The organism is Acinetobacter sp. CIP 53.82, from assembly GCF_000369465.1.
Taxonomy (GTDB): domain Bacteria; phylum Pseudomonadota; class Gammaproteobacteria; order Pseudomonadales; family Moraxellaceae; genus Acinetobacter; species Acinetobacter indicus.
In genome coordinates this window covers 651,788-709,458 of record NZ_KB850046.1, presented here as the reverse complement: position 1 = coordinate 709,458, position 57,671 = coordinate 651,788, and the positions used below count along the sequence as shown (strand labels likewise).

The following is a 57,671-nucleotide window of genomic DNA, read 5'->3' as shown; positions in this document are numbered from 1 at the left end:
TCCAGCAGGACGCGACCAAAGTAAACGGGTAATCGCTTCAAAACTGGGCAAAGATTTGTTATATAGTTAAAAAAGAGCATTGATAATTATGACATCAGGCATAAACTAAGTCTGCACAAAGCGAGCCACTGCTAACGACAATCTTATGATCGACTTTAAACCCTCCATCAATTTTTGGCATGATTTTAAAAGCAACCAAACAGCGGGGATGTGGTTATTTTTTGGTTCGCGCCGATCTTTACAGATTGTCCGTCCTTCCATTCTGCAACTGATTTTCTGGGGCATTTTAGGCGGTCTGGCCAACACTTTATTTAGCTGGCTCAGCGCCGGTGAAACCGGTGATTTTAACCCGCAAGGTCTGGTCAGTTATGCCTTGTGGCCGTTTATTGCCTTAATTGTCGGGATTTTCCTGTCCCAGCGCGTCAATAATCCACGCCTCATGCTGGTGCCGGCTTTACTGTGGCTGGTGTTAGATACTCACATCGCCTTATTGCAAAGCCTGATTCAATATCTGGGCATGATTGATGTGCTGCCCTATGTGTTCTATGACTATCTGCCGCTGATTTTCATGGTGCTGTTTGTCTGGCAGAGTCTGGCCGTGGTCTGGGTATTTTCCCGTGAACTGAAATGGCCGTGGTGGGAACGTGCGCTGATTGTTCTGGCCACGCTGTTTACCCTGGTGGTGTGGCAGATGTCGGTCAAGAGCCAGCCAATCTGGAAGGTGGAAGAGGTCCCGCCGACGTTTAGCGAAGAAGCCTTTTATGCACAAAGCAAGATACTGAATCAGGCGCTGGAGAAGATTCAGTATGGTGAATTTGCACAATCACACTGGTATTTTCTGGGCGTGGCCGGGGCCAGTTATCAGGATGTGTTTATGTCCGAAGTCGAGCGGATTCGGGAACAGTTCGATACCCGCTTTGGCACTTTTGGCCGCTCGATGATTCTGGTCAATAACCCGATGACACGCAATGTCACCCCGATTGCCTCACGCACCAGTATGGAACTGGCACTGCGCCGTATAGGCCAGCAGATGAATCCGGAAAGCGATGTGCTGTTTTTATACATGACTTCACATGGCTTGCCGAACCAGTTTGAAATGGAAAATGCGCCGCTGGAACTGCAACAGGTTGATCCAAAATGGCTGCGCGATGCGCTGGATAAATCCGGTATTCGCTGGCGCGTAATTGTGATCTCGGCCTGTTATTCGGGCAGTTTTGTTTCGGCCCTGCAAAATGACAATACTTTGGTAATTACCGCATCGGCCGCAGACCGCGCTTCATTCGGCTGTTCCAACGAAGCCGATTATACCTATTTTGGCCGAGCCTTCTTTGATCAGGCCATGCGTGAAAATAACAGCTTTGCCGAGGCTTTTGCACAGGCCAAGCTGACCGTGGCAAAATGGGAGCAGGCACAAGGTTTTGAACCGTCTGAACCGCAATGGTCGATGGGTAAGAATATGCAGCTGATGTTGCCGCAACTGGAGCAGCGTTTATTCCCACAAGCCGTGGTCGCGCAGCCAAATGAAATGCCTTTAACTTTAGACAGCCCTTAAAACAGGATAAGACGATGGAATTAATACAGAACAATCGATGCTTTGATGGCGAACAGCGAATTTACCGTTTTAATTCCAGCAGCTTAAACGGGGAAAGCCGTTTTGGTATTTTTCTGCCGGCACAAGCCTTGGCGGGTCAGGACTGTCCGGCGCTTTTTTACCTGGCGGGTTTAACCTGTACCGAAGAAACTTTTGCAATTAAAGCGCATGCCCAGCGTCTGGCGGCACAGTTGGGCTTTATTCTGATTAGCCCGGACACTTCACCTCGCGGTGAGCAGGTGGCGCAGGGCGATCACTGGGATATCGGGCAGGGGGCAGGTTTTTATATTAATGCAACCCAGGCACCCTGGGCAGCGCATTACCAGATGGAACAGTTTGTTGCAGAAGAGCTGTATAAGCTGGTGTGTGAACAGTTTGCGGTGCAAACCGACAGTATTGGTATTTTCGGCCACAGTATGGGCGGCCATGGTGCGTTAACGCTAGCTTTTAAATATCCGGAAAAATTTAAATCAGTTTCTGCCTTTGCGCCGATTTGTGCGCCAAGCCAATGCCCGTGGGGAGAGAAAGCTTTTAGTGCCTATTTAGGTGAGGATCGTCAAGGCTGGCAAGCACATGATGCCACCGCACTGGTCCAGCAAAAAGGCAAGCAATTTGCCGATATTTTAATTGATCAGGGCTTGCAGGATCAGTTCTATAGCCAGTTGAATCCGGCGCTGTTCCAGGCCGCTTGTGCGCAGGCCGGACAGCCGCTGAGCTTACGTGAACATGCTGGCTATGATCATGGTTATTACTTTATTCAAAGTTTTATTGATGACCATCTGCAATTTCATGCAGTCCAATTACAATCCTAATATAATCCATCACGCAGAACACCGCTTTTGACCTGTTGCAGGGTGAAGGCGGTCTGTGATTTTTTGTTTTTTAATTTTTAACCGTGTCTTTATTTTAAAAAATAATTATAAGGCCTGATATGCAAAACCAAGATATACATCCGACTTTTACCGCAGAGGAACAAACCCAGCTGCCGCCAGCGCTTGTCGTTGATTCACCTGAACCGCAGCTGCTTGGACAGCGCCACCCTTTTCATTTTTATGGCACTGCCATGGAATATTTCGGCATCTGGATTGTCAATATTCTGTTGATTATTGTCACGCTGGGACTGTATGCGCCGTGGGCCAAAGTACGCCGCTTGCGCTATTTTTATGGCAATACCGAATTTATCCAGCGCCGTTTTGACTTTACCGGTGTGCCGAGCAAGATCTTAATTGGCCGGCTGATTGCAATTGGCCTGTATCTGGCCATTTCGCTGTTATCCAACTACTCGGTGCGTGCTACCCTGATTGGGGTGCTGATTCTGTATCTGGCCGTGCCCTGGCTGATTCGGGCCACCATCCGCTTTAATGCACGTAACAGTAAATTTGGTAACAGCCGCTTTTTCTTTTCCGGCACTAGCAAGAAAGCCTATATCGAATTTTTAAAAGGGATTCTGGTGTATATCTTGACCCTGGGTATATTTTTCCCGGTGCTGATCTGGCTGTATAAGCGTTATTGCCTCGATCATCTTTATGCGGGGCAATTGCAGTTTAAATTACAGGCCGACTGGCCGGCCTATATGCGCGCCATGTATGTGCCGCTGTTTCTGTTTATCGGCTTGCTGGGGGCGGCAGCGCTGGTACTGGCCTTGCTGGCCGATTTTTCCAGTCTGAGTGCGGTGCAGTATGTCTGGATTTTTATGGGCATCTATCTGCTGGCGGCTTTATTCATCTGGCCGTTAATGCTGGCGCGGATTTTTATGACCAGCTGGAACAATACCACCCTCAGTCGTAGCCAGTTTCAGACCAGTTGCAACCAGTGGCGCTATGCCTGGATTGTGCTCAGCAACTGGATTGTGAAAATTTTAACCCTCGGCCTTATGACACCGTGGGCGGCAATCCGTTTATATCGCTATCAGGTGGAGTCTTTAAGCCTGCATTTAAACAATGATCCGGACCTGCTGATGAACCAGTTACAGGGTGATCCAAGCGCGATTGCGGAAGAAATTAGCGATATCTTTGATATTGATGTGTCTTTATAAGGAAAGCACTGATGCAACAGATGACGGTTGAAGCCGTGTTTTATGATGGTCAGAGTGCCAAGCCTTATACTGCTCAGGTGTTGGCAGCCGATGCGGACAGTATCTGGGTTCAGTATGGTGAAAACTTTGCCTTGCAGCGCCGTTATCGTTATCAGGACATGCTGCTGATAGGCGCATTGGGCCGTATCCAGCCGGTAATTGAACTCCAGGATGATGCACGTCTGGAGTTTCAGCAGCCTTTACCGGAGTGGTTTCAGCTGCAGCAAAAGAATATCTATCAGTCAATCTGGAAGCTGGAGCGTACCCCCAGCCTGATTCTGTTTAGCACCATTTTTATTGTGGCGCTGGCCTTTGCTACAGTGAAGTGGGGCATTCCGTGGGCAGCAAATGTGGTGGCCAATCAGTTACCGGAAACTACCCTGAACAGTGTTGGCAATGAAGCAGAACACTATGTGCTGGAGATGACGGATCCAAGTCGTTTAAGTGCGGCGCGCCAGCAGGCGATTTTACAGCAGTATCAGGCTCTGGTGGCAGAAGACCGGCCGGCGAAACTGCTGTTTCGAGAAGGGAATCGGTTGGGTGCCAATGCGGTGGCGATTCCCAACAATACTATTATTCTGACCGATGAACTGGTTGAACTGGCACAGGATGACCGGGAAATTCTGGGGGTGCTGGCACATGAACAGGGCCATCTGGTCGAGCGGCATAGTCTGCAACAGGCGCTGGCCAGTTTAGGCTTTGGGGTCATCCTGATTGCGATTACCGGTGATGGCTCCGATTTAATGACCAGTCTACCTCTGGCTTTGGTGGGTGCCAGTTATTCGCGTAATTTTGAAGCCGAGGCCGATCATTATGCCTTAACCACCATGCAGCACAAGCAGGTGCCAACCATCCATTATGCCAACCTGTTACAACGGCTGGCAGATGAAAGCGGCGAAAGCGAGCAGGGCACATCAGTCTGGGATTTCCTGCAAAGCCATCCGGCCACACAGGAACGTATTGAGGCGGTGAAGGCCTTTGAAGCCAAGCAATCTGCCGAAGTAAAATGAGCAGATCTAAGCAGGTTTAATCGACCTGCTGCCAGTCAGCACTTAACTGTTCCTGTCCCATGCGTTGCAGATGATCCAGCACCACCTGTTCCAGCCGGTTCAGGTCGGTGTGTTCATCTAAAGCAATAATTTCGGTATAGAGCGCATCAGGCTGAGGCTGTAACACAATGGTCGCGCTCGGCATCAAAATACGCAGTTCCTGTGCTGTTTCCTGTACTTCAAATTTGTGTTTCCAGTGGTTACCCAGGCGTTTGGCCAGACGGGCCGATTGTGTGGTGGCAATATGACTATAACGTTTCATGAAAAATCCTGTTCAGTAAGCCTTAAGTCTAAGAGAAAAGAGCGCCCAGACAAAGCCGCGTGTTACAACACAGCGTTGTAGATTTGCAATCTTGCCGCAGGTGGCCATCTGCCGCCCCAGAGCGGGAGACAATTTGTTATAATGGCGCAGTCACTCAAATACTTAGCCAGGGTCTCCCATGTCCAAGCCATATTTAATTGCGCCTTCTATTCTTTCTGCAGACTTTGCCCGTTTAGGCGAAGAAGTAGAAAAAGTGCTTAAAGCCGGTGCTGATGTTGTCCACTTTGATGTTATGGACAATCACTATGTACCCAACCTCACCTTTGGTGCAGGCGTATGTAAGGCCCTGAAAAACTATGGAATTCAAGCGCCAATTGATGTGCATTTAATGGTCTCTCCGGTGGACCGCATGATTGGCGACTTCTTGGAAGCCGGTGCCGATATTATTACCTTCCATCCGGAAGCTTCAGATCATATTGATCGTTCGCTGCAACTGATCAAGTCGGGCGGTGCTAAAGCGGGTTTGGTTTTTAACCCGGCAACGCCGCTGCATTATCTGGATTATGTGCTGGATAAAGTCGACCAGATTTTATTGATGAGTGTGAACCCGGGCTTTGGTGGCCAGAAATTTATTCCCATGACCCTGGAAAAATTACGTCAGGCGCGTCAGATCATTGATGCTTCAGGCCGTGATATTCGCCTTGAGGTTGATGGTGGTGTTGGCCCGGCCAATATCCGTGAAATTGCCGAAGCCGGTGCCGATATGTTTGTGGCCGGTTCAGCAATTTTTGGCAAACCGGATTATAAAGCTGTGATTGATGAGATGCGTGCCGAGCTGGCCAAAGTCGGTGCCGTGAACACCTAATAAAACTGGATAAGTTATCTGCATCCTGTGGATAACTTTGTGATTAACTCTATGGATATCTATGTTGATAACAGTATGGATAACCGGATTAATTTATAAACAGTTGTACATCAATCGTTTATCAATTAGACATAAAATGTATAAAAAGGACTCAAATGAGTCCTTTTTATTTGAGCAAAAGCCCTAAAATTCCTGCTTTTTTATTCAGCTCTGCTTAAGAGTTATACTGCACAATAAATAACTTTATTATTTTATTGATATGCAAAACAATCTTCCCCACAGCAGCAATTTAAAATTTAAAGTATTGTGTATAACTGTGAATTTCTCTATGCTGGTTTGCACAGGCGTTCAGCTGTTTTAAGCAGCTTCAACGCTGGGGTTTGGTCTTATGGGGTGAGGAAATCCTGTTGCATACACAGCGCAGACAACCGGTGTGGTTCAGCTATCTGATGGCATTTGTCATGGGATGGAGCAGTCTTGTGCTGGCTGTTGTACAACCAGCACATGCGGCCATGCAACTGTCCAACTCTGCCATGATCACCAGTGTGAAATCATCCCTTTCATCACCTGCTCCTTGTCATGCTGAAAAGGCAGATTCTCCTGTAGAACAACATCACCCAAGCCATCATAGCACCAGTCCATCTGCACAGTTACCCGACTGCGAGCAGGTACATCATCCAGAGCAGCATTTAAACTGTCAGGATTGTCCACCCCTACATTGCCAGCCGGGTCTGAGCTATCTCAAGATTGCGCTCCCTGTGCTGGAACAGGCAAGCCCGACCTTTGAGTCTGAGCCGCACTTTCATCTCTATCATGCCCAGCATTTACCCGGTTACTGGCAGGAAATCCTGCGTCCACCGAAAACCTTATCCTGACTTTAAAAACTTTTCTTTTTTTATTGTTTTAAGGATAAATCATGTCAATTCAATTGCGTCAGGCCATCGTGCTTGGCTTATGTCTGTGCGCATCGTCCTGGGCGATGGCCGCAGTCCGGGAATATCATCTGTATATTGATGAGCAGCCGGTCAAGCTGACCGGAAAAACTGTCAAAAAAATAAGTGTGAATGGCCAATTCACAGCCCCCTTGCTTGAATTTGAGGAAGGTGATGAAGCGGTGATTCATGTGCATAACCAGCTTCAAAATCGCGATTCTTCCATTCACTGGCATGGTCTGTTATTGCCGGGTGTAATGGATGGCGTGCCGGGCTTTAACGGCTTTCAGGGCATTGCGCCGAAGGGACATTTTACTTATCGCTTTCAGCTACGGCAGCAGGGCACCTACTGGTATCACGCCCATTCCAAAGGTCAGGAGCAGGATGGGCTATATGGCCCGCTAGTCATTTATCCCAAAGGCAAACAGCCTGTGGCTGCGCATGAGCAGGCCGAGCGGGATTATGTGGTGATGCTGTCCGATTTTCACGCATCTTCCAGCGACACGATTTTAAATAATCTGAAAAAGTCGGCCGAGTATTATCAGAACCAGCGTGAAACCCTGGCCGATGTGTTGCAGCAGGTGAAACAGCAGGGCCTGAAACAGACCTGGCAGCAACGTTCCATGTGGAACCAGATGCGTATGCTTAGAACCGATTTGTCGGATGTCACCGGTTATCAGTTTTTAATCAATGGCAAAACACCGGAACAGGCCTGGACCGGGCTGTTCCGACCGAATGAAAAAGTGCGTTTACGTTTTATTAATGCCTCGGCCATGTCGTTTTTTGATGTACGCATTCCGCAGCTCAAAATGACCGTCATCAGCGCTGATGGCCAGCCGGTCCAGCCGGTGCCTGTAGATGAGTTCCGAATCGGGACGGCTGAAACCTATGATGTACTGGTGGAACCAAAAGCCGGCCATTACCAGATTGAAGCAGAATCAATTGACCGTTCAGGCTTTGCCATTGGTAGTTTATTGCAACAGGGCATGCAACCACCGCCACTGCACATGCCAACCGCACGACCACGTGCGGTATTGACCATGGAAGATATGGGACATGCTGCTCATGGTGCAGAAAGTACTGCGCCACATGCGGTACATAGTGCGTCATCCACATCTTCGACCCTGCAGCATCCATCGATGACGCATGCTGCCATTAAAGAGACTGAATCTTTAACGGTAGCCGAAGATCATCCTGCAGTGCATTCATTGCATGCAACGCAGGCGCAGTCAAAATCTTCGGCCAGTTCGGTCCCTCAAGGTTGGGCCAATGCCTCAACACCCGCCGGACATAAAGCACTTCGCTATGCGGACTTAAAAGCCTTAAAGCCGCAGCCGGATACGCGCGCGCCGGTGCAAGAGCTGGTGATTCGTTTGGGCGGCACGATGGAACGTTATATCTGGACCATCAATGGCAAGAAATTTAGCGAGGCTGAACCGTTGCAGGTGGCCTATGGCGAACGGATTCGGCTGAAATTTATCAATGACAGCATGATGGCGCATCCGATGCATTTGCATGGCATGTTTATGCAGCTGGAAAATGGCCAGGCCGCTGCCGACCTGCCAAATAAACATACCCTGATTGTACCGCCTGGAAAAACCGTGAGCGCGTTATTGACCGCCGATGAGCTGGGGGAATGGGCAATCCATTGTCATCTGCTGTATCACATGAGTTCGGGCATGATGAATAAGTTAGTGGTGGCACAGGTGATGCCAGAGCAGACGGCTTCATTACCCGCAGCTCCATCTGCGCTGCCAGCTGCTGTTCAGTCTTCGGGAGATGCACATGCACATCACTAATTTTGCCCGTTTCAATTTGTTGGGAGCCATGCTGTTTGCGACACCGATGTTATCGGCGCAGACACAGCACCCATCTTCCCATGTTACAGAACATGAAGTTGTACCGCAGACGTCAGTAAAATCTGTCGATAAACATGCACAACACAAGCAGATGATGCAGGCTGAACATCAGCAACATCAGCAACATCAGCAACATCAGCAACATCAGCAACATCAGCAACATCAGCAACATCAGCCCATGAACATGCTTCATCCGGTGGAGAAGGCTGCAACGGCAACAACGCATGATCACCGGCAGGAGCATGGCGGGCAGTGGTATCAGTCCAGTATGCTGGAATCGAAATGGATGCAGCATGCGGGTGGACGCGGAGTATGGCAGTCCGAGCTGGAAAGCCGGATCGGAACTGATGAGAACAAGCTGTTTTTCAAACTGCATACCGAGCAGGCCGAGTCGCAACAAGCTGAATATGAGGCACAGGTTTTATATAGCCGGATGATTTCTGATTTTTGGGATATCCAGGCTGGTGTAGCCTACCAGCAGGAGGATCAGACTTCGGCACAGCAATGGCGTGGTGTGGTTGGCCTGCATGGGCTGGCGCCGTATTTCTTTGAAACCGAGGCCTATCTGTCCCTTGCCGAAGATCAGCAGGTGCAGCTGAGTCTGGATACTGAGCGGGATTTTTTGCTGACCCAGAAACTGATTCTGGCGCCTTATTTGCAGGCCAAGCTGGTACTTTCAGATGAATCGGAACAGGCGCAGAAAACTGGTTTAAACCAGCTGCAGACCGGACTACAGATGCGTTATGAAATCAGCAAAAAAGTCATGCCGTTTGTAGATGTGGCCTATGGCTATCACAAAGGGCTGGCCCAGACAGCTCAGCAGGATGCGACGGAGTCGGAACAGGGCTGGCAATATGGTGCCGGATTACGGTTGAAGTTTTAAAGCATTTATCCATACACTGGATGGGCTTTGGTTCATCCTTTTGCTTGCTGGAGAAACGACCTATGCTCCAGTAAGCAATTTATTCACTCAAGTGAAAAAGTTTGAATCGCCTTATCTGGGTTGTGATTTTCAGTCCCTCTTGAGCTGAAGCTTATTCCCCTTCAACGGCGTTCTACTGGCAGGCGGTGGATTTTTGCTATACTGATACCGTAATTTTGGAGGAACGACCTCCCTTAAAGACGTTGTCTTTAAGAAAAATCGTCAGGACGGCCTGACTCTATCTGAATAATGGAGGAGGGCGTGATGGCCTGGATCGTATTAATTTTTGCCGGTATTTTTGAAATTGTCTGGGCTTATTTTATGAAGCTTTCAGACGGTTTTACCAAGCTTACCCCAAGCATTCTGACCATTTTCTTTATGGTGCTCAGTTTTGGCCTGCTGGCCTATGCCATGCGTAGTTTGCCGCTGGGCACGGCCTATACCATCTGGACCGGAATTGGTGCGGTCGGTTCTTTTCTGGTGGGTATTTTTGTACTGGGCGAGCCGGCATCGGCCATGCGTATGCTGGCGGCAGTGTTAATTATTTCCGGTCTTGTGCTGATGAAACTTTCATCGGCATAATCAAGCTAGACTAAAACTGAACAGGAGAAGGAGATGAAACTTGCATTTATGTATATGCCTTCTCCGGTCGGGCGTTTAAAACTAGTGGCCACAGACAGCGCGCTGGTCGCCGTGATCTGGGACAATGAAAATCCCAAACGGGTCCGGCAGGCCGAGCTGGTAGAGCAGCTGGATCATCCGATTTTGCTCGATGCGCAACAACAGCTGAATGAATATTTTCAGGGCCAGCGTCAGACTTTTGAACTGCCTTTAGATTTTGAAGGCACAGAATTTCAGAAAAAAGTTTGGCAGGCACTGCTGAATATTCCTTTTGGCGAAACCCGCAGTTATCGGCAAATTGCCGAGCAGGTCGGCAGTCCGAAAGCGGTACGGGCTGTCGGCGCGGCCAATGGCCAAAATCCAATTTCAATTATTGCACCCTGTCATCGGGTGATTGGCAGCGGCGGTAAACTGGTTGGCTTTGCCGGCGGATTAGACAATAAAGAGATTCTGTTAAAACTGGAACAACAACAAAAATAAATATAGATATTTTATGGTGTTGCATCGCTTAGTGCAGGCCAATAAACAGCTTAAATCAGTAAGCATCCGTTGATTAAAAAAATAGATCACTATCCAGATTGAACATCTTCAGGTAGATGGGATCTTTCTGTATCCACCTGATAATGAAGATTAAACCAGCATTATCATTCCTGAATGGAACGCCGTTTTATGTTAGATTTGGGCCAAGATCATCACTATTAAAATAAAACCGAAATGCATGATGTAAATATTTTGAGTATGTTGATTTCACAGCTGTGGTGGCTGTTGCTGATTCTGCTGGGCTTGAGCCTGCTGCGGGTGTTTCTGCCGGATTTAAAAGGCAAAATTGGGGAGTGGGCTGTTCTGCGACAGGCCAAGCAACATCTGGATGAGCGTTATATTTTACTTAATGATTTGACCTTGCCCGATCAGGATGGTGGCACCACACAAATTGATCATGTGCTCTTAAGTCCTTTTGGCGTCTTTGTGATAGAAAGCAAAAACTATAAGGGCTGGATTTTTGGCAGTGCGCGGCAAAAAATGTGGACCCAGAAAATTTATAAAAAGAGTTATAAATTCCAGAATCCCTTGCATCAGAATTACAAACATACTCAGGTGTTGAGTCATTTGCTGGCTGATCTGCTGGAGCCGGAACATTTACATTCAATAGTGGTATTTATGCCGGGCTGCGAATTTAAAACAGAGATGCCAAAGCAGGTATTTCAAGGGACAGGCTGGGTAAATTACGTACAGGAGTTCCAGACCGAAGTCATCTCCGCCATGCGCTTAAAACGTTTGCAATTACGACTGGAAAAAGAAGTACTGGACCCGTCCTGGCAAACCCGGCGCGCGCATGTGGCGCAGCTTAAATCCAGACATCATCAAGACTGAACCCAAGTATCGTGTTGAGCTGAGTCGTCTACGCTTACCAAACTCTCCTGAACTGTTGAATAAGCACTATATTTTTCTGGCTCTCAGCTTGCTAGATTGGTGGATATTAGCCAATTTTTGCCAGATGTTCAGGCCGGAACAGGAGCGTTCACGATGTCAGAGCCGTATCTACTGTATACCCCGCAGGTTGAACAGGAACAGCCGAATGAAAGCCGCTTGATTGAAGATATTATCGAGCATATGGCCCAAGCCCGACAACAGGTGTTTGACAAGCATCGCCATGCAGTCCGCGATGCGCATGCCAAATCACATGCATTTCTGAAAGGTATTTTGACCGTGCCGGTGTTGCCGCCGCATTTGGCGCAGGGAATTTTTGCCGAGCCAGGACATTATGATGTGATGGTGCGTTTATCGGCTGCGCCGGGAGATTTACGCAGTGACCAGGTGCCAGTACCGCATGGCTTTGCCTTAAAAATCCTGAATGTGCCGGGCGCACGCTTACTGGCCGATGATCCGAGTGATGGTAAAAACCAGGATATTCTGATGGTGAATATTCCGGTGCTGGCCTTTGGCACGCTGCGTAAATACCAGCAGATGCTGCCCCTGGTGACACGCGCGGAACAGGCGCCCGATCCGATGTTAAAAGGCATGCGCAGTATGGCGCGCAGTTTAAATGCACTGGTAGATAAAGCCGGTTTAGAAGTGCCGGTGACTTTAAAAGGCTGGGCGCGCAGTCAGAACCATATTCTGGGCGAGACCTATCACACCATGGCCGCGCTGCGTTATGGCGACTATATGGCAAAACTCAGTGTGGCGCCGGAATCGACTTCGGTACGCCAGCTGACCAATATCCCGATGCAGATTAGTCATGACTCCAGCATCCGGGATCTGGTCCGCGATTTCTTTAAGCACCATAGCGCCGATTATGTATTGCGTGCGCAATTATGTACCAGCCTGGAGCGTATGCCCATTGAAGATGCTTCGGTATTATGGCCGGAAGAAGAATCTGCCCATCAGACCATTGGCACCTTACATTTTCCTAAACAGGACAGCTATAGTCCGGAGCGGCGAGTCTATGCCGATGATGTGCTATCGTTTAACCCGTGGCATGGTGTGCAGGCGCATCAACCTTTGGGTTCGATTATGCGGGTACGTAAACAGGCTTATGAACGTTCCGCTTCGTTCCGGCACCGGATGAACACCCAGCCGCGGGCCGAGCCACAGCAGCTGGATGATATGCCGGATTAAAGGGCTTCAGATTCAGGTTGAAAAAATACCTGCCATGGGGCAGGTATTATTTATAGCAGGTATTTTTATATTAAGGATTAAAAGCGTTTTGGAATCTTCTGACCATTCCGTACCGGACTTTCAGCCTGTTTTAGTACCCCAAACAGCCAGGTTTCAGCATGATTCACGGCGGCTTGCAGTTCATCACCTAATGCCAGACGCCCGGCAATAAAGCTGGCCAGTGAGCAGCCCGAACCGTGATATTCACCTTCTAAACGCGGGCAACAGGTTTCAGAAATCAGTTCACCATCTATATATAAAGCATTGCGGATGTGATCCGGGGTATCTTCATGGCCGCCTTTAACCAAAACTGCCTTGGCGCCCATCGTAAACAGTTTCTGGGTGGCCAGTTCTAGATCATCTTCACCGGTCAGGGCACGCAGTTCTACCGTATTCGGGGTCAGCAAGGTTGCCAGTGGAATCAGCTCGACAAAGGCCTTGACCAAAGTCGCCTGATCACCCAGAGAGCCACCACTGTTGGCGACCAGAACCGGGTCCAGCACATAGTAATAGTCCGGATGTTCTCTCAAGAAATCTGCCAGCGCTGCAATATTGTCGGTGGTACCGAGCATCCCCGATTTAACACAGCGAATTGGCAGATCGTTCACCACGGCATTGGCCTGCGCCAGCAGCAATGCTTTGGAGGTGGCTTCAAAGCCAAACACCTGCTGCGAGTTTTGCACCGTGAGGGCGGTACAGGCAATGGCCGCATGTGCGCCACTTTGGCCAATCGCTTCAATATCAGCCTGTAAGCCCGCGCCCCCAGAGGGATCTAAACCAGAAAAGCAAAGTACCGTTGGACGCACATCCATATCCTTCAATCATGAATTTACGTTAGTATAGGCAACTTTGAATCAAGTCTCGAGTGTATTTCACGGTCGAAGGGGGAGAAAAATTCATGATTAAACATCTGCTGATTGATTTGGATGGCACCCTGACCGATCCAAAAGTGGGTATTACCACCTCGGCGCGTTATGGACTGGCAAAAATTGGTCATCCACTACCAGAATCTGAAAATATTGACTGGATTATTGGTCCGCCACTGAAAGCTTCACTGGCAAAAATTTTACAGGTTGAACCGAATGATGTGCTGGCGGAACAGGCACTGATGGGTTATCGCGAGCGTTTTGCCGTGACCGGTTTATATGAAAATAAGGTTTATCCGACTGTGGCGGAAACCTTGCAAACCTTGAAACTCCAGGGCTATCAGCTGTTTTTAGCCACGGCCAAGCCGACCATTTATGCACGGCAGATTCTGGAGCATTTTGAGCTGGAACAGTATTTTACCGGCATTTATGGCAGCGAGCTGAATGGTGACCGGACCCATAAAGATGAATTAATTGCCTATATTCTGGAGCAGGAACAGCTGCAGGCCAGCCAATGTCTTATGGTCGGCGACCGGGAATATGATGTGCTGGGGGCGCGACATAACGGCATCGAAGCGGTCGCGGTCGAATATGGTTATGGCACGCTGCAAGAGCTGGATCATGCTGCACCGAAAGCCCGTATTCAGCAGTTTTCCCAGTTGCCGAATGTGGTGGCTGACTTAAATAGTGCATTGGCATTCTGTCAGGCTTAACATAAAAAATCCATTCGGCTGATGCTGTATTCATCAGCCGGTGGCCGGATTTTCCATGCGCCTAATCACATCGACGGATCTATCGACTCTCTGAAACATCAGCCTTCAATATTTAAATACAGACTTTCTTTAACTTCTTCCATTACCACATAACTGTGTGAAGAGGCTGAGGCCGGCAATTTTTTCAGTAAATCGCCAAGTAAACGCCGGTAGGCGCTCATTTCTTTGAGCCGTGCTTTAACCAGATAATCAAACTCGCCGGAAATCAGATGACACTCGAGCACTTCCGGAATATCCACCAGATCTCGCGCCACCTGATCAAACACATCGCCCGATTTGGCCGACAGTTTAATCTCCAGAAATACCAGCAGTTTCTTGTCCACCAGTTCAGGATTCAGGCGGGCATAATAGCCCATAATAATGCCATCGCGTTCCAGCCGTTTAACCCGTTCCGAGCAGGGCGTGGTGGATAAATTGACCTTGGCCGCCAGCTCACTAATCGCAATCCGGCCATTGTTTTGCAGGATGTCCAAAATCATGCGATCAATCCGGTCTAATTTACGCATCTAAAAATTCCTTTATTCCAAAAAATATCCTGAAAAAATGGGCGGATTATCTGAAAATACCCACTAAAAATAGCAAAATTCACTATTGATCCGAAAATATACTAGTTAAATAAACTGGAATGTATTTGAGGTCAAGTCTATGCGTGTAATTGTGTTGGGAAGCGGTGTCATTGGGGTGACCAGCGCATATTATCTGGCGCAGCAGGGTGCAAGTGTGACGGTGCTGGATCGTCAAACCGGGCCGGCGGAAGAAACCAGCTTCGGGAATGCCGGACAGGTTTCACCGGGCTATTCAACGCCGTGGGCAGCGCCGGGGATTCCATTTAAAGCCGTGAAGTGGATGTTCCAGCATCATGCACCTTTGGCCGTGAATTTGGATGGCAGTATGTGGCAGTTACAGTGGATGGCGCAAATGCTGAAAAACTGTAATGCGCAGCACTATGCTATTAATAAAGAGCGGATGGTGCGGGTAGCCGAATATAGCCGCGATTGCCTGAGACAGTTACGCCAAGACACCGGAATCAGCTATGAAAACCGCTCTAAAGGCACGCTGCAGCTGTTCCGTAAAGATGCCCAGCTCGATGCCGTACAGCGTGACATTGAAGTATTAAAAGAAAGCGGTGTGGAATATGAGCTGTTAGACCGTGATGGTCTGGCCCGGGTTGAACCGGCTTTGGCTGCGGCCAAAGATAAACTGGTTGGTGGCTTGCACTTGCCTAATGATGAAACCGGTGATTGCTATCTGTTTACCAATGCGCTGGCCAAACTGGCACAGGAGATGGGTGTCGATTTCCAGTTTAACCAGAATGTAGAAAAACTGCTGGTTGAAGGCGATGAGATTAAAGGCGTGCTGGTCAATGGCAAAGTGCTGACCGCAGACCGTTATGTGCTGGCCTTTGGCAGTTATTCACGTGAATTCCTGAAACCGCTGCATCTGGACCTGCCGGTCTATCCGGTGAAAGGTTATTCGCTGACTGTGCCAATTGTCGATCCGGCCATGGCGCCACAATCAACAGTTCTGGATGAAACTTACAAGATTGCCATTACCCGTTTTGACCAGCGGATTCGTGTCGGTGGTATGGCTGAATTAAGCGGCTTTAACCTCGGTCTGAATCAGGATCGTCGTGCCACTTTAGAAATGGTCACCAAAGATTTATTCCCGGGTGGTGATTTACCGCAGGCCAGCTTCTGGACCGGTTTACGTCCAATGACGCCAGACAGCACCCCAATTATTGGCGGCACCCGCTATAAAAATCTGTTCCTGAATACTGGTCATGGGACTTTAGGCTGGACCATGGCCTGTGGCTCGGGCAAGTTAATCAGTGATCTGGTGATGCGGCAGCAACCGGAAATTAGTACTGAAGGCTTGTCGTTACAGCGTTACGCCGCTTAAGGTATTGATTCAAGGAAGAACGATGTCTAGACCAATTCAGGCAGTGGTGCATCTCGATGCACTGCGCCATAACCTGCAGATTGCTCGGCAGTATGCCGGGGATAGCCAAGTTTATGCCGTGGTCAAGGCCAATGCCTATGGTCATGGCATCGAGCGGGTCTATCCGGCTTTTCAGTCCGCCGATGGTTTTGCTTTGCTAGATCTGGCCGAGGCATTGAGATTACGCCAGCTGGGCTGGCAGGGTGATATTCTGTTGCTGGAAGGCATTTTCTGTCTGGAAGATTTATCAGTCTGTCAGCAACATCACTTAAGTTTTAGCATTCACAGTGCCCATCAAATTGACTGGTTACAGCAGTTCCAGCGCCAGCATCCGGAAGCACGTTTTCATGTCTATCTGAAAATGAACAGTGGCATGAACCGTCTGGGTTTTGCACCCGCCGCTTACCGGGGCGCCTTTGCCCAGTTACAGGCACTGGAAATTGTAAGCTCTATTACCCACATGATGCATTTCTCCGATGCCGATGGCGAACGTTTTGGTGCGCCGGGCATCGACTATCAGCAGCAGTGTTTTGAACTGACCATTGCCGGCCTGCCTGGCCAGCGTTCACTCTGTAATAGCGCGGCATTGCTGCGTCATGCGCCGGCCCTGCATAGTGATGTGATGCGTAGCGGCATCATGTTGTATGGCAGTTCGCCCGATTTTCCACACCATACGATTCAGGACTGGAATCTGAAACCGAGCATGAGCCTGCGCAGTGAAATTATTGCTGTCCAGCAGCTGAAGGCTGGAGAAAGTATTGGCTATGGCTCCAGCTTTGTTGCTGAACAAGCCATGCGGATTGGCGTAGTGGCCTGTGGCTATGCCGATGGCTATCAGCGAATTTCTCCAAGCGGTACACCGGTACTGGTCAATTCGCAGCGCAGCCAGACGCTGGGTCGGGTCAGTATGGATATGCTGGCGGTCGATCTCAGCCATCTTCCTGACGCCGATATTGGCGCTGAAGTGGTGCTGTGGGGCTATTCCAGCAGTGGTGCCATCTTGCCGGTCGATGAGGTCAGTCAGGCAGCCGGTACCGTTGGCTATGAGCTGATGTGCGCCATCACCGCCCGGGTGCCGTTTGTGGTGCAGGCATAAAATTTTATTCAACAGGATCACAACATGAGTTCTCAAGATATTCAACGTATTCACAGCACTGAAGTGATGAGTGCGGCAACGGTATTTAATCAGGTGGTCTATCTGTCGGGTCAGATTCCGAAAACCACTGCCGGGCAGGACATCACTGCGCAAACGCAAGAAGTGCTGCAGACCATTGATACGCTGCTGGCCGAAACCAATAGCGATAAAAGCCGGATTTTATCTGCGCAACTCTTTTTAAAGAATCTGTCCGATTTCCAGACCGTGAATGCGCTCTGGATTGAATGGTTGCAGGGCCATGCCACACCGGCACGCGCCACCATTCAGGCGGAACTGGTCAACCCGGACTGGCTGATTGAAATTGCAGTGACCGCTGCACAGAAATAAGCCGTCTGGTTTGGTTTTCTCTCCCAGCCACTGACGCTGCGTACAGCCCAAGATAGGATTTGTTGGGATGTACAGGACCATCATTGCAGGATGACGTATGCACAGCCTGCGCTGATGGCAGGGTCAGGGCACAATAAGGATATTGAACATGACTTCCTCTCGTCACGATGACGTTCATTCGTCGCCACATGAATTACAACGCAAACTCTCCAACCGGCATCTGCAGTTAATTGCCATTGGCGGCGCTATTGGCACCGGACTGTTTATGGGCTCCGGCAAAACCATTGCCTTGGCTGGCCCGTCCATCCTGTTTATTTATATGATTATTGGCCTGATGTTTTTCTTCCTGATGCGCGCATTGGGTGAAATCCTGCTGTCCAATCTGCACTATAAATCCTTTATTGATATGGCGTATGAGCTGATCGGGCCGGGTGCGGGCTACTATATTGGCTGGTCCTACTGGCTGGGCTGGATTCTGGTCGGAATTGCCGATCTGGCAGCCATCATCAATTATCTCGGTTTCTGGCTGCCACCAGATACCACGTTTACTCCCATGGGGCAGGCGCTGATCAGTGTTGGTTGTGTGCTGTTTGTACTAGGACTGAATTTACTGACGGTCAAGCTGTTTGGTGAAATCGAGTTCTGGTTTGCCCTGATCAAGATTCTGGCCATCTTAGGCCTGATTGGTATTGGTGGCTATATGGTCTTTAACCAGTTTGCCGCGCCAGATGGCACCACTGCCAGTTTTCAGCATGTCTGGTCACATGGTGGTATGTTTCCACAAGGCGGTAACGGTTTTCTGGCCGGTTTCCAGATTGCGCTGTTTGCCTTTGTCGGGGTGGAGCTGCTGGGCACCATGGCGGCTGAAACCAAAGATCCGGAAAAGAATTTACCCAAAGCAGTCAATGCAATTCCGACCCGGATTATCCTGTTTTATGTGCTGTCTTTATTTGTGGTGATGTCGGTGACGCCGTGGAACCAGATTCCGGCAGACCGTAGTCCGTTTGTGTCGTTGTTTTTACATGTCGGTATTCCCACCTCTGCGATTATTATGAATCTGGTGGTGTTATCTTCGGTGATGTCTTCCATGAACAGCGGTGTGTTTTCGACCAGCCGCATGCTGTTTGGCCTGGCGCGTGGCCGGCAGGCGCCACAGGCGTTGGCGACCTTGTCAAAACGGGCAGTACCGGCCAAAGGTCTGCTGTTCTCCTGTCTGTTTATTATGGCCGGTGCAGCCTTGCAGTATTTTGTGCCGAATACCGTTGAAGCCTTTACCTTGGCCAGCTCGCTGTGCGTGATTCTGTTTATTAGCATCTGGGGCATTATTATGGTGTGTTACCTGCGCTATCGTAAACTGCAGCCGCAGTTACACGCTGCTTCACGCTTTAAAATGCCGGGCGGGGTGCTGATGAGCTATGTGGTGTTGGCCTTCCTGCTGTTTGCACTGGTGATTCTCAGTCTGGAGCCGGATACGCTGAAAGCACTGCTGGTCAGTCCGTTGTGGCTGGTGATTTTAACCGTGACTTACTATGGTCTATATAAACCGCGGCTGCGTAAATACCAGCAATATGCCCAGACCGAGCAATATGCCAAGTCAGAAACCCTTCGCTAGCCCACAAAAAAGCCTCGTATCAAACGAGGCTTTTTTTATCTGTTCTTCGATGGAGCTAGAACACAGGTTTCACCACCACCAGAATCACAATTGCAAATAACAGCACTGTCGGCATTTCATTGAAAAAGCGCCAGAACTTGTGTGACTTGTAATGGGCATTGCCAATCAGTTTCAGACGGTAATAACCGCAAACCAGATGGTAAATCACCAATAATCCGACCAGTGCCACTTTCAGGTAAAACCACAAGGCATCGTGGTAGTTCCGGGTGGCATCACCCCAATCTACCAGAAAGTGGGCGGTAATTAGGGTGGCAATCATGGAAGGCCACATAATTCCGCGGTACAACTTGCGTTCCATGACTTCAAAACGCTGATGACTGACCGCATCTTCACTCATGGCATGGTAAACATATAACCGTGGCAGATAGAACAGTGCAGCGAACCAGCACACCACGGCAATAATATGTAATGCTTTTACCCATAAAAAAGCATCAGAAGGTGCATCCATCGAAAATCCTATTTAGGGATTATGCATCCCATTTCTTGAAAATCAGACAAGCGTTTACGCCGCCAAAACCAAAACTGTTACTCATCACAGTATTCAATTTTGCGTCACGTTTTTCAAGTACGATATCAAAGCCTTTCGCGCCTTCATCCAGCTCGGTCACGTTGATGTTTGGCGCAATAAAGTCGTTTTGCATCATCAGGACAGAGTAGATCGCTTCCTGTACACCGGCAGCACCCAGGCTGTGACCGGTCATAGATTTGGTCGAGCTCAGGGCTGGTACCTGGCCTTCACCAAAGGCACGTTCCATGGCTTTCAGTTCAGTCACGTCACCTGCAGGGGTAGATGTACCGTGTGTGTTCACATAGTCAATCGATTCAACACCATGCTGTTTGGCTTCATCCAGCGCCATCAGGATACAGCGTGTTGCACCTTCACCGCTTGGCGCAACCATGTCAGCACCATCCGAGTTGGCTGCATACGCGACCACTTCTGCCAGAATGTTGGCACCACGTGCTTGTGCATGTTCCAGCGATTCCAGTACCAGGAAGCCACCGCCGCCGGCAATCACGAAACCATCACGGTCTGCTGAATATGGACGAGAAGCAGTTTCTGGAGTGTCATTGTATTTGGCACACAGCGCACCCATCGCATCAAACAGCAGGCTTTGTGACCAGTGATCTTCTTCACCACCGCCAGCCAGCATAAGATCCTGTTTACCCAGTTGAATCAGGTTGTAGGCATAACCAATCGCATCGGCAGAAGTTGCACACGCGCTGGTAATCGAGTGCGCAACGCCTTGCAGTTTAAAGGCAACGCCCAGGTTGGCCGTAATGGTGTTTGACATGTTACGTGGTACAAAGAATGGGCCAATTTTACGCGCGCCTTTTTCTTCCAGTAATTCCACCATTTCAACCACAGATGCAGTCGAGTTGCCGCCTGAACCACCGGCAATACCGTAACGCGGGTTACCAGCTAAATCTTCAACTTTCAGGCCGGCATGTTCAATGGCTGCTGCCGCTGCGTTATAGGCATACATTGCACACACGCCCATGAAGCGTTTTAAACGACGGTCGATATTGTCAAAATTCTGTTCTGCAGCTGCACTGACATGGCTCTTAAAATTCAGTTCAGCATAAGTCTGGTTAAAACGTGTGCCTGAAATACCATTTTGCAAAGAGTGGGTTACATCTTCTAATGTATTACCAATGCACGAATTAATGCCCATGCCAGTGATTACAACACGTTTCATCTACAGTTCCCTTATGGTGATATTATCGGGTCCAACCCTGGAGACTGTCGGCGCAAATGCCGGTGTCCAGTGCATTTCCCAAGTTTTTCAATTGGATTCATAATAACAGAAAGAATTTTGAATTCTTATGGCAAATCCTATGCCTCTTTGGGAATGACCAGATTTGGGGAGCAGACTACGTGAACATAACCAAAAGAAACACAATAAGGTTGAGATAAACGCAGACTATACCTAGTATTTAGCAATAAATCTTAAGAAAGAAAATGAGGAGCAAGAATGACAGATTCTAATAATAAGCAATCAGGCGGATTCCTCTCGAGTGCGTTTGGAGTGGCTAAAAAGCTCAGTCATACCGGCATTGACCTGGTTCAGCATGTGGCGCCCGGTTCGACCAGTAAAGAAGAGGCGGGTAGCAGTCAGGGGCGGGTGGTGGAAGGCAGTTCTAGCCCGGTATTCGGCCGCCATTCATCGCGTTATGACAATCCGCAGCAGGTACTGAAGGCACATTTGCCGCAGGTCTCACGTCAATTGCTAGGTCGTCATTATAATAAGGTCAATAATCTTGCCCATTTTGTGGCGCCTCAGTTTTCCGATAAGGTGTCGGATTACTTCTTTCACCAGCTAAATACCTTCACCTCCAATATCAGTTCGGTCGATGCAGTTTTAGATGAAGCCGGAGTACGTGACTTAGAGGAACTGACCCAGGATGTGAACCGTTCCAAACGCATCAGCCAGGCGCTGGCAGAGCAGAATAAATGGCTGGCCTCGATTCAGGGCGCGATCACTGGGGCTACCGGCGTGATTGGAACCGCGGTAGATGTGCCGGTTTCGATGATCATGTCGTTACGTACCATCTATCAGGTTGGGCGTTCGTATGGCTTTGAGCTGAATAAAGAAGAAGGCCAGGCCATTGTGCAATATATTTTCAAACAGGTTGATCTGGGCCTGATTGCCGAAAAGCAGGCGGTCTTGCTGGGTATTAAAAGCGTGCTGAACATGCTGCAAACCCATGATGTGCATCAGTTACAGCAGCTGGTCGGTTCCAGTAATGATATGGAAGCGCTACGTAAATATCTGGTCAATGAGCAGGGCGAAATGAAGTGGCAGTGGATGAACTCGATGCCGAAGTTCTCGCTGTTAAGCAAATTAACCCCGGTGGCGACAGCCTCGGTCAGTGCCGCCTATAGCTGGAAGCTGGTCGAACATGTGCACCAGAAAGCGCAGGAAGTGTTCTCGCATGCCCGTGAATATCTCATCCAGCATAAGGGCAGTCAGCTATCCCCGGTCGATGCCTATGAAAAAGCCGCAGCCTTACTGGCACAAGCTGCACCGAAATTACTGGAACAGCCAGCTACAGCTACACCGGCCGTCGAGGAGCTAAAGCTGGATCAGGATATTGACCTGCAGCAAAACAGCACCATCTCCAAGGTGAAAATCCAGAAAAAATCGGCAGAGGAAAAGCCGGAGCCGGAACAGATCGATCAGGATATCCAGCAGGGCCTAGAGCAACTGGCCGATAAAATGGTTGAACCGAATGCTGCGGTAGAGCCGCAAAAACCGGCAATTCCACCGGAATCGATTGAGCCGGAACCTGCAGAGGATGACGAGTTTGACGACACGCCACCGGCAGTGGAAGAGCCACCTGAAACGGAGGCTGAACCGCAAAAAGCAGACGCTGAGAAACCGGTAGCGAAGAAGGTTACAAAAAAGCAAAAAGCGCAATAAGGTGCTAATACCTTAAAAAGCAGTAAAATCAGCCTTTAATGCGGGAATGGTCAATATTTGCCGGTCTGTCGAATATTGACCATTTTAGTATCTTGACTTACAATTGCATGCCCTCAAAAAGTAGTATGTTTTTGGGGCTTTTTATTAACGGGAGAATTGCCACATGGCAACAACAAATCAGTTGATCCGTAAGGGTCGTACGACTTTAGTTGAAAAATCTAAAGTTCCTGCGTTGAAGGCTTGTCCACAACGTCGTGGTGTTTGTACACGTGTTTACACAACTACACCTAAAAAACCTAACTCAGCAATGCGTAAAGTTTGCCGTGTTCGCTTAACTTCAGGTTTCGAAGTTTCTAGCTATATCGGTGGTGAAGGCCATAACCTGCAAGAGCACAGTGTTGTTCTGATCCGTGGTGGTCGTGTTAGAGACTTACCAGGTGTACGTTACCATACCGTTCGTGGTTCTTTAGACTGTGCTGGCGTGAAAGATCGTAACCAGTCACGTTCTAAATACGGTACTAAACGTCCTAAGAAATAATCTTTCAAGATTAAGCTCTTAGTTCGCTAGAACTGCAATCCTTTATCGTCTCGCTTGTCTGATTTCTGCATTTATTTTGTGAATATTCAAGCGACGTATAGTAAGGCCAGCGAATGCATACGACACTTTATGCTACTGCTGGATTAACCTGAAGTGTCATATTTATAGGTAGTTTTAAAATGCCAAGACGTCGCGTAGTCGCTGCTCGTGAAATCCTTCCGGATCCTAAGTTCAGCAGCCAAACAATCGCTAAATTCATGAACCACGTAATGCAAGATGGTAAAAAATCTATTGCTGAAAGTATCGTTTACGGTGCTTTAGACCGCGTTCAAGAAAAAAACAAAGTAGACCCAGTTGAATTTTTTGAAGCTACGCTTGAAAAAGTTCGTCCTATGGTTGAAGTAAAAGCACGCCGTGTTGGTGGTGCTACTTATCAAGTTCCTATGGAAGTACGCCCATCCCGTCGTACTGCTCTAGCGATGCGTTGGTTAGTAGATGCTGCTGCTAAGCGTTCTGAAAAAACTATGGCTTTACGTCTTGCTGGTGAGTTGCTTGATGCAGCTGAAGGTAAAGGCGCAGCGGTTAAAAAACGTGAAGATGTGCACCGTATGGCTGAAGCCAACAAAGCCTTCTCTCACTACCGTTTCTAAGCGGATAAAACAGGACCTAATCAGGAGGGTGATGAATTTAGTTGTCACTAGTTTGTCATCAAAGCGCTTTAAGTTGCTATGCAGCTTAAAGCGTCCTGTTTTAAACAACAAAATTTAGGAATGCTAGAAATCATGGCACGTCAAACCCCAATTTCTCGTTACCGTAACATTGGTATCTCTGCGCACATTGACGCAGGTAAAACAACCACTTCTGAACGTATTTTGTTCTACACAGGTGAGAGCCACAAACTAGGTGAAACTCACGAAGGTTCAGCAACAACTGACTGGATGGAACAAGAGCAGGAACGTGGTATTACCATTACTTCAGCAGCTGTAACATGCTTCTGGAAAGGTATGGCTAACCAGTTCGACCAACACCGTATTAACGTAATTGACACCCCGGGACACGTTGACTTCACAATCGAAGTTGAGCGTTCTATGCGTGTTCTTGACGGTGCGTGTATGGTTTATTGTGCTGTAGGTGGTGTACAGCCTCAGTCTGAAACTGTATGGCGTCAAGCAAACAAATATAAAGTGCCTCGTATTGCGTTCGTAAACAAAATGGACCGTACTGGTGCGAACTTCTTCCGCGTTGTTGAGCAAATGAAAACACGTCTTGGTGCGAACCCAGTGCCAATCGTTGTTCCAGTGGGCGCAGAAGACACATTCACAGGTGTTGTTGACTTAATCGAAATGAAGTCAATCATCTGGGACGAAGCTTCTCAAGGTATGAAGTTTGAATACGGCGACATTCCTGCTGATCTGCAAGATACAGCTGAAGAATGGCGTACAAACATGGTTGAAGCTGCTGCTGAAGCATCAGAAGAACTCATGGACAAATACCTGGAAGAAGGCGACCTTTCTAAAGAAGAAATCGTAGCTGGTCTTCGTCAACGTACTTTGGCTGGTGAAATCCAACCAATGATGTGTGGTTCGGCGTTCAAAAACAAAGGTGTTCAACGTATGTTGGACGCAGTGATTGAATTCCTTCCAGCGCCTACAGACGTAGAAGCGATCAAAGGTATCCTAGACGACAAAGATGAAACCGAAGGTTCTCGTGAAGCGTCTGACGATGCTCCGTTCTCTGCGCTTGCGTTCAAAATCATGAACGACAAATTCGTAGGTAACTTAACGTTCGTACGTGTTTACTCAGGTGTTCTGAAAGCAGGTAGCCCTGTTTACAACCCAGTGAAAATGAAACGTGAACGTATTGGCCGTATTGTACAGATGCACGCAAACGACCGTCACGACATCGAAGAAATTCGTGCGGGCGACATCGCGGCGTGTGTAGGTCTTAAAGACACGACTACGGGTGATACACTGTGTGACGAAAACAACGTAATCACACTTGAGCGTATGGAATTCCCAGAGCCAGTAATTCAATTGGCTGTTGAACCTAAGACCAAAGCTGACCAAGAAAAAATGTCAGTTGCGCTTGGCCGTTTAGCGAAAGAAGATCCATCGTTCCGCGTATTCACAGACGAAGAATCTGGTCAGACTATCATCGCTGGTATGGGTGAGCTTCACCTTGACATCATCGTTGACCGTATGAAGCGTGAATTCAACGTTGAAGCGAACATTGGTAAACCAATGGTTGCTTACCGTGAAACGATCAAGAAATCAATCGAACAAGAAGGTAAATTCGTTCGTCAAACTGGTGGTAAAGGTAAATTCGGTCACGTATACGTACGTTTAGAACCGCTTGATCCTGAAACTGGTAAAGACTACGAGTTCGCTGAAGAAGTTGTTGGTGGTGTAGTACCTAAAGAATTCTTCGGTGCGGTTGACAAAGGTATCCAAGAACGTATGAAGAATGGTGTCCTTGCTGGTTATCCAGTCGTTGGCATCAAAGCGACATTGTTCGACGGTTCTTACCACGATGTCGACTCTGACGAATTGTCGTTCAAAATGGCGGGTTCTTACGCATTCCGTGACGGTTTCATGAAAGCAGATCCTGTTCTTCTTGAACCAATCATGAAAGTTGAAGTAGAAACTCCAGAAGACTACATGGGCGATATCATGGGTGACTTAAACCGTCGTCGTGGTATGGTTCAAGGTATGGACGATTTACCTGGCGGTACTAAAGCAATCCGTGCTGAAGTTCCACTGGCTGAGATGTTCGGTTACGCGACTCAAATGCGTTCTATGTCTCAAGGTCGTGCGACTTACTCTATGGAATTTGCTAAATACGCTGAAACTCCACGTAACGTGGCGGAAGGCATCATCGCTAAGTTCCAAGCTGGCGGTAAAAAAGGTGACGACGAGTAATCTTTCGATTACTATATTGCCTAACTAATTTTATAGTTAAAATCTAATGCTCATGCAGTGATCCTGCATGAGTAATCTACAAAGGAAGATGAACATGGCTAAGGCTAAGTTTGAACGTAATAAGCCACACGTTAACGTGGGCACAATCGGTCACGTTGACCATGGTAAAACAACTTTAACAGCTGCAATTGCAACTGTATGTGCGAAGAAATTCGGTGGTGAAGCGAAAGATTACGCTGCAATCGACTCTGCTCCAGAAGAAAAAGCACGTGGTATTACAATTAACACTTCTCACGTAGAATACGATTCTCCAACTCGTCACTACGCTCACGTTGACTGCCCAGGCCACGCCGACTATGTTAAAAACATGATCACTGGTGCTGCTCAGATGGACGGTGCGATCCTTGTATGTGCTGCGACTGACGGTCCAATGCCACAAACTCGTGAACACATCCTTCTTTCTCGTCAGGTAGGTGTACCTTACATCGTTGTATTCTTAAACAAATGCGACCTTGTTGACGACGAAGAGCTGCTTGAGCTGGTTGAAATGGAAGTTCGTGAACTTCTTTCTACTTATGACTTCCCAGGCGACGACACTCCAGTAATCCGTGGTTCAGCGCTTGCTGCACTTAACGGTGAAGCTGGTCAATACGGCGAAGACGCTGTTGTTGCTCTTGTTGAAGCACTTGACTCTTACATTCCAGAGCCAGTACGTGCAATCGATCAAGCATTCTTGATGCCAATCGAAGACGTATTCTCTATTTCTGGTCGTGGTACAGTTGTAACTGGCCGTGTAGAAACTGGTATCGTTAAAGTTGGTGAAGAAGTTGAAATCGTTGGTATCAAAGATACAGCGAAAACAACTGTTACTGGCGTTGAAATGTTCCGTAAGCTTCTTGACGAAGGTCGTGCTGGCGAGAACTGTGGTGTTCTTCTACGTGGTACTAAGCGTGAAGAAGTTCAACGTGGTCAAGTACTTGCTAAACCAGGTTCAATCAAGCCGCACACTAAATTCGACGCAGAAGTATACGTACTTTCTAAAGACGAAGGTGGCCGTCACACTCCATTCTTAAATGGTTACCGTCCACAGTTCTACTTCCGTACTACGGACGTAACTGGTGCGATCCAGCTGAAAGAAGGCGTTGAAATGGTTATGCCAGGCGACAACGTTGAAATGTCAGTAGAATTAATCCACCCAATCGCAATGGACGCTGGCTTACGCTTCGCGATCCGTGAAGGTGGTCGTACTGTAGGTGCTGGTGTAGTTTCTAAAGTAACTGCATAATCACTTCTATAGTGTGAAAAAAGCGTCCCAAAGGGACGCTTTTTTTATCTTTGCAGATTAAATTGTCTGACAATTTAACTGCAAGCTGTCCTAAACTGATATTCGCCTGACCTTAACTGCACTTATCTCCATATCAGAACCACGTAAGATAAAGCTGAAGAAAATAAATAAAAGTTTCAGGTGAGACGCTTCACTTGAAAGGAGTTGAGGTCATGAATGCTAAAGTAAATATTACCAACCGCGCAGGTGCCAGTTTCCCGGTACGTCGTATGGCGTTTGAGTTTGATCAGGTTCCAGAATACTGGATGCGAGATTCGGCAGGCCTGACACATTTTATGACCGCTTTATCCGCCCTGTTTCCAGCCGGTGAAAAATTCTTTATTGATAGTGTACGTGCAGTGCGTTACCACCCGGCAATTAAAGATAATCAGGAGCTGCAAAAAGAAATTTCAGCCTTTATTGGCCAGGAAGCCATGCATACCCAGGAGCATGTTGGCTTTAATGCCTCGGCACAAAAATATGGCCATGATGTAGAACGTTTAGATCGTTATACCGATAAAGTGATTCAAGGTGCGCGTAAGGTATTTGCCGGTGTCGGTAAACCCTTTGGCATTACCCAAGAAATGGTTGATTTGACTGCAACCACCGCACTGGAACATTTTACCGCGACCATTGCCACCCAGTTGCTGCGTAATTCGCATATTCAGGAACTGATGAGCGATGACACCATGAAAACCATGTGGCTGTGGCATGCGATTGAAGAAAACGAGCATAAAGCGGTAGCTTATGATGTGTTTGAGGGTGTATTCGGCCAAGGCACCAAAGCCTATTTACTGCGCACCAGCTCACTGGTGGCCGCCATGCTGACCTTATTTGTGGTGCAAAACTATTTCCTGTTCCGTCTGTTAAAAGAAGACAAACAGCTAAATCTGGAGGCGTTCAAGGCCATTTATACCTATGCTTATAGTCCCTCTAAGGGCATTATTACCGGTATGGGCCGTGAGATGCTGGCATATTTCCGCCCGGGCTTTCATCCGAACGATTTAGATACCTTCAGTCTGCTGGACACATGGAAAGCCAAATTGGGCTTCTAACGGTGTTGACTCTTGGGGCAATGAAAATTGCCCTTTTTTTTGCTCGATTTTTTATCCAGAGCTCTTATAATGCGAACTTTGTTTTGACCGATGATGAACGAAGATGATTCGTTTAATGCAACACGCTGATATCCATAGTGTATTTAACATTGAGCAACAGGTACAAAGCCATCCCTGGAGCTTGAAACAGTTTGCTGAAGCGGTAGACAGCTATCAATGTACCGTAATCGAGCAGCAAGGACAGCTGGTCGGGTTCTGTATTTTGCAACCGGTGCTGGATGAAGCCAACCTGTTGCTGATGGCGGTTGCGCCTGACCAGCAAGGGAAGGGGTTGGGTTATCAGCTGCTGGAGCATTCGATTGCGCAGTTGCCGAATCAGCCGGTACAAATTTTTCTGGAAGTGCGTGAAAGCAATACCGCGGCTATCCGTCTGTATGAAAAAGCTGGCTTTCATCAGATTGATGTGCGCAAAAATTATTATCCAAATCCGGATGGCACACGTGAACATGCGGTTATTATGGTTAAAGCCTGTAGTGATGATTTTGCCGCGCTCTTCTCATCACCTTAATTTTTAAAATTATTGGGTTTTATTTGATAATCGAATTATTCCAACCACTGGGCAGGGTGGTCATGAGAGAGTTTCCCAATTGCCGGATTTCTTCGCTGCTTAAGCTGCGGTTGAGCCGGCGCCATTGGCCATCAATCAGCAATTCCAGCGGTACATACTGCGATTTATAATTCATTTTATTGGAATGCGGCACCCAATAGCCTAAATAAACATAAGGCAGTCCGAGTTTCTGGGTGTGTTCAATCTGCTTTAAGATCGCAAATACGCCCAAGGAGCGGCGGTTTTCATCCGGATCAAAGAAGGTATACACCGCAGACAGGCCATCATCGAGCAGGTCGCAGGTCGAGACCGCAATTAGCCGGTCTTGGTGCCAAAGCTCTAAAAAGAAACTGTCGGTGCAGCTGTGCACCAGAAATTTTTCAAACTGATCCTGACTTGGCGGATACATATCGCCATCGGCATGGCGTTCATTAATATAACGCTCATACAGCGCATAATGCTGTTCATTGGCTTCTTGGGTAGAGCGGATGGTGACGTGCAGGTCCTGATTGCGTTTCCAGGCTTTTTTCTGGGTGCTGTTCATTTGAAATTCGTGTACCGGCACGCGCGAAGACAGACATTGACGGCATAAATGGCATTCCGGCCGATAGACAAAGTCACCGCTACGACGAAAGCCCATGCGTGACAGTTCAGACAGGGTCACCACATCAATCCGGTGCGCCGGATCTAAAAACACCATGCGAGCAGATTTATCATCCAGATAACTGCAGTTATGCGGCGGCGTAATATAATATTGTAATTCGTTGAGCAGGGATTTCGGTTGATATGAATTCATGGCAATCCCTCTTTATTTATTCATCCAGTGAGTCGTTTTGCGCTATTGTTTTACTTGAAAATACACCCTCCTGGTATTTTTTCCAATCTATCGCCGGCTGTTTTACAACATCTTGTAACGATTTTAAGTATGCTTGGCGAGTTATTGTACAGGCGCCCAGACTTAATAGATGGTCATTGACCAGCTGGCAGTCAATCCAGGGCAGGGCGTTGTCGCGGCCAATCAGCATTAAGGTATAAAACGCCATTTTAGAGACATCTGTGCGCTGGCTAAACATTGACTCGCCAAAGCAGCCGCGGCCAATGGTGACGCCATACAAACCACCGACCAGCGCATCCTGCTCCCAGACTTCGACACTATAGCCATAACCGGCCTCAAACAGGTCAATATAGCCCTGAATGATGTCTTCGGAAATCCAGGTGTCATTGGCATAGGCCCGTGGCAGCGAACAACAGCGAATCACCCGTTCAAAGGCCTGATTGATGCTAATCCGGTAATCACCTTTTTTCATGTTACGCAGCAGTGACTTGCTTGGATGATAATCCTGAGGGCGGATAATGCAGCGCGGCTCGGGACTCCACCAGCAAATCGGATCACCGTCGGAAAACCACGGAAACAGGCCGTGGGTATAAGCTTCAAACAGGGTCGAGGGGGACAGGTCTGCACCAATACAAATCAGTCCTTCACCCTGTGGATCAGCTTCATCAGGATGGGGGAAAATAAATTGTGAGGGTGCAAGTGCGGTCATACAGCTACTCTGAATCGAAACAGATCTCTATCATACATAAAAAAGCCGCCCGGATTGGGCGGCTCGTGCTTTAGGCAAAATTATTCACCTAGGGCATCCAGATATTTTTCAGCATCTAGGGCTGCCATACAGCCTGAACCAGCTGATGTAATCGCTTGACGATAGACGCTGTCTGCCACGTCACCGGCTGCGAATACGCCCGGTACAGAGGTTTGGGTTGCGTTACCGGCAGTACCACTTTGAACCTGAATATAACCATCACGCAGGTTTAACTGGCCTTCGAACATGCTCGTATTTGGCTTGTGACCAATCGCCACGAACATACCAGATACATCTACATTCTGGGTTGAACCATCGACAGTAGATTTCAAACGTACGGCAGTCACACCAGATTGTGCATCACCCAGGACTTCATCGACCTGGTTGTTCCAGAGAATGCTGATTTTGCCTTCTTTTTCTTTGGCAAAAATATGATCTTGCAGAATTTTCTCTGAACGCAGGCTGTCACGGCGGTGTACCAGGGTCACGTGAGAGGCGATATTGGAAAGATACAGCGCTTCTTCAACTGCGGTATTACCACCACCGACTACCATCACGTTCTGGTTTTTGTAGAAGAAACCATCACAGGTAGCACAGGCACTAACGCCTTGGCCCATGAATTTGGCTTCAGATTCCAGACCGAGGTATTGAGCCGTAGCACCGGTGGCAATAATTAAGGCATCACAGGTGAACTCTTCCATATCGCCTTTAAGGACGAATGGACGCACACTTAAATCGACTTCATTGATATGGTCATAGACAATTTCGGTCCCGAAACGTTCTGCATGGGCCTGCATACGTTCCATGAGCGCTGGTCCTGTCAGACCTTCCGGATCGCCCGGCCAGTTATCTACTTCTGTTGTCGTCGTAAGTTGACCACCGAGTTGTAAACCTGCAATTAAGGTTGGTTTTAAATTGGCACGTGCAGCATAAACGGCAGCACTATAACCTGCAGGTCCTGAACCTAAAATAATCAAACGTGAATGACGAGCACCCATCTGTAGCATCCTTTTATTATTGAGCAATTTATGGAATTATACGTGAAACTGTATAACAGTTGTGTGAGATTCAGTGGATATTATTGATCATAGAAATCGATTTAAGCTATATAGAAAAAGTTAACAACTGACTTCAATAATCTTGCATCTTTTTTGCTGCAACAGGTGCATAATATCTATTTTATGGCCATGCCAAACTGGCGGGTTGCACAAGAACATTTATGAAAAATTGGTTACAGGACAGTATATGACTGCGGTGTCGGGTGCTTATGCACAGCGCTTAATAATGACATTATTTTTGGTTTCATTCGGGATTTATCTGTTCCTTGCGACAGTCACCTATACCCCTTTTGATCCGGGCTGGATGCATTTGTCTAGTGATACCCAGCAGGTGTCCAATGCCAGCGGGGTCGCCGGCGCATGGATTGCCGACCTGTTGTTCGGCTTTTTGGGCTGGGCCTGTCTGCTGATTCCGCTGTACCTGTTTATTGAAGCCATTCAGGTGTGGTGGCCGCGTAGTTTCCTGAACCGTCCTTTCCGTTATGCGGCGCAGTTCTTTATTTTGCTGGCCACTGCCAGTCTATTGTATTTGTTCTGGCAAGTGCCGGCCGATACACTGGAAAATGCTTCTGGCGGGATTATTGGGTATGAACTGGGGCAGAGCCTGTCGCAGCTGCTCACTATTTATGGTGCAGCTTTTTTCCTGCTGGTGTTCTGGGGTGTTCTGTTTACACTGGCCTTTGGGATTAAATGGAACCGGACCTGGGTGACTTTAAAAGCCACGCCAGCTTATTTACAAGACCTGTTTTACCGTGATGTGCCTAAAGCTGATCAACCGGCACCGGTCGTTAAAAAAACAGTGGTGGCCACTGCGCCAGCCGCAGCTGAAGTGGTTACACCGGCACCAGAACATCGTGAAGTCGAAGAAGCTCCGGTGGCACCAGCGGTGTCCCGTCATGAACAGGTGGCTGAGCGTCTGTTTGATGATATGGTCGAGCGTGAACAGCAGCGTTCTGCAGAGCAGGATCTGCTAGATGAAGAAGAGCAGGCCTTTGAGCAGACGGTCGAAAAAGCCCATCGCCTGACCCAGGACAGTCAGCGTGTGGTGGCAACCGGTGAAGTCTGGCGCGCCCTGAATGATGATGCTGACCAGAAGCACAGTCAGGATATTCATGAATTGTTGCGCGCCTCTCAGGACCAGATTCCGCACGCACCGAAAGATCATTTTAATGCAGTGGTCCAGCCCGTGCATGATGCACCGCCTGCATCGAATACGCCGCAGTCTAATATTGACTGGGATGATGATGAAATCTTTGATGAATTACTGGCTGCTGTACCGAATGGGAAAGCTGCTCAGGATCTGCACAGTCCGTTTAATAGTCAGTCGCAGCCTGAACCCGCGCCGCACATTCAGCCGGTGCCAGACGCACAAGCAGTTGAAATGCCATCGGCTGCCACAGCGCAGTATGCAAGCCCGAAAAACCGTCTGAGTGATGAAGAATTTGAAGGGCTGGATGATCTGCTGGTTGATGATCTGGAGCCAGAAGCACCTGCTCCAAGAACCACCAGTACTTATGCGCAGTCTTCGGCCTTTGTACAGGCGCCAATCCAGCATCAGCCTGCGACGACCGCAACAGCGGCTGCACCAGTGGTCAATGACGCGGTGAAAGAAGCCTTATCGAAAGAAGAATTCATTGAGGCGTGGCATGAAACTGCCGGCAAACCGCAAGAAGAAGATGAATTTGACTTTGATGCGCCATTAACCGATGCCATGGGCCGTCCAATGTCGCGTGCCATGCAGGTCGCAGAGAAACGTCGTGATTTATCACCATTGCCGGGTCTGGAGCTACTGGATAAGGTCGATCCAAATAAAAAGGTCAACTTCACCGCAGAGCAGCTGGAGCGTTTATCTGAACTGCTGGAAATCAAGCTGCAGGAATTTAATGTCAAAGCCAAAGTGGTGGAAGCGCAGCCGGGACCGGTAGTTACACGTTTTGAGCTGGATCTGGCGCCGGGGGTAAAAGCCTCGAAAGTCACCAATATTTCCCGTGACCTGGCCCGTTCCATGTCGATGGCTTCGGTGCGTGTGGTCGAGGTGATTCCGGGCAAACCGTATATCGGTATTGAGGTGCCAAACAGTACCCGCGAAATGGTGCGTCTGATTGAGCTGGTGCAAACCCCGAAATTTGAAGATCAGGATGGCATCCTGTCGATGGCGATGGGTAAAGATATTTCTGGTAATCCGGTGATTACCGAACTGGGCAAAGCGCCGCATATGCTGGTTGCGGGGACCACCGGTTCGGGTAAATCGGTGGCGGTGAACTCGATGATTCTGTCGATGTTGCTTAAATACAAGCCGGATCAACTGCGTTTAATTCTGATTGACCCGAAACAGCTGGAACTGGCCAACTATAACGATATTCCACATTTGTTAACGCCGGTGGTAACTGACATGAAAGATGCGGTCAGCGCCCTGAACTGGTGTGTCAATGAAATGGAACGCCGTTATAAGCTGATGTCATTCCTGAAAATCCGTAAACTCAGCGACTATAATCGCAAGGTTGAAGAAGCACTGGCTAATGGCGAGGACCTGATTGATCCGACCTGGAAACCGGGCGATTCAGCAACCCAGGAACGTGCACCGCGCTTGACGCCGTTACCATCAATTGTGATTGTGGCGGATGAGTTTGCCGACATGATTATGCAGGTCGGTAAAAAAGCCGAAGAAATGATTACCCGTCTGGCGCAGAAATCACGTGCAGCTGGGATTCACTTATTGCTGGCTACCCAGCGTCCATCGGTGGATGTCATTACCGGTCTGATCAAGGCCAACATCCCGACTCGCGTGGCCTTGCGCGTGAACTCAAAAATTGACTCACGGACTATTCTGGATGCTGGCGGGGCAGAAGACCTGCTCGGTCATGGTGACATGCTGTTCCTTGGACCAGGTAAAATTGAACCGGAACGTGTGCATGGTGCCTTTATTTCCGATGATGAAGTCAACCGGATTTGTGATGCCTGGCGTGAACGGGGTTCACCGGATTATGTCGATGAAATTCTGACTCCATTTGATGAAGAACCAGCGTCACGTGGTTTTGAAGATGGTGGTGATGGCGGCTCAGACCGTGATGCGCTGTATGACCAGTGTGTGGCCTTTGTGCTGGAAACCCGTAAAGTATCGGTATCGTCTTTACAGCGTAAGTTTAGCCTCGGTTATAACCGTGCGGCGCGTATTGTCGATCAGATGCAGGAGCAGGGTATTGTCAGTGAACAGGGTCCGAACGGCAAGCGTGAAATTCTGGTTTAAGCTGTTCTCGATCTTTATAAACAAAGCCCACCAATAGGTGGGCTTTTTATCGGCAGTGCGACTTAAGCAAATTTTGCCAGTACTGCCAAGAATTCTGCGCTTTGGCGCGGGAATTCTGCAATCACGTCATGAATGCGCTGTCCTTCAGGATTGGTGGCATTTACATCACGGCCATCGGCAACAAACTGGGTCAGTAAGCGCTCATAGTCTGTTGGGCGCATATGTTTAAATGCATGGTAAAGCACATGGAAATCAGCATTCACACCATGAGGAGGAAGCTGATTCAGGTAGGCAAATACACGCTCATCTGACCATTCTTCATTGAATGTTGCTGGTTGAGACAATGCCATCGCAATCTCCTGGAATAGTTTTTCGAAATGAAAAAAAGGCAAAATATGAGTTCGCAAGAGGCAAAGTGTCTTTGTGCACTTTATCTTGAAGCACAGCTTCTCGTCTTGCGGCTGGGCAAATCCTTAAAGCAATGCTTTAAGTTTGCTATTTCCGCCTCATATTCTGCCTTGATTCAATTTGCTTGACTAATCAAAAATCAGATTATCGCTCTTCAGGCAAATTGATATTCATTTCAAGCATTTCAATGTTGGCTTCAGAACGTACCGACATTTGAATGTGCTGTTCATCGACACCGCGGACATAGCGGTTCACGACCTGCATGATTTCTTTTTTCATCTGGTCAATTTTGTCCTGGCTCAGGCGGCGGCCTAAACCATTTTCAGAAGCAACAATGACTTTTAAACGATCCTTGGCGGTTTGAGCACTTGATGCTTTTTCTTCGCTGCTAAATAATTTACTCCAGAATCCTGCCATAATTACGCTCCAAATAATCGTGCTAACCAGCCTTTAGGTTTAGCAGTAATGTGACGGTATGGACGCTCTTCACCCAAGAAACGTGCCACCAGGTCATCATACGCCTGACCCGCTTCAGTTTCGCTATACAGAATGACTGGCTTACCTTCGTTAGATGCTTGCAGAACGCTTTTACATTCTGGAATTACACCTAAAGTTGGTACACGTAAAATATCTTTTGAAATATCGTCAATGGTGAGCATTTCCTGTTTATCGGCACGTTCCGGATTGAAACGTGTGATACATAAATGCTTACGGATACGTCCTTCGTTTTGTTCTACTTTTTTGGTTTTGCTGTCGAGCATGCCAATAATACGATCCGAGTCACGTACTGAAGAAATTTCAGGGTTGGTCACAATAATCGCTTCATCGGCATGGTACATGGCTAAAATGGCGCCACGCTCAATCCCTGCTGGTGAGTCACAGATAATGTAATCAAACTCTTGAGCAAGCTCATCCATGACACGTGCCACACCTTCATCGGTCAGGGCATCTTTATCACGAGTTTGAGAAGCAGGTAAAATATAAAGGTTTTCAATATCTTTATCGCGAATTAATGCTTGTTGTAAACGCGCTTCATTATTTAAAACATTCACAAAATCATAAACAACGCGACGTTCACAACCCATGATCAAGTCCAGGTTACGCAAACCCACGTCAAAATCGATAACAACAGTTTTGTGGCCACGTAGGGCTAAACCTGTTGCAAAAGATGCACTCGTTGTAGTTTTACCTACGCCACCTTTGCCTGATGTTACGACAACAATTTTCGCCACCGAATCCACTCCTGTTATGGTTTAAATCCCCCTTTTGTGTATGGGGTTTTTTGGTGTTTATTTATACATTAAAATTCCAGAGCTTCAAATACAAGCTCTTGGTTGTCATTTAGGTAAATATGTACCGGTTTTTTCGTTACGTGCGGGGGAATATCGTCCGCCACACAGTAAGTGCCTGCAATAGATACCAATTCTGCTTCTAGGGAATGACAGAAAATTCGTGCTGAACTGTTCCCACCTGCGCCGGCAATGACTCTACCACGAACGCTACCATAAATATGTATATTTCCTGAAGCAATCACTTCCGAACCGCTGTTAATACCAGCTTTCAAGATAATATCGCCCTGGTTCTGGACCAGACATTGACCGGTACGCAGAATTTCATCGTGATAAGAGGTCACATGCGAAATTCGTGCCGCTGCAGCTTCTACCACCGCGGCTTCTGCGGCAGGTGCTTCAGGTTCTGCCGGAGTTTCAATGACTTGTTCCTGGGTGGCTTTGATCTGCTGTAACTGACGATCCTGCGGAATTACCGGGAACTGGATGGCACGCGCCTGTTCCGACAGAATGCCTTCAACCACGGCCAGTGGCTGTACATTCAGATCAATCAGCAGTTGAATCAGGGCAATTAATTCCTGATCTACCGAACTTTCAATCACCGCCGGAATTTGGGGGGGAAACCCTTTTTGTAACATTGGGCTCAATTGCTGGCGGATCGCATCATGATCATCTGTATCTAAGCTAATGCGAATCGCATTGACCATTCTGCCTTTTATCCGTATGTCAGCCATAATGATTCCTTAAGACTTCTGACCTGTTCATTGTTGTCGAAGTAAATGTTGTAAATAGAGCAAATCCTAGAACAATTCGGCCGAATACTCTAGCCGAAGGTTTAAATATTTTTATTGCTGGCTATTCTTTGTCAGTTTCCTGCTCATTCAGGATCTGTTGCCACTTTTTCACTTTGACCTGTTTGCGAATGGCTTCCAGGGTTTCAAATACCGCAGATTCTACCAACGCATCAATATGCGGATTATGTTCAATCTCGATCTGGCTGACTTTGTCAGCAATATGCGCATAGGCCACATTATCTGGCAAGCTGTCATGATGGGCAAAAGGCTGAATCAGCCCTTGGGTAATATTTTCGCCCAAACGTTGGCCAATGCTTTGAATCTGCCGTTCCATACGTCCGCCGACAATTGGCAGCAGGCGCAGTAACTGGGTCAGCTCCGGGGTATCTTCAATGGCCTGACTCACCACCTGACCGACATTTTCGGCAATGCTCTGACGCTGGCTCTGCAATTCTTTACCCAAAGATTGCTGCAAGATGTCGGCCAGTGCTGCGGCCAGCAGTTTGCGGTGCTGCTCGACCAGATCATCAATAAACTGGCGATGACCAGTGCTGCTGCTCAGTTCACGTTGCAGGTTATTGACAATGGTCAGCACAATCCGGCTCGACAGTTCTTCCATCACCAGGTTGTAATAAAAGTTGGCGCGTCGGAAGATGCTGTCCGGGATGACCTTGTAGCCATGACTATACAGGTTGTAGCCAATCGCCACGGCGCGTAATAAACGCAGAAAACGCAGCTGTGGCAGAATCGACAGCACTTCATACCAGTGCACGAAGGGGAAGAACCACCAGCGGGCATGATGCCGGAAAATAATCGCCAGGCCCCAGCGCACCAGCAACTCGATAATCAGGAAGGTGGTAAACCAGCCTTCGGTAATAATGACCCAGGGACGCAGTTCACTACGATAAAACTGCAGTACCTCCGGTAGCTGAATAAAGTTGAAAAGCCAGTCACCAAAATCACTCATCAAAATGGCATTGGCACTCAGGCAGAACAGGTTGATGAGAATTAACGCCATCATAAAGATGTCGTATACCAGCACCAATTTCCAGCTCCAAGAGTCCTTTCTGACAAAGTGAAAGGAAGATTTGATCACCGGCTCTTCGCGTTTCTTCATAATGCTTTTGGTACTCGCTTACTGCTCAGCAAATTTCTGTTTCATCTCATGAATGAGCTGATCTTTCTCTGTCCAGAGTTGATGCACCCAGTCCTGAAAACGTTCCCGATATGCGGCATCTTCTTCATAGTCACCACCCAAGACCCAGTCTGGAATGTCAATTTTTCGCAGATTGACCGCAATACGTGGCACTTCACCCAGCCAGAATTCACCATAACCCGGTGCGCCGTCCGGATACACAATGGTCATATCTACCAGCGCATCAATTTCATTGCCGAGAATATTCAGCGCCAGCGCCAGACCGCCAGCTTTGGGTTTCAGCAGATGCTGATACGGTGATTGTTGCTGATCATGCTTTTCCTGGGTAAAGCGCGTGCCTTCCAGATAGTTGAGCAGGGTAAATGGCTGGCTGAGCAGTTGCTCGCAAGATTTACGCGCTTCCAGCATATCGCGATCTTTTAGCGCCGGATTTTTGGCAATCTGTTCTTTGGTGTGCCGTTTCATCATTGGAAAACCCAGAATTTTAAAGGCCTGTCCGACAAAAGGAATGAAGATCAGTTCCCATTTGGTAAAGAAACGGGTCAGTGGCATACGGGTTAAACCGAAATACTGGTTGACGGTGGTATCGACCCAGCTCTGGTGGTTACAGGTCATTAAATAACGGCCCTGCATGCTCAGTTCCAGACCATCTTCAATACTGATGTCCCAGTGGGTATTCGGTAATACATGGTCAATCAGCCAGTTGTTGACACTCAGCCAGCTGTTGGTAATCTGGATATTGGTCTGGTCGACCTTGGCCGATTTCTTGAACAATTTGGTCAGGCCCAAAGCCAGTACCGGCGGTCCATGTAAAAAAGTGCTGCCGGTGATCACTGAGCTGACCGTAAGCCCTTTTGTGATTTTTTTTAAGAGCGGTTGCTTATTGGTTTTAGATGACATAAACAGTCCTGAATATAAAAACAACTTATACGAAGTTCTGCCCAATATAATTGTTGTTTTTAAAATAAAAAAGTGTTGAAGTGAAACTGTGTAGGAATTATGGTGAACTTATGCGTAGAACAACATGAGATTATTGCAAATTGTAAATAAAAGTTTATTTATTAACAAAAAATCAATGGTCTAAGCACTTTATTTCATCCAAACTTTCCCATATACGAAAAACACAAGTAAGGAGGCATGCGATGCGTGCACTAGCAATTTCAGCAGTAGTCGGGGCAATGGTATTAACAGGTTGTCAAACCACTGGTAATAACCTGGGCGGCGTAGAATATGACAAAACCGCATTAGGAACCATTATTGGTGCGGCAGCAGGTTATGGTGTTTCTAAAGGGAATGCCAATACCAGCGCACAAAACAACCGTGCAGCAGCAATTGGTGCGGTACTCGGTGGGGCTGCAGGTATCTACTTGGACAATAAAGAGAAAAAATTACGTCAACAAATGGCTGGTACCGGTGTAGATGTTAACCGTAACCCAGATGGTTCTGTTGGCCTGATCATGCCAGGTAACATTACTTTTGATACCAACAAGTCAAACATCAAGCCAAACTTCTATGCAACTCTAGATAAAGTGGCGCAAGTCCTGACTGAAGATAACAAGAGCGGTATCTTGGTGACAGGTTATACTGACAGCACCGGTAATGACTCTATCAACATCCCGTTATCTCAGGCGCGTGCACAATCTGTAGCGAGCTACCTGGCATCTCGTGGTGTATCAACTGCACGTATTAATGCCCAAGGTCACGGTTCATCGAACCCGATCGCGTCTAACGCAACTGCAGAAGGCCGTGAACAAAACCGTCGTGTTGAGATCAGCATTTACGCGATCCAGTAATTCGGTCCAGAATTCAAAAAACCACCTTCGGGTGGTTTTTTTTATGACCAGAAAAGCAGCATTTTAGATTAGGCAACTGTGGTGGAGATGACTATAATCGAGCTCGAACCGAAATAGAGGAAACACTATGTCACTGGCAAGTCAACTCAATGACAAGCAACTTGAAGCCATGAAATATACTCAAGGACCCTTGTTAGTGCTTGCAGGTGCAGGTTCAGGTAAAACCTCGGTGATTACCCGGAAAATTGCCTATCTGGTGCAGCAATGCCGTATTCCGGCGCACCGGATTACCGCCATGACCTTTACCAACAAGGCTGCGCGTGAAATGAAAGAGCGGGTTGGTAAGTTGCTGTCGCGTGAAGAAGCCAAAGGTCTTTCGGTCTCGACCTTCCATACGTTCGGTTTAAATTTACTGCGTTTAGAGCTGAAACATACCCCGCTTAAAGCCAACTTTTCGATTCTGGATGCCGACGACTGCAAACGCATTCTGATGGATCTGATGCATCGCGACAATTTATCGGGTGCAGAAAGCAAAGAGCTGATTGCGCGGGCCATGAAAATGATTTCGGACTGGAAAAATGACCTGATTCCACCGGAGCAGGCACATACCACCTGTGAAACGCCAGAAGATATCCAGATGGCGCATTTATATCAGCTGTATGAGCGTAATTTACGTGCCTATAACGCAGTCGATTTTGATGACCTGATTGTGATGCCAACCCGGTTATTGCAGGAAAATGCTGAAGTCCGCGATAAATGGCAAAACCGGGTGCGTTATTTGCTCGTCGATGAGTATCAGGACACCAACACCGCGCAGTATATTCTGGTCAAACTTCTGGTCGGGGTAATGGGACAGTTCACCGCCGTAGGGGATGATGACCAGTCCATTTACGCCTGGCGCGGCGCCAAACCGGAAAATATGGCGCTCTTAAAAGAAGATTTCCCAAATTTAAAAGTGATCAAGCTGGAGCAGAACTACCGCTCCACCAGCCGGATTCTAAAAGCGGCCAATACTGTAATTGGCAATAACCCGCATATTTTTGACAAAAAACTCTGGTCGGACAAAGGCCATGGTGAAGTCATCCGGGTGATTACCTGCCGTAATGATGATGATGAAGCAGAGCGCGTGGTCAAAGACCTGATCACGCATAAACTGATGAACGGTAAAAACTGGAAAGATTATGCGATTTTGTATCGCGGTAACTTCCAGGCGCGTATTCTGGAAACCCAGCTGCGCCAGATGCAGATTCCGTACAAGCTGTCAGGAGGTCAGTCTTTCTTCGCCCGGGCAGAAATTAAAGATGTGATGAGCTATTTACGGCTGATTATTAACCCGGAAGATGACAGTGCTTTCCTGCGCATTATCAACACGCCAAAACGTGCCATCGGCCCGGTGACCTTGGAAAAACTGGGCTTATTTGCACAGGAAAACCATCTGTCCTTGCTGGCGGCAGCAGGTGATCAGCGTTTGACCATGGCCATTCCGAAAAAAGCCACGACTCAGCTGGCCGAGTTTGCCGACTTTATCCAGAACTTTACCCGTGAATTGCTGGAAGATGATGAACCGGTGCCAATCATCCGCCAGATGATGAACGAAGCTGGTTATATCGACTACGTCAAAGAAAGCGCCGCCACGCCTGCGCAGGAAAAAACCAAGCTGGACAATATTGAAGTGCTGTACAGCAGTATTCAAAGCCTGATTAACCGCGCTGAAGATGTGGACGAAAAAAATATTGAAAGCGTGATCCGTAAAATGGTGCTGCTGGATATGCTGGAGCAGCAACAGGAGGAAGAAGACACTGACAAGGTCAACTTATTAACCTTGCATGCCTCCAAAGGTCTGGAATTTCCGTATGTCTATTTAATTGGACTGGAAGAGGAAATTCTGCCGCATAAAAACTCGATTGTGGCTGAGACGGTCGAAGAAGAACGCCGTTTGATGTACGTGGGCATTACCCGTGCGCGTCAAGGCCTCACCATTACCCTGGCCGAGCAGCGTAAGGCTGGCGGGCAAATGAAACAGATGACCCCAAGCCGCTTCCTAGATGAAATGCCACAAGATGAGCTGGAATGGCTGGGTCGCAAGAAAAAGCTGGCTGGCGATATCGATCCGAAACTGCAGGCCCAGCATTATCTGGAAAATTTACGTGCGTTAATTAAACGCTAAACCATTCATTGATATAAACAGGAATTACTGATGAAAGTTCAGGTAAAAGTGCTTGATGCACGTTTGGGCCAAGAATGGCCAATGCCAACCTATGCCACCTCTGGTTCGGCAGGTTTGGATTTGCGTGCCTGCGTGCATGAGACCACTGTCATTGAGCCGGGTCAAACCGTATTGGTGAAAACCGGTCTGGCGATTTATATTGAAGATCCGCATTTTGCCGGTTTAATTCTGCCGCGTTCGGGTCTGGGCCATAAACACGGTATTGTGCTCGGCAACCTGGTTGGCCTGATTGATTCTGACTATCAGGGTGAGCTGATGGTGTCGGTATGGAACCGTGGTCAGACTGCATTTAGCCTGGAACCAGGTGAGCGTCTGGCGCAATATGTGCTGGTGCCGGTGGTACAAGCCCAGTTTGATCTGGTTGAGGAATTTGAAGCCACCGAACGTGGTGCTGGCGGTTTTGGCCATACCGGTAAAGCTTAAAATCTGCTTGAATGATAAAGCCTAAACATTAGGCTTTATCACAACACGCTAGAAAGTAACGCAACAAACACTTAAAATTACATTTTGTAGCGTGAATTCTGTTTTCGGCCGCATAGAATCAGTTCTTATATTAACTTATATTAAAAAGCCTAAAACAATCATTCTCCCTATTCATATATAAAGTAGTTCTGCCATGGATATTCAACAGTCCAGTTTCCCTTTTCAGGTTTTCCGTGCTTACGACATTCGTGGCAAGGTGACTTTGCTGACGCCTGAACTGGTGCAAGCGGTGGCGTTGGGTTTGGCCGTACAAATTAAAAACACGGGCAGCACACGTGTGGTGATTGGTTATGATGCCCGTCTCAGCAGTCCGGCCTATGCCGATCTGATCATGCAGGTGCTCCAGCAGCAGGGCTTAAGCCCGACCTTAATGGGCTGCTGTTCCAGTCCGATGCTGTATTACATCGCCCGCCAGTTTGATGGCAATGGTATTATGGTCACGGCCAGTCACAATGCCAAATCTGACAATGGCATTAAATGGATTCTGGGCGGTGAACCCCCGACGCCAGACAAGATCCAGCAGGTGGCGGCTCATGCCAGCAACTATTTTCTGGCGCATCGGCAGCAGCCTGTGGCTGAACAGCTGCATCAGATTTATCCGGAATTTTGCCTGCAGTATCAGCAGGCGCTACTCGATGATATTCAATTACAGCGCCGTTTTAAGGTGGTACTCGATGGTCTGCATGGTTCAGCGGGTCGCTGCGCTGCGCTGGTCTTGCAAAAACTGGGCTGCGAGCTGATCACAATCCGCTGTGAGGCCAATGGGCATTTCCCCGATCATGCCCCAGATCCCTCTCAGGAAAAACATTTAAGCAAGCTGAAACAGGCGGTACAGCAGCATCAGGCAGATTTAGGCATTGCACTGGATGGCGATGGCGACCGTCTGGTTCTGGTCGATGAACAGGCCAAAGTGATTGGTGCAGACCGTTTGCTGGCATTGTTTGCCGAAATGTGTTTACAGCAACATCCACAGCATGAAGTGGTGTTTGATGTGAAGTGTTCGACCATGGTGCGTAACACGGTACGCGCGCTGGGTGGCCATCCGGTAATGATTCGTACCGGCAGCACCTTCCTGCGTCAGTATCTGGCGCAATCAAAGGGACACGCAGTGTTTGGTGGTGAATATGCCGGGCATTATGTCTTTAATGACGGGCGCGGCTTTGGCTATGATGATGGCCTGTATGCCGCGCTGCGGGTGATGGAATATTTAAGCCAGCGCCCGGAGCGAAGCCTGTCTGAACTGCTGGCCAAATATCCTGAACGCTGTTGTACTGAAGATACTTATATCAGCACTCACAACATTGCTTCAGCGCATGTTTTACATGAGCTTGAAACCTTAAGTCAGCCATTGGCCGCACAATTAAGTAAAATTGATGGCGTTCGACTTGATTTTGAAGATGGTTTTGGCATTATTCGAGCATCGAATACAGGCGAATATTTTACAGTACGTTTTGATGCCGATAATCCGGCACGATTAGCGGATATTCGTCATACCTTTGTTTCCATGCTGAGCAACCGTTATCCGCAGATTGCTCAAGACATTTTAGATGCTCAATAAGGAGAGGCGCATGCCACAGCAACAGACTGGCATCGACAAAGCACAGATTCTGACAGAAGCTTTGCCGTATATTCAACGTTTTATGGGTAAAACGCTGGTCGTGAAATATGGTGGCAATGCCATGACCGATCCTGAGCTGGAAAGTTCATTTGCACGTGACATTGTGCTGCTTAAAACGGTCGGTTTAAACCCGATTGTGGTGCATGGCGGTGGTCCACAGGTCGATTCCTTCCTGAAACAGCTGGGCCGTGAATCTGACCGTATTGATGGCATGCGCGTGACTGATCCGGCGACCATGGAAGTGGTGGAAATGGTGCTCGGCGGTAGCGTGAATAAATCTATCGTCAATTTAATTAACCAGCATGGCGGTCGTGCCATTGGTTTGACCGGTAAAGATGGCAACCTGATTCGGGCCAAAAAACTGCTGATGGAAAAAACTGCAGAAGATGGCTCAGTACAGAAAATTGATTTAGGCTTGGTCGGTGAAGTGGTCGGCGTGAAAACCGACGTACTGGAAATGTTTACCCAAAGCGATTTTATTCCGGTGATTGCACCGTTGGGCGTCGATGAAGAGGGGAATACCTATAATATTAATGCCGATCTGGTCGCTGGTAAGGTCGCTGAAGCTTTGGGCGCAGAAAAACTGATTCTGTTGACCAACATTACGGGTGTACTGGATGCCAACAAGAACCTGCTGACCGGTTTAACCACTCAGGAAGTCGATCAGTTAATTGAAACTGGCGTAATTTATGGCGGTATGATTCCGAAAGTAGGCTGTGCGCTGGATGCTGTCAAAAATGGCGTGGTCAGTGCGCATATTGTCGATGGCCGTGTGCCACATGCCTCTTTGCTGGAAGTCTTTACTGACCATGGAGTGGGTACTTTAATTACCAACCGTGCCGCCAAACACTAAGAGTTAAAACAACTCAAGGTCTCTAAGGAGGCCTTTTTTTATGGCTGATTTTTGGTCATTGAATTGTCATCTGCATCGCCTAGTGTATAGGCAGAACATTAGGAGTGCTGATCGATGTTAGCCAAACTCAATCAATATCGACAAAATTTGAGTTTTCCTTTAAGCAAAAAAAATCATACCAAATATGATTTTAAAACCACAACAAAAACAGAATACAGCTTTGAATGGGTTGAAAATTTAAAACAGTTAAAAGAAGTACAGCAATTTCGTGCCGAGCAGTTTGCCAACCAGTTCGGTTTGCAGTTTGAGCATGGACTGGATCAGGATGTTTACGATTTTGGCTGCGAACATGCCGTATTAAGGGATAAGGCCAGTGGGGAAATTGTGGCCTATACCCGATTAAAACTGTTTCAAGGGCATGAGCTGGCGCAAAGTTATAGTGCCAGCGAATTTGCCATTGAAGAGCAATTAAAGCATCTCAACAATATTGTGGAAATTGGCCGTACCTGCGTGCATCCACGGCATCGGGCCGGTAAAGCTCTATCCATTTTATGGCTGAATCTGGTGCCGAAAGTACTCTGGAGCATGAAAGCCCGTTATTTGATTGGCTGTGTCAGTGTGCGTTTAGAAGGCAATGAAGCGCGTGCCTATCATACCCATCAGTATATCCAGCAGTTAAGCGAACAGCAGCGCTGTAGCATTGCCTCGAAACAGGCATATATTCCGCAGGCCTCTGAAATGACTTCGCTGAAACAGGGCCGGATTCCCAAGCTGTTTGATATTTACCTGAAAATGCAGGGCAAGCTGTCCACCGAAGCCTATTATGATCAGGAGTTTAACTGTCTGGATTATTTTGTCTTTGTCGAAATGAACCAGGTGCTAAAAAAGATGGTACTCAAGAAAAATACCCGTCACATTGTGGAATAAATAAAACTTTGCAGCGATTGTGATTTGCATGGCCTGACAGAGTCATGCACAATAAATGCAGTTTTAATCAGATGTTGAAGTCCTGTATGTGCCAGTTACTCGGAATGAATTGTGCAACACCTACTGATATTACCTTTTCATTTCGTGGTTTTTCACAACGTGCTGGCATAACTTCCGACCATAGTGATGGTTTTGGCATCGCCTTTTTTGAAGACAAGGCCTGCCGCTTATTTGTCGATAACCAGTCGGCAGTGGAATCACCGATTGCCGAGCTGGTACGCAACTATCCAATTAAATCACGCAATGTGATTGCGCATATTCGCAAAGCCACGCAAGGCAAAATTACCCTGGAAAATTCCCATCCCTTTATTCGGGAGCTGTGGGGACGCCACTGGATTTTTGCCCATAATGGCGATTTACACCATTTTGATCCAGCCTTAAGCGGTCATTTTACCCCGGTGGGCAATACCGATAGCGAGCGGGCATTCTGTTATTTGCTCGATCAGATGGTACTGAAATTCGGTTTTGTGGAACCGTCTTTAGAGCAGCTCTTTGAACTGCTGACCGAAATTTCCCCGAAAATTGCCGAGCATGGCACCTTTAACTTCTGTCTGTCTAATGGTCAGGCGCTGTTTAGCTATGCCACCACCAAACTGCACTGGCTGGTGCGTGAATACCCGTTTAAACCGGCACAATTAATTGATATTGATGTCGAGGTCGATTTTAGCCAGGTTACCACACCGGAAGATCGGGTGGCGGTGATTACCACTGAACCGTTGACTCAAAATGAAACCTGGCAGGCTTTTAGCCCCGGCGAAATGATTTTATTCCGGCAGGGACAGCCGATCAGAAAACAGCTGACTTATATTGAACGTTTGGAAAAAGAACGTCTGAATCCGGAATTAAAACGGATTACCCGCGCCGATCAATATTAATCTACTGTTGTATATTTTATTTTAAATAGTGCCGTATTTTATTTAAGTCTAAAAATACGGCAGAAAATAATAAAACGGTTAAATAATAACTGACTCTTTTGCTCAGGTTAAAATAATATAAACATTATAAAACAAGGGTTTGTGTGAATTTGTTGGCAGAAACAGGAATCCCAAGTAAATCACTTCATTTTTATTTTAAATTAAATATGGCTACTATGCTCAAAGCTTATAAATCATTTGATTCAGGGGTGGTCGTATGAAAATGAAGTGGATTCCAGAATATAATACTGGCATCGATGTGATTGATGACCAACATAAACGTATTCTTGATTATATTAACGAAATTGTCGAGATTGGTGAAAATACCGATCGTGCCCGTATTAAACAGATTCTCGATAATATTATTGACTATACCCAGTCTCATTTTACCTTTGAAGAATCTTTACAAGAAGAAGCCGGTTATAAATACCGCGTACCACATAAACGCGTACATGACTTATTTATTAAAAAAATCGAGTCGTATCGTGAACGCTTTGAAATGGGGCATTCCATTGAAGGAGAACTGCACGAAGTGTTGTCAAAATGGTTAATTAACCATATTCAGCATGATGATGCAGATTATGTTGGCGCTGTAAAAGAAAATATGATGGGTATTATTCAGGAAAAAGAAAAGAAAAAAGGTAAAAACTGGTTTGCCCGTTTCTTCTCATAAACAGAATAAATTACTGCACAATTAATAAAACCAGAGAACAACAATATTGGACTAAAAACTAGCGCAGCAAACCATTGATGGCAATGGTTTGCTTTTTCTTTTTTAGTTTTTGATTTTCCCGGGTGACAAGGGCAAAATAGCGATAGATTTTTATTAGGAAAGCATCATGCAGGACAATGCTATGTCACGATGGTTATCGCCGCTGATGGCATTTTGTTTATCATTTATTCTGATTGCCACACTGGCACCGGTCACTGGCATTCAGCTGGAACGTCAACTGGACTTCTGGCTGCTGTGGTTAGGTACCATGCTGGTGCTGGCCTTGCCATTGACCTATATGGAAATTGCGCTGGCCAAGCGTTCAAAAACTACAGCCTTGCAGGCCCTATCCAGTTTGACCCGTGATGCCGATGCCTCTGCACAGTGGCGTCTGGTGGGCTGGCTGGCCGCGGTGTTTATTCCATTTTTAGCAGGCGCGATGCTGTTTAATGTCAGCCAAATGCTGACCCAGCTGGCACTGCCAACGATTCTACCGTTGTGGATTTTTATTGGCTTGGCACTGGTTGCCATGGCATTGTCTTTTATTTCGCGTCTGGTGCTGCTTGGCCTGACTGCGGTCGGTGTGATTGCTGCCTTTATTCTGGCGCAAGTGATGGGTGCTCCGGTTGCTGAATGGCAAATGACCGCGCTTGAGTTTGGCGAGTGGGGCAATGCTACGGTCTTGGCGTTGGTGGCCAGTGGCCTAGGTCTGGGGCTGTACTGGCAAACCAGTTTGCCGGCGGTACAACAGCAACAGGTGGCGACCAAAACCGTGTTCCCGATCTGGCTGGCGCAATTACTGGCCGTGATTGCCTTTGCTTTCTTTGCCGCGACTGCTCAGCTACCCGCTTTTGCGCTGGCTTTTGCTGTGGTGATGGCTGCTGCGCTCATCCTGCAACTGGCACGTGAACAGTTGGCACAGCGTCAGATTGCAGTGGCAATTCAATGGATCATTCTGCTGGCAGCCACGTTGATCTGGGCCATTCCAGGTCTGGCCAGTGTGTTAAATCCGCTGCTGATGATCTGGGGCCTGGTGATTTGTCTGATTTATGCGATTTTCGCCGGTTGGATCATGAAAATCAGTCATTTGCGTAAATCCATGAACTTCAGCAGTGAAGCCTTTTATAACCTGTGGCGTATTGCCATCCGTATTGTCTTGCCACTGGCAATTATTGCTGCGCTGCTGGCCGTGATTGGACAAATGTTCTGATGACTGCGCAGTATGTCTGGGTGGCTTTTGCCTCAGCCGAACAGCAGTTTCATCTGGCAGTGCCGTATCAAAATGGCATGACTGCGCTGGATGCGATTCAGCAGAGCGGGATTAGCGAACAGGTCAGTTTGCCTGAACCGTTGCAACTGGGAATTTTTGGTAGCCGTTTAACCGATGCGCAGCAGCCACTGCAACCGGGTGACCGGGTCGAGATTTACCGGCCGCTGACCATTAATCCGAAAGATATCCGCCGCAAACGAGCAGCGAAAAACCCGGTGGGCCGCTATGCCAAAGGCAATCGCTTTAAGCAATTGAGTTCATAAGAAAAACCCCTCACTGAGGGGTTTCTTTTTATCTGAAAGGGGCTATAGTGGGGGCGCGGTTAAAATTGCTTCTTTTGAACCCGGTAAGCCTGGTTGCTGTTCAGGAATGGTTTCTAAACCTTCAATTTTCTGCACAATACCGGTTTGATCGAAGTAGATTTTTAAGTGTTGACCTTGTGCAGCGGGAATCTTGGCTTTTTTAGCATAGGTTCCTGGGATATAATGGTAAATATAGTCCCAACGTAAAGGATTCATTGGATCTGAAATGGTTGGGCTACCCAGCAAAAAGCGGACCTGTTGGTGGCTCATGCCGACCTGAATTTTTGCAGCTTGTGCTTGGGTTAAGGGGGTGCCTTGAGGAATATCTACTTTATAAACGCCCAAGGTCGAACAACCCATGAGCAATGAAGTGACGAATAACGTCAACATGACTTTTTGCATTTTGCTACACTATCCCAATTAATTATTGATGCATTCGATCCAAGCATAGATCATACTGCATCTTAACTTTGTTGCATATTCCAACTTTAATTTTGTTGAGAGACCTTTTTTCATGCCTATTTCAAATCAAGATCTACGCAAAGCTGGCCTTAAAGTTACACTTCCACGAATTAAAATATTGGAATTATTAGAAAATTCAAGACAACATCACTTAAGCGCGGAAGATATTTACAAGACTTTACTCGAACAGGGTGAAGATGTGGGTTTAGCAACTGTGTATCGCGTGTTAACACAGTTTGAAGCCGCGGGGATTATCGAGCGTCATAATTTTGAAAATAATCATTCGGTTTTTGAAATTATGCAGGAAGATCACCACGACCACCTGGTATGCCAGAACTGTAATAAAGTGGTGGAATTTACCAACGACGTGATTGAACACGAACAGCATGAAGTGGCGAAAAAGTTTGGTTTTGAACTGACCGGTCACTCACTGAATTTATATGGCTACTGCGATGCGCCGGAATGCCGCGAAGCGTTCCGTAAAAAATAAGCGCAAAACTGCCCATCAATAAATCAACCCATAAAAACAGGCTGAAGATCAGCCTGTTTTTTTGCCTAAAATTATTGCCCGTCGAAGGTAATATTCGAAGTGGCATGCATTAAACGCTCGCCGCCTTCTTCCGACAGCTTGATTTGCAGACGCAAATCGTTTGGCGAGTCGGCATGTTTCAGGGCATCTTTGTAGCTGATCTGCTTGGCTTTATACAGGTCATACAGGGCCTGGTCAAAGGTTTGCATACCCAACTCACGTGAACGCTTCATCAGGTCTTTAATTTCGTGCACATCGCCTTTACGGATTAAATCGGACACCAGTGGCGAGTTAATCAGCAGTTCAATCGCGGCACGACGTGAGTTGCCATCAATAGTAGGAATCAGCTGCTGTGCCACAATGGCTTTCAGGTTCAGTGATAAATCCATAAACAGCTGGCCATGACGGTCAGCCTCAAAGAAGTGGATAATCCGGTCAATGGCTTGGTTGGCGTTGTTGGCGTGCAGGGTGGCAAATACCAGGTGACCGGTTTCGGCAAAGGCAATTGCATAATCCATGGTTTCACGTGAACGGATCTCACCAATCAGGATCACATCTGGGGCCTGACGCAAGGTGTTTTTCAGTGCCACTTCAAACGAATCGGTATCAATGCCTACTTCACGCTGGGTAATAATACAGCCGGCGTGTTCGTGCACAAATTCAATCGGGTCTTCAATGGTGATGATATGACCTTTGGAATTCTGGTTACGATAACCAATAATTGACGCCAAAGAGGTCGATTTACCGGTACCGGTTGCCCCGACAAAGATGATGATGCCACGTTTGGTCATGGCCAGATCTTTTAAAATTGGCGGCAGTTTCAGTTCTTCCATGGTCGGAATTTTGGTTTCAATCCGACGCAGCACCATGCCCGGTTCATCACGCTGCTGAAAAGCGCTGACACGGAAACGTGCGCTTTTATCACGGTTGGTGATGGCAAAGTTACATTCACGGGTATCGGCAAATTCCTTGCGCTGCTTGTCGGTCATAATCGAGTTGAGCAGCTGGCCGACAATTTCCCCGGTCAGTTTGGATTTGGCCACTGGCACAATCTGGCCGTTAATTTTCATGGAAGGCTCAACATCGGCCGTAATAAACAGGTCCGATGCTTTTTGCTGAATCATTAAATTCAATAAATCATTAAAGTCCATAGCGCTGTCCTGGCTTCCTGCACACGATTAGAGGAACGATTCTGGCTGTTTCGCCACAGTACGCGCGGTCTGTGGACTGATCACGCCACGGCTGACCAGGGCTTTCAGGCTCTGGTCCAGCGTACTCATACCGTAGTTGGCACCGGTTTGAATGGCTGAGTACATCTGCGCAACCTTGTTTTCACGAATCAGGTTACGGATGGCCGGAATCCCGATCATGATTTCATGCGCCGCCACACGGCCACCGCCATTTTTCTTGAGCAGGGTTTGTGAAATGACCGCCTGTAAAGATTCAGACAGCATGGCACGCACCATATCTTTTTCTTCGGCCGGAAAGACGTCAATCACACGGTCAATGGTTTTTGCCGCCGAGGTGGTATGCAGGGTACCAAAGACCAGGTGACCGGTTTCTGCCGCGGTAAGTGCCAAACGGATGGTTTCCAGGTCACGCATCTCACCGACCAGAATAATATCCGGGTCTTCACGCAGCGCCGAACGTAGTGCTTCATTAAAGCCGTGGGTATCACGATGCACTTCACGCTGGTTGACCAGACATTTTTTAGACTGATGCACAAATTCAATCGGGTCTTCCACGGTCAAAATGTGGTCATAGCGATTGTCATTGATATAGTCAATCATTGCCGCCAGGGTGGTGGATTTACCCGAACCCGTCGGCCCTGTGACCAGCACCAGACCGCGTGGATAGTCACAGATATCTCTAAAGATTTGACCCATTCCCAAATCTTCAATGGTCAGTACTTTAGAGGGAATGGTACGAAACACCGCGCCCGCACCGCGGTTCTGGTTAAATGCGTTAACACGGAAACGTGCCACGCCCGGGACTTCAAACGAGAAGTCGGTTTCCAGGTTATCTTCATAATCACGGCGCTGTTTGTCGTTCATGATGTCATAGACCAGCTTGTGAACTTCTTTATGTTCCAAGGCGGGCAAATTGATGCGGCGTACTTCACCATCCACACGAATCAGTGGCGGCATGCCTGCCGACAGGTGTAAATCCGATGCCCCATTTTTTGCCGAAAAGGCCAATAGTTCTGTAATATCCATAAGTTCCCCGAGATCATATAAATCTTAATTATTTTGTTAGAATAATACGGCTTTCCCTCAGCTTAACCAACACCTAGCACGAGGGCAAAGTAAAAAAGATGAATGAAAATGAGAACCGCATCAATGAATAGCCTGCAAAAATCGCGTCAACATGTGTTAGAACAAATTCAGCATGCCTGTCAGCAGGCGCAGCGTGACCCGGCAGAGGTCCAGCTGCTGGCGGTTTCCAAAACCCATCCGAGTGCTGTGTTGCAGGAAATGTACCAGACCGGACAGCGAGCCTTTGGCGAAAACTATTTACAGGAAGCGCTGGAAAAAATTGAGGCGCTGCAGGATTTAGAGATTGAGTGGCATTTTATTGGCCATGTGCAGCGCAACAAAACCAAACATCTGGCTGAAAAATTTGCCTGGGTGCATGGGGTAGACCGGCTGATTATTGCTGAGCGCTTGTCCAATCAGCGCAGCGATCAGCAGGCGCCACTGAATATCTGCCTGCAGGTCAATATTGATGGACAGGATAGCAAAGATGGCTGTAGCCCTGGCGAAGTACCGGCGCTGGTCGAGCAGATCAGTCGGTTGCCGAATTTACGTTTACGTGGCCTGATGGTGATTCCGGCACCAAATAACACTGCCGCCTTTCAGGATGCCAAACAACTGTTTGATACGGTCAAGGCGCAACATGCACAGCCTGCAGATTGGGATACGTTAAGTATGGGCATGTCCGGTGATTTAAATGCAGCAATTGCCGCAGGTTCGACCATGGTGCGGATTGGTACGGCATTATTTGGTGCGCGTGATTATTCGAAATAATGCTGCATCACAATATTCAGCTTATTGTTTGACATCACAGTCCGCTTAGGACAAGTGTCGTTCAATCCGGCGTGGTGGCTCCAGTTTTTGCGCCACCAGCCAGGCAAAACCAATCAGCACTGCCATTGTGATAATCAGGCTGAGCAGAGCTACTCCTAAACCGTGCTGCAGCGTAAACGGAAAACAGCCCAGGATAAAAATCAGCAACGGGAAATGGGTGATATACAGGGTATAGGAAAACTGCGCGGAAGCCGGCCAGATCACCTGAATCTGCCGTTCACCACGCGCCAGTTGTAGCAGCCAGCAGGCCGCCGCAATTCCGATACACAGGTTAAACAGCCTGAAATTTTCGCCAGTATAGTACTGTGCCAGATAAACAGAGTGAAACTGGTAGGCATCAAACAGGGCAATCAGCAGCGCCAAGAGCAGAAAACCGGATTTAAAATAGTGCAGCTGAGTGGCTGGAATCTGTTTGCTCCATGCCGGACTGGCAAAAGTAAAAGCCAGCAGCCAGACCAGAAAATAAATCAGAAACTGGATATTGAGCAGGCTTAGGCCGAGCAGTAGGGTTAAAAACAGCAGGATGCTCCCAGGTCTGAATGTCACCAGACAACCGGCCAGAACATAAAACCAGACTTCATAACTCAGGCTCCAGAGGGCAGCATTGGCCGATACGGTCGGCGTTACAAAACCATTGACGAAAAACAGTGAACCGAGAAAATCGGCTGCACTAATGTCATAGCTGTGCCGGATCATAAAGCTTTGGCTCGCCTCAATGTTATGGGAGCCGGATGCAAAGAAATAGGGCGCCAGTGCATACAATAACAAGGTCAGCAACATGGCAAATAAAAATGGTCCCAGAATACGCTGGCAGCGTTGCCGGCTATAGGCCAAGCCTGAAAACTGTCGATGGCGATGGATATTGTGACGGATGGAATGTCCAATCAGATAGCCGCTTAGAACAAAGAACATCATCACTGCGGCTTGTCCGAGCAGACGCACACCCGAATAGAGGGTTTGATCCAGCGGACCAATAAAGGCCTGAAAACAGTGGCTGAACAGCACCAGAATGGCACTCCATCCGCGCAGGCTTTCCAGCTGCAGGCTGAGCTGCGGCGAGAGCGGACGATAGTGCCAGAACATGGTCTAGCCTACGATCTGCAGGGTACTGGCCCCAGCACCAATTGGTTTGACCTGAATTTGGACCGGAATCCGTTCGTGAATTTCCTGAATATGGGAAATCAGCACCACTTTACGGCCCTGGCTTTGCAGCCGGTCGAGCGCATTCATGACCATATGTAGCGAGGCCGGATCGAGCGTCCCAAAGCCTTCATCAATAAACAGCGATTCCAGTTTCATGGAGCCGGAGGCCATATTGGCAATGGCCAGTGCCAGCGCCAGTGATACCAGGAAGGTTTCACCCCCCGATAAAGACAGTACCGGCCGGATTTCGCCATTCATGTCATGATCCAGAATCGCGAGGCCCAGACTGTTGGGAATACGTTGTAGCTGATAACGCGGCGCCAGTGGCTGCAGTTGCTGGTTGGCATGTTCCACCAGAATATCCAGATGATGTTCCTGGGCAATTTTCTGGAATTTGGTGCCTTCCTTGCTGCCAATTAAATCGGCAATCCGGCCCCAGCGATATTCTTCAGCCTGAATTTTTTCAATCTGGCTCTGGAATTTGGACAGTTGTGCCTGCGCCTGTTGCTGCATGCGTAACTGGGTTTCCAGCTGGTTAAACTGCTCCTGCAAGCTGTTTTTTTCTTGTTCCAGCTGTTCCAGTTGGGTGGTCACCTCATCATAGCTGGCAGTTGGTTGCTGGGCCTGATGCTGCTGGAATTGCTCCTGCAATACATCCAGCGCACTTTGTGCACTGAGCATGGCTTGCTGCTGTTGCTGGATGGCCTGACGCATGGCCTGCCAGCTGGCCAGATCAATACCCAGACACTGCTCAATCTTCTCGGCAGTGAACTGTGGATGCTGGCTTTGCCACTGCTGAATGTTATGCTGTAGCTGCTGTACACTTTCCAGAAGCTGCTGCTGGCGTGTATGCAGGTCTTGCTGTTTCAGCTGCGCCTGCTGGAATTGCTGTTCCAGCTGACGGCAGTGCAGGTGTTGCTGTTCTACCTGCTGCTGGAGTTGTTGCTGCTGCTCTCGTAACAGCTGCTGCCAGGCTTTGCCGGTATCCAGCACCTGTCCAGCATGTTGCTGGCTGAGATCACGTACCTGCTGGCGCAACTGGCTGCCTTGAGTTTGTGCATGGGTAAGGTCATTGCTCAGCTGTTGCTGTTGCTGCTGATAGAACTGTAGTTGCTGTTCGCCGTCTTTGATCTGGCGCTGTAATTCCTGCTGCTGTTGCAGGCATTGCTCGCGCTGTTGCAGGTATTGAGTCCGGCTGCTCAGCAGGGCAATAAGAGTCTGACACATCTCGGCCTGGTTCGCCCATTGCACTTGCTGGGCCGGTTCCAGTGCCTGGGTAACCGGTTCAATCAGTTGTTCCAGCTGCTGGAATTGCTGACAGAGTAACTGCAGGGACTGAATCTGTTGCTGCAAATGTTGCAGCTGCTGGGTCTGGCTTTTCAGCTGTTGCTGGCGAGTTTTTAGCTGCTGTAACTGCTGTTGCTGCTGATTTAGCTTGTGTTGCAGTGTGGTCTGTAAGGCGGTCAGATCGTGTGCTGTATCATCCAGCTGTGTGCTTGGGCTGAGCTTTTGAACCTGCTGCAGTTTCTGTTGCACACTGTCTTGAAGCTGGCTAGAGCGTAGCTGTTTCTGTTCCAGCAGGGTTTGCTGTTTGGAATGTTGTAGTTGTAATTGCTGGAGCTGCTGCTGGCACTGCTGTTCCTGCTGCTGGGCCTGTTGTAACTGGGTGTCCTGCACCGACTGCATCGCAGATTCCAGCAAATCCTGATGACTGACAAATGGATGCTCAGTACTACCGCAGACCATACACGGCTGTTCTGCTTGCAGCTGCTGACGCAACTCCTGCACACTTTGTGCCTGCAATAAACGCTGCTGGGCAAAAATCTGTTCCAGCTGTTCACGTGCCGTCTGGGCATTCCGGTAGTGCTGCTGTGCTTCAGTTTGCGCCTGTTGCAAGCTGCTCAGCTCGGCCTGAAGCTGGGTCATGTGCTGCTGTAATTGCTGCTGTTCCTGCTGCTCGTTCAGCATGTGTTGTAACAGGAACAGGGCTTGTTCCAGCTGTTGGCTGTGTTGCTGGTGCTGTACCTGCTGCTGTTCCAGTTCTGTGGCTTGCTGTTCCAGTTCAGCCAGTGAGCCGGCCTGCTGGAGCGCATCGGCCTGTTGCTGTTTTACATCATCTAGCTGCTGTTGCAGTTGAGCCAGTGAACTGTGTGCATGTACCGGCGCCTGCTGCTGTAGCTGTTGTTGCAGTTTCTGGAATTGCTGCAAGCGTTGCAGAATACTGTGTGGCTCACGGTCAAATACTGCCAGAAAGGCATGCTGGGCCGATTGCTGTTCCAGATGTTCTAATTGCGTATGCAACTGCTGTAAGTGCTGTTGCTGGCCGTG

Annotated in this window: 57 protein-coding genes (2 of these 57 running past the window's edge); 38 read left to right on the top strand and 19 right to left on the bottom strand. The window is 48.0% G+C overall.

Going from position 1 to position 57,671, the window contains the following annotated elements; all coding sequences use genetic code 11:
- From F905_RS08970 to F905_RS08950, 5 genes are all read left to right on the top strand, one after another.
- Positions 1 to 32, top strand: partial view of a class I SAM-dependent methyltransferase gene (locus F905_RS08970; protein ID WP_005179895.1) — the 3' end only. It extends 796 nt beyond the left edge of the window; only the last 32 of its 828 coding nucleotides appear in the window; its start codon lies off the left edge, out of view; it ends in the stop codon at positions 30 to 32.
- Between the two features lie 113 nt (positions 33 to 145).
- Entirely contained in the window at positions 146 to 1,552 is a 1,407-nt protein-coding gene (locus tag F905_RS08965; RefSeq protein ID WP_034597888.1) for a C13 family peptidase, read from the top strand.
- Between the two features lie 14 nt (positions 1,553 to 1,566).
- Positions 1,567 to 2,403, top strand: a complete 837-nt coding sequence (fghA, locus tag F905_RS08960) for an S-formylglutathione hydrolase (protein WP_005179891.1) — start codon at positions 1,567 to 1,569, stop codon at positions 2,401 to 2,403.
- A 119-nt stretch (positions 2,404 to 2,522) separates the two neighbouring features.
- Positions 2,523 to 3,626: a YjgN family protein gene (locus F905_RS08955; protein WP_005179890.1), complete on the top strand. Its 1,104-nt coding sequence runs from the start codon at positions 2,523 to 2,525 to the stop codon at positions 3,624 to 3,626.
- 11 nt (positions 3,627 to 3,637) lie between these two features.
- Entirely contained in the window at positions 3,638 to 4,675 is a 1,038-nt protein-coding gene (locus tag F905_RS08950; RefSeq protein WP_005179888.1) for a M48 family metallopeptidase, read from the top strand.
- 16 nt (positions 4,676 to 4,691) lie between these two features.
- Here F905_RS08950 and F905_RS08945 read toward each other — a convergent pair whose 3' ends face one another.
- Complete coding sequence (locus tag F905_RS08945) at positions 4,692 to 4,976, bottom strand: DUF2218 domain-containing protein (RefSeq protein WP_005179887.1); 285 nt, start codon at positions 4,974 to 4,976, stop codon at positions 4,692 to 4,694.
- A gap of 178 nt (positions 4,977 to 5,154) precedes the next feature.
- Between F905_RS08945 and rpe the strand changes: the two genes are divergently transcribed.
- The 8 genes from rpe to F905_RS08905 all read left to right on the top strand — a co-directional run bounded on the left by rpe (position 5,155) and on the right by F905_RS08905 (position 12,794).
- On the top strand, positions 5,155 to 5,841 hold the full coding sequence (gene rpe / locus F905_RS08940; protein WP_005179885.1) for a ribulose-phosphate 3-epimerase: 687 nt from the start codon (positions 5,155 to 5,157) through the stop codon (positions 5,839 to 5,841).
- Positions 5,842 to 6,248: 407 nt separating this feature from the next.
- A complete protein-coding gene (locus tag F905_RS08935; protein ID WP_180749076.1) occupies positions 6,249 to 6,716 on the top strand; it encodes a hypothetical protein in 468 nt (155 codons plus the stop codon).
- A gap of 41 nt (positions 6,717 to 6,757) precedes the next feature.
- Positions 6,758 to 8,572 (top strand): copper resistance system multicopper oxidase, encoded by a 1,815-nt coding sequence (locus F905_RS08930; RefSeq protein WP_005179883.1) that lies wholly within the window; start codon positions 6,758 to 6,760, stop codon positions 8,570 to 8,572.
- A gap of 238 nt (positions 8,573 to 8,810) precedes the next feature.
- Positions 8,811 to 9,515, top strand: a complete 705-nt coding sequence (locus F905_RS08925) for a copper resistance protein B (RefSeq protein WP_212749291.1) — start codon at positions 8,811 to 8,813, stop codon at positions 9,513 to 9,515.
- 303 nt (positions 9,516 to 9,818) lie between these two features.
- Positions 9,819 to 10,136 carry a quaternary ammonium compound efflux SMR transporter SugE gene (gene sugE, locus F905_RS08920; protein WP_005179881.1) on the top strand — a complete coding sequence of 106 codons (318 nt, stop codon included), beginning with the start codon at positions 9,819 to 9,821 and terminating at the stop codon, positions 10,134 to 10,136.
- A gap of 33 nt (positions 10,137 to 10,169) precedes the next feature.
- Entirely contained in the window at positions 10,170 to 10,655 is a 486-nt protein-coding gene (locus tag F905_RS08915) for a methylated-DNA--[protein]-cysteine S-methyltransferase (protein WP_005179878.1), read from the top strand.
- 234 nt (positions 10,656 to 10,889) lie between these two features.
- Complete coding sequence (locus tag F905_RS08910; RefSeq protein WP_005179876.1) at positions 10,890 to 11,546, top strand: nuclease-related domain-containing protein; 657 nt, start codon at positions 10,890 to 10,892, stop codon at positions 11,544 to 11,546.
- A gap of 153 nt (positions 11,547 to 11,699) precedes the next feature.
- Complete coding sequence (locus F905_RS08905; protein WP_005179873.1) at positions 11,700 to 12,794, top strand: catalase family protein; 1,095 nt, start codon at positions 11,700 to 11,702, stop codon at positions 12,792 to 12,794.
- A 77-nt stretch (positions 12,795 to 12,871) separates the two neighbouring features.
- On the opposite strand, the gene F905_RS08900 is transcribed toward F905_RS08905, so the two are convergent.
- On the bottom strand, positions 12,872 to 13,639 hold the full coding sequence (locus F905_RS08900) for a hydroxymethylpyrimidine/phosphomethylpyrimidine kinase (RefSeq protein ID WP_005179870.1): 768 nt from the start codon (positions 13,637 to 13,639) through the stop codon (positions 12,872 to 12,874).
- A 92-nt stretch (positions 13,640 to 13,731) separates the two neighbouring features.
- Here F905_RS08900 and F905_RS08895 point away from each other — a divergent pair, with 92 nt between their 5' ends.
- The gene (locus F905_RS08895) at positions 13,732 to 14,412 is read left to right on the top strand and encodes an HAD-IA family hydrolase (protein WP_005179868.1); all 681 of its coding nucleotides are present in this window, start codon (positions 13,732 to 13,734) and stop codon (positions 14,410 to 14,412) included.
- A 98-nt stretch (positions 14,413 to 14,510) separates the two neighbouring features.
- Here F905_RS08895 and F905_RS08890 read toward each other — a convergent pair whose 3' ends face one another.
- Complete coding sequence (locus tag F905_RS08890) at positions 14,511 to 14,978, bottom strand: Lrp/AsnC ligand binding domain-containing protein (protein ID WP_005179867.1); 468 nt, start codon at positions 14,976 to 14,978, stop codon at positions 14,511 to 14,513.
- Positions 14,979 to 15,117: 139 nt separating this feature from the next.
- Here F905_RS08890 and F905_RS08885 point away from each other — a divergent pair, with 139 nt between their 5' ends.
- The 4 genes from F905_RS08885 to F905_RS08870 all read left to right on the top strand — a co-directional run bounded on the left by F905_RS08885 (position 15,118) and on the right by F905_RS08870 (position 19,505).
- Positions 15,118 to 16,371 carry a D-amino acid dehydrogenase gene (locus F905_RS08885; protein ID WP_005179865.1) on the top strand — a complete coding sequence of 418 codons (1,254 nt, stop codon included), beginning with the start codon at positions 15,118 to 15,120 and terminating at the stop codon, positions 16,369 to 16,371.
- 22 nt (positions 16,372 to 16,393) lie between these two features.
- Positions 16,394 to 17,506 (top strand): alanine racemase, encoded by a 1,113-nt coding sequence (alr, locus tag F905_RS08880; protein WP_005179864.1) that lies wholly within the window; start codon positions 16,394 to 16,396, stop codon positions 17,504 to 17,506.
- A 24-nt stretch (positions 17,507 to 17,530) separates the two neighbouring features.
- On the top strand, positions 17,531 to 17,893 hold the full coding sequence (locus F905_RS08875) for a RidA family protein (protein WP_005179861.1): 363 nt from the start codon (positions 17,531 to 17,533) through the stop codon (positions 17,891 to 17,893).
- A 148-nt stretch (positions 17,894 to 18,041) separates the two neighbouring features.
- Positions 18,042 to 19,505: an amino acid permease gene (locus F905_RS08870; RefSeq protein ID WP_005179858.1), complete on the top strand. Its 1,464-nt coding sequence runs from the start codon at positions 18,042 to 18,044 to the stop codon at positions 19,503 to 19,505.
- Between the two features lie 55 nt (positions 19,506 to 19,560).
- On the opposite strand, the gene F905_RS08865 is transcribed toward F905_RS08870, so the two are convergent.
- Together F905_RS08865 and F905_RS08860 are read right to left on the bottom strand one after the other, a co-directional pair.
- A complete protein-coding gene (locus tag F905_RS08865; protein WP_005179856.1) occupies positions 19,561 to 20,013 on the bottom strand; it encodes a CopD family protein in 453 nt (150 codons plus the stop codon).
- Between the two features lie 19 nt (positions 20,014 to 20,032).
- Positions 20,033 to 21,262 carry a beta-ketoacyl synthase N-terminal-like domain-containing protein gene (locus tag F905_RS08860; protein WP_005179853.1) on the bottom strand — a complete coding sequence of 410 codons (1,230 nt, stop codon included), beginning with the start codon at positions 21,260 to 21,262 and terminating at the stop codon, positions 20,033 to 20,035.
- 276 nt (positions 21,263 to 21,538) lie between these two features.
- On the opposite strand from F905_RS08860, the gene F905_RS08855 reads away from it, so the two are divergent.
- The 7 genes from F905_RS08855 (at position 21,539) to rimI (ending at position 29,390) form a co-directional block, all read left to right on the top strand.
- Complete coding sequence (locus tag F905_RS08855) at positions 21,539 to 22,987, top strand: EcsC family protein (RefSeq protein ID WP_005179850.1); 1,449 nt, start codon at positions 21,539 to 21,541, stop codon at positions 22,985 to 22,987.
- Between the two features lie 163 nt (positions 22,988 to 23,150).
- Positions 23,151 to 23,525, top strand: coding sequence for a 30S ribosomal protein S12 (rpsL, locus tag F905_RS08850; RefSeq protein WP_005179847.1), 375 nt, complete (start codon positions 23,151 to 23,153; stop codon positions 23,523 to 23,525).
- A gap of 179 nt (positions 23,526 to 23,704) precedes the next feature.
- Positions 23,705 to 24,175 carry a 30S ribosomal protein S7 gene (gene rpsG, locus F905_RS08845; protein WP_005179845.1) on the top strand — a complete coding sequence of 157 codons (471 nt, stop codon included), beginning with the start codon at positions 23,705 to 23,707 and terminating at the stop codon, positions 24,173 to 24,175.
- Positions 24,176 to 24,307: 132 nt separating this feature from the next.
- Positions 24,308 to 26,443, top strand: a complete 2,136-nt coding sequence (fusA, locus tag F905_RS08840) for an elongation factor G (RefSeq protein ID WP_005179843.1) — start codon at positions 24,308 to 24,310, stop codon at positions 26,441 to 26,443.
- 94 nt (positions 26,444 to 26,537) lie between these two features.
- Positions 26,538 to 27,728, top strand: a complete 1,191-nt coding sequence (tuf, locus tag F905_RS08835) for an elongation factor Tu (protein WP_005179840.1) — start codon at positions 26,538 to 26,540, stop codon at positions 27,726 to 27,728.
- A gap of 212 nt (positions 27,729 to 27,940) precedes the next feature.
- Positions 27,941 to 28,822: a metal-dependent hydrolase gene (locus tag F905_RS08830; protein ID WP_005179837.1), complete on the top strand. Its 882-nt coding sequence runs from the start codon at positions 27,941 to 27,943 to the stop codon at positions 28,820 to 28,822.
- A gap of 103 nt (positions 28,823 to 28,925) precedes the next feature.
- Entirely contained in the window at positions 28,926 to 29,390 is a 465-nt protein-coding gene (gene rimI, locus F905_RS08825) for a ribosomal protein S18-alanine N-acetyltransferase (RefSeq protein WP_005179835.1), read from the top strand.
- A 19-nt stretch (positions 29,391 to 29,409) separates the two neighbouring features.
- Here rimI and F905_RS08820 read toward each other — a convergent pair whose 3' ends face one another.
- The 3 genes from F905_RS08820 to trxB all read right to left on the bottom strand — a co-directional run bounded on the left by F905_RS08820 (position 29,410) and on the right by trxB (position 32,010).
- Positions 29,410 to 30,225, bottom strand: a complete 816-nt coding sequence (locus F905_RS08820; protein WP_005179833.1) for an arginyltransferase — start codon at positions 30,223 to 30,225, stop codon at positions 29,410 to 29,412.
- 16 nt (positions 30,226 to 30,241) lie between these two features.
- Entirely contained in the window at positions 30,242 to 30,973 is a 732-nt protein-coding gene (aat, locus tag F905_RS08815) for a leucyl/phenylalanyl-tRNA--protein transferase (protein ID WP_005179830.1), read from the bottom strand.
- 80 nt (positions 30,974 to 31,053) lie between these two features.
- Positions 31,054 to 32,010 (bottom strand): thioredoxin-disulfide reductase, encoded by a 957-nt coding sequence (gene trxB / locus F905_RS08810; RefSeq protein WP_005179828.1) that lies wholly within the window; start codon positions 32,008 to 32,010, stop codon positions 31,054 to 31,056.
- A 247-nt stretch (positions 32,011 to 32,257) separates the two neighbouring features.
- On the opposite strand from trxB, the gene F905_RS08805 reads away from it, so the two are divergent.
- Positions 32,258 to 35,317 carry a DNA translocase FtsK gene (locus F905_RS08805; protein ID WP_005179825.1) on the top strand — a complete coding sequence of 1,020 codons (3,060 nt, stop codon included), beginning with the start codon at positions 32,258 to 32,260 and terminating at the stop codon, positions 35,315 to 35,317.
- A gap of 62 nt (positions 35,318 to 35,379) precedes the next feature.
- On the opposite strand, the gene F905_RS08800 is transcribed toward F905_RS08805, so the two are convergent.
- The 6 genes from F905_RS08800 to F905_RS08775 all read right to left on the bottom strand — a co-directional run bounded on the left by F905_RS08800 (position 35,380) and on the right by F905_RS08775 (position 39,864).
- Positions 35,380 to 35,667 carry a PA4642 family protein gene (locus F905_RS08800; RefSeq protein ID WP_005179823.1) on the bottom strand — a complete coding sequence of 96 codons (288 nt, stop codon included), beginning with the start codon at positions 35,665 to 35,667 and terminating at the stop codon, positions 35,380 to 35,382.
- Between the two features lie 202 nt (positions 35,668 to 35,869).
- Positions 35,870 to 36,142: a cell division topological specificity factor MinE gene (gene minE, locus F905_RS08795; protein ID WP_005179812.1), complete on the bottom strand. Its 273-nt coding sequence runs from the start codon at positions 36,140 to 36,142 to the stop codon at positions 35,870 to 35,872.
- A gap of 2 nt (positions 36,143 to 36,144) precedes the next feature.
- On the bottom strand, positions 36,145 to 36,957 hold the full coding sequence (gene minD, locus F905_RS08790; protein ID WP_005179808.1) for a septum site-determining protein MinD: 813 nt from the start codon (positions 36,955 to 36,957) through the stop codon (positions 36,145 to 36,147).
- Between the two features lie 68 nt (positions 36,958 to 37,025).
- Entirely contained in the window at positions 37,026 to 37,748 is a 723-nt protein-coding gene (gene minC / locus F905_RS08785; RefSeq protein WP_005179806.1) for a septum site-determining protein MinC, read from the bottom strand.
- Positions 37,749 to 37,869: 121 nt separating this feature from the next.
- A complete protein-coding gene (locus tag F905_RS08780) occupies positions 37,870 to 38,925 on the bottom strand; it encodes a hypothetical protein (RefSeq protein ID WP_034597881.1) in 1,056 nt (351 codons plus the stop codon).
- A gap of 18 nt (positions 38,926 to 38,943) precedes the next feature.
- Positions 38,944 to 39,864 carry an acyltransferase gene (locus F905_RS08775; RefSeq protein ID WP_005179793.1) on the bottom strand — a complete coding sequence of 307 codons (921 nt, stop codon included), beginning with the start codon at positions 39,862 to 39,864 and terminating at the stop codon, positions 38,944 to 38,946.
- A 242-nt stretch (positions 39,865 to 40,106) separates the two neighbouring features.
- Here F905_RS08775 and F905_RS08770 point away from each other — a divergent pair, with 242 nt between their 5' ends.
- From F905_RS08770 to F905_RS08725, 10 genes are all read left to right on the top strand, one after another.
- Positions 40,107 to 40,757 (top strand): YiaD family glycine zipper/OmpA-like lipoprotein, encoded by a 651-nt coding sequence (locus F905_RS08770; protein WP_005179792.1) that lies wholly within the window; start codon positions 40,107 to 40,109, stop codon positions 40,755 to 40,757.
- A 127-nt stretch (positions 40,758 to 40,884) separates the two neighbouring features.
- Positions 40,885 to 42,924, top strand: coding sequence for a UvrD-helicase domain-containing protein (locus tag F905_RS08765; RefSeq protein ID WP_005179787.1), 2,040 nt, complete (start codon positions 40,885 to 40,887; stop codon positions 42,922 to 42,924).
- Positions 42,925 to 42,954: 30 nt separating this feature from the next.
- Entirely contained in the window at positions 42,955 to 43,407 is a 453-nt protein-coding gene (dut, locus tag F905_RS08760) for a dUTP diphosphatase (RefSeq protein WP_005179786.1), read from the top strand.
- A gap of 193 nt (positions 43,408 to 43,600) precedes the next feature.
- Positions 43,601 to 45,025 (top strand): phosphomannomutase/phosphoglucomutase, encoded by a 1,425-nt coding sequence (locus tag F905_RS08755; protein ID WP_005179784.1) that lies wholly within the window; start codon positions 43,601 to 43,603, stop codon positions 45,023 to 45,025.
- Between the two features lie 10 nt (positions 45,026 to 45,035).
- Positions 45,036 to 45,938 carry an acetylglutamate kinase gene (gene argB, locus F905_RS08750; protein WP_005179783.1) on the top strand — a complete coding sequence of 301 codons (903 nt, stop codon included), beginning with the start codon at positions 45,036 to 45,038 and terminating at the stop codon, positions 45,936 to 45,938.
- 114 nt (positions 45,939 to 46,052) lie between these two features.
- Positions 46,053 to 46,865, top strand: coding sequence for a GNAT family N-acetyltransferase (locus F905_RS08745; RefSeq protein WP_005179781.1), 813 nt, complete (start codon positions 46,053 to 46,055; stop codon positions 46,863 to 46,865).
- A gap of 86 nt (positions 46,866 to 46,951) precedes the next feature.
- Positions 46,952 to 47,800: a class II glutamine amidotransferase gene (locus F905_RS08740; protein WP_005179779.1), complete on the top strand. Its 849-nt coding sequence runs from the start codon at positions 46,952 to 46,954 to the stop codon at positions 47,798 to 47,800.
- 256 nt (positions 47,801 to 48,056) lie between these two features.
- A complete protein-coding gene (locus F905_RS08735; RefSeq protein WP_005179777.1) occupies positions 48,057 to 48,512 on the top strand; it encodes a bacteriohemerythrin in 456 nt (151 codons plus the stop codon).
- 166 nt (positions 48,513 to 48,678) lie between these two features.
- The gene (locus tag F905_RS08730) at positions 48,679 to 49,761 is read left to right on the top strand and encodes a hypothetical protein (protein WP_005179776.1); all 1,083 of its coding nucleotides are present in this window, start codon (positions 48,679 to 48,681) and stop codon (positions 49,759 to 49,761) included.
- Positions 49,761 to 50,084: an RnfH family protein gene (locus tag F905_RS08725; RefSeq protein WP_005179774.1), complete on the top strand. Its 324-nt coding sequence runs from the start codon at positions 49,761 to 49,763 to the stop codon at positions 50,082 to 50,084. Before F905_RS08730 ends, F905_RS08725 begins: the two co-directional genes overlap by 1 nt.
- Positions 50,085 to 50,126: 42 nt before the next feature.
- On the opposite strand, the gene F905_RS08720 is transcribed toward F905_RS08725, so the two are convergent.
- The gene (locus tag F905_RS08720) at positions 50,127 to 50,525 is read right to left on the bottom strand and encodes an outer membrane protein assembly factor BamE (RefSeq protein WP_005179773.1); all 399 of its coding nucleotides are present in this window, start codon (positions 50,523 to 50,525) and stop codon (positions 50,127 to 50,129) included.
- 112 nt (positions 50,526 to 50,637) lie between these two features.
- On the opposite strand from F905_RS08720, the gene fur reads away from it, so the two are divergent.
- Positions 50,638 to 51,075, top strand: coding sequence for a ferric iron uptake transcriptional regulator (gene fur, locus F905_RS08715; RefSeq protein ID WP_005179771.1), 438 nt, complete (start codon positions 50,638 to 50,640; stop codon positions 51,073 to 51,075).
- A gap of 71 nt (positions 51,076 to 51,146) precedes the next feature.
- Here fur and F905_RS08710 read toward each other — a convergent pair whose 3' ends face one another.
- A complete protein-coding gene (locus F905_RS08710) occupies positions 51,147 to 52,265 on the bottom strand; it encodes a PilT/PilU family type 4a pilus ATPase (protein ID WP_005179770.1) in 1,119 nt (372 codons plus the stop codon).
- A gap of 27 nt (positions 52,266 to 52,292) precedes the next feature.
- The gene (locus F905_RS08705) at positions 52,293 to 53,330 is read right to left on the bottom strand and encodes a type IV pilus twitching motility protein PilT (RefSeq protein ID WP_005179768.1); all 1,038 of its coding nucleotides are present in this window, start codon (positions 53,328 to 53,330) and stop codon (positions 52,293 to 52,295) included.
- A gap of 123 nt (positions 53,331 to 53,453) precedes the next feature.
- Between F905_RS08705 and F905_RS08700 the strand changes: the two genes are divergently transcribed.
- The gene (locus F905_RS08700) at positions 53,454 to 54,140 is read left to right on the top strand and encodes a YggS family pyridoxal phosphate-dependent enzyme (RefSeq protein WP_005179764.1); all 687 of its coding nucleotides are present in this window, start codon (positions 53,454 to 53,456) and stop codon (positions 54,138 to 54,140) included.
- Between the two features lie 45 nt (positions 54,141 to 54,185).
- On the opposite strand, the gene F905_RS08695 is transcribed toward F905_RS08700, so the two are convergent.
- On the bottom strand, positions 54,186 to 55,283 hold the full coding sequence (locus F905_RS08695) for an acyltransferase family protein (RefSeq protein ID WP_005179762.1): 1,098 nt from the start codon (positions 55,281 to 55,283) through the stop codon (positions 54,186 to 54,188).
- A gap of 3 nt (positions 55,284 to 55,286) precedes the next feature.
- Positions 55,287 to 57,671, bottom strand: partial view of an AAA family ATPase gene (locus F905_RS08690; protein WP_005179760.1) — the 3' portion only. The gene runs 1,221 nt beyond the window's last position; only the last 2,385 of its 3,606 coding nucleotides appear in the window; the start codon falls outside the window, past its right edge; the stop codon is at positions 55,287 to 55,289.

Bases quoted from the DNA above. Each gene is read 5' to 3' on its own strand.
- F905_RS08800 (WP_005179823.1), bottom strand. From the start codon at position 35,667: ATGGCATTGTCTCAACCAGCAACATTCAATGAAGAATGGTCAGATGAG.
- F905_RS08860 (WP_005179853.1), bottom strand. From the start codon at position 21,262: ATGAAACGTGTTGTAATCACTGGCATGGGCATTAATTCGTGCATTGGT.
- F905_RS08695 (WP_005179762.1), bottom strand. From the start codon at position 55,283: ATGTTCTGGCACTATCGTCCGCTCTCGCCGCAGCTCAGCCTGCAGCTG.
- trxB (WP_005179828.1), bottom strand. From the start codon at position 32,010: ATGGGTGCTCGTCATTCACGTTTGATTATTTTAGGTTCAGGACCTGCA.
- F905_RS08730 (WP_005179776.1), top strand. From the start codon at position 48,679: ATGCAGGACAATGCTATGTCACGATGGTTATCGCCGCTGATGGCATTT.
- rpsL (WP_005179847.1), top strand. From the start codon at position 23,151: ATGGCAACAACAAATCAGTTGATCCGTAAGGGTCGTACGACTTTAGTT.
- F905_RS08950 (WP_005179888.1), top strand. From the start codon at position 3,638: ATGCAACAGATGACGGTTGAAGCCGTGTTTTATGATGGTCAGAGTGCC.
- F905_RS08890 (WP_005179867.1), bottom strand. From the start codon at position 14,978: ATGCGTAAATTAGACCGGATTGATCGCATGATTTTGGACATCCTGCAA.
- F905_RS08780 (WP_034597881.1), bottom strand. From the start codon at position 38,925: ATGAAGAAACGCGAAGAGCCGGTGATCAAATCTTCCTTTCACTTTGTC.
- fusA (WP_005179843.1), top strand. From the start codon at position 24,308: ATGGCACGTCAAACCCCAATTTCTCGTTACCGTAACATTGGTATCTCT.
- fur (WP_005179771.1), top strand. From the start codon at position 50,638: ATGCCTATTTCAAATCAAGATCTACGCAAAGCTGGCCTTAAAGTTACA.
- F905_RS08755 (WP_005179784.1), top strand. From the start codon at position 43,601: ATGGATATTCAACAGTCCAGTTTCCCTTTTCAGGTTTTCCGTGCTTAC.
- F905_RS08955 (WP_005179890.1), top strand. From the start codon at position 2,523: ATGCAAAACCAAGATATACATCCGACTTTTACCGCAGAGGAACAAACC.
- F905_RS08915 (WP_005179878.1), top strand. From the start codon at position 10,170: ATGAAACTTGCATTTATGTATATGCCTTCTCCGGTCGGGCGTTTAAAA.
- F905_RS08885 (WP_005179865.1), top strand. From the start codon at position 15,118: ATGCGTGTAATTGTGTTGGGAAGCGGTGTCATTGGGGTGACCAGCGCA.
- F905_RS08740 (WP_005179779.1), top strand. From the start codon at position 46,952: ATGTGCCAGTTACTCGGAATGAATTGTGCAACACCTACTGATATTACC.
- F905_RS08930 (WP_005179883.1), top strand. From the start codon at position 6,758: ATGTCAATTCAATTGCGTCAGGCCATCGTGCTTGGCTTATGTCTGTGC.
- rpsG (WP_005179845.1), top strand. From the start codon at position 23,705: ATGCCAAGACGTCGCGTAGTCGCTGCTCGTGAAATCCTTCCGGATCCT.
- fghA (WP_005179891.1), top strand. From the start codon at position 1,567: ATGGAATTAATACAGAACAATCGATGCTTTGATGGCGAACAGCGAATT.
- F905_RS08830 (WP_005179837.1), top strand. From the start codon at position 27,941: ATGAATGCTAAAGTAAATATTACCAACCGCGCAGGTGCCAGTTTCCCG.
- F905_RS08770 (WP_005179792.1), top strand. From the start codon at position 40,107: ATGCGTGCACTAGCAATTTCAGCAGTAGTCGGGGCAATGGTATTAACA.
- F905_RS08720 (WP_005179773.1), bottom strand. From the start codon at position 50,525: ATGCAAAAAGTCATGTTGACGTTATTCGTCACTTCATTGCTCATGGGT.
- F905_RS08925 (WP_212749291.1), top strand. From the start codon at position 8,811: ATGAACATGCTTCATCCGGTGGAGAAGGCTGCAACGGCAACAACGCAT.
- F905_RS08745 (WP_005179781.1), top strand. From the start codon at position 46,053: ATGTTAGCCAAACTCAATCAATATCGACAAAATTTGAGTTTTCCTTTA.
- F905_RS08735 (WP_005179777.1), top strand. From the start codon at position 48,057: ATGAAAATGAAGTGGATTCCAGAATATAATACTGGCATCGATGTGATT.
- minE (WP_005179812.1), bottom strand. From the start codon at position 36,142: ATGGCAGGATTCTGGAGTAAATTATTTAGCAGCGAAGAAAAAGCATCA.
- F905_RS08910 (WP_005179876.1), top strand. From the start codon at position 10,890: ATGCATGATGTAAATATTTTGAGTATGTTGATTTCACAGCTGTGGTGG.
- F905_RS08865 (WP_005179856.1), bottom strand. From the start codon at position 20,013: ATGGATGCACCTTCTGATGCTTTTTTATGGGTAAAAGCATTACATATT.
- minC (WP_005179806.1), bottom strand. From the start codon at position 37,748: ATGGCTGACATACGGATAAAAGGCAGAATGGTCAATGCGATTCGCATT.
- F905_RS08965 (WP_034597888.1), top strand. From the start codon at position 146: ATGATCGACTTTAAACCCTCCATCAATTTTTGGCATGATTTTAAAAGC.
- F905_RS08705 (WP_005179768.1), bottom strand. From the start codon at position 53,330: ATGGATATTACAGAACTATTGGCCTTTTCGGCAAAAAATGGGGCATCG.
- F905_RS08820 (WP_005179833.1), bottom strand. From the start codon at position 30,225: ATGAATTCATATCAACCGAAATCCCTGCTCAACGAATTACAATATTAT.
- F905_RS08905 (WP_005179873.1), top strand. From the start codon at position 11,700: ATGTCAGAGCCGTATCTACTGTATACCCCGCAGGTTGAACAGGAACAG.
- sugE (WP_005179881.1), top strand. From the start codon at position 9,819: ATGGCCTGGATCGTATTAATTTTTGCCGGTATTTTTGAAATTGTCTGG.
- F905_RS08700 (WP_005179764.1), top strand. From the start codon at position 53,454: ATGAATAGCCTGCAAAAATCGCGTCAACATGTGTTAGAACAAATTCAG.
- F905_RS08875 (WP_005179861.1), top strand. From the start codon at position 17,531: ATGAGTTCTCAAGATATTCAACGTATTCACAGCACTGAAGTGATGAGT.
- F905_RS08895 (WP_005179868.1), top strand. From the start codon at position 13,732: ATGATTAAACATCTGCTGATTGATTTGGATGGCACCCTGACCGATCCA.
- F905_RS08710 (WP_005179770.1), bottom strand. From the start codon at position 52,265: ATGGACTTTAATGATTTATTGAATTTAATGATTCAGCAAAAAGCATCG.
- rimI (WP_005179835.1), top strand. From the start codon at position 28,926: ATGATTCGTTTAATGCAACACGCTGATATCCATAGTGTATTTAACATT.
- aat (WP_005179830.1), bottom strand. From the start codon at position 30,973: ATGACCGCACTTGCACCCTCACAATTTATTTTCCCCCATCCTGATGAA.
- argB (WP_005179783.1), top strand. From the start codon at position 45,036: ATGCCACAGCAACAGACTGGCATCGACAAAGCACAGATTCTGACAGAA.
- F905_RS08870 (WP_005179858.1), top strand. From the start codon at position 18,042: ATGACTTCCTCTCGTCACGATGACGTTCATTCGTCGCCACATGAATTA.
- F905_RS08775 (WP_005179793.1), bottom strand. From the start codon at position 39,864: ATGTCATCTAAAACCAATAAGCAACCGCTCTTAAAAAAAATCACAAAA.
- F905_RS08805 (WP_005179825.1), top strand. From the start codon at position 32,258: ATGACTGCGGTGTCGGGTGCTTATGCACAGCGCTTAATAATGACATTA.
- rpe (WP_005179885.1), top strand. From the start codon at position 5,155: ATGTCCAAGCCATATTTAATTGCGCCTTCTATTCTTTCTGCAGACTTT.
- F905_RS08725 (WP_005179774.1), top strand. From the start codon at position 49,761: ATGACTGCGCAGTATGTCTGGGTGGCTTTTGCCTCAGCCGAACAGCAG.
- F905_RS08855 (WP_005179850.1), top strand. From the start codon at position 21,539: ATGACAGATTCTAATAATAAGCAATCAGGCGGATTCCTCTCGAGTGCG.
- tuf (WP_005179840.1), top strand. From the start codon at position 26,538: ATGGCTAAGGCTAAGTTTGAACGTAATAAGCCACACGTTAACGTGGGC.
- F905_RS08945 (WP_005179887.1), bottom strand. From the start codon at position 4,976: ATGAAACGTTATAGTCATATTGCCACCACACAATCGGCCCGTCTGGCC.
- dut (WP_005179786.1), top strand. From the start codon at position 42,955: ATGAAAGTTCAGGTAAAAGTGCTTGATGCACGTTTGGGCCAAGAATGG.
- F905_RS08765 (WP_005179787.1), top strand. From the start codon at position 40,885: ATGTCACTGGCAAGTCAACTCAATGACAAGCAACTTGAAGCCATGAAA.
- alr (WP_005179864.1), top strand. From the start codon at position 16,394: ATGTCTAGACCAATTCAGGCAGTGGTGCATCTCGATGCACTGCGCCAT.